Source organism: Dolichospermum sp. UHCC 0260 (assembly GCF_009711985.1).
Classification (GTDB): domain Bacteria; phylum Cyanobacteriota; class Cyanobacteriia; order Cyanobacteriales; family Nostocaceae; genus Dolichospermum; species Dolichospermum lemmermannii.
Genome location: NZ_VIKZ01000019.1, coordinates 36,818 through 80,424 on the forward strand (window position 1 = coordinate 36,818; position 43,607 = coordinate 80,424).

A 43,607-nucleotide genomic window follows, 5' to 3' on the forward strand; every position below is an offset into this window, starting at 1 on the left:
GTTGTTGGTTATTTTTACCAATTACCAATTACCAATTACCAATCACCAATCACCAATAACTAATTTTTGGCGTTAGCAGGAATATAACGATAAGGTAAAGAAACTGCTACAGGTTTAATTGTGGGTTGTTCTTGATGATCTCTGCTTGTATCAGGGATTTCGCTGCTACTAACAAAAGATTGGGCAGTGGCCAAACTCCGTTGGTAGTTGCATTCGTTGGTAATAATAGACCCAGCCATAATGAAGAAGTTGGCAGGAATTGCCCGACGGATATCTGCTGTAGTTAGTTGTCCTGATGTGCGGATGCTATAGTAGGAACGGCCAGCCATTTCGCGAATGTTTTGGGTATCGCGCCAGTCAGAACCATAACGGGGGTTAGCCAGGTTAAAGGGGCGTGAACCAAAACGACGACGTTGGTAGGGGACAACATCATCACCAAAGTTATCTAAATACTCGTCTGATTCTAATAAAGCATCTATAAAACCGTGTAAACCTTTGGTCGCAATGACAATTGACCAAGCGATTTCTTCGGCTTTGTTGTAAGCAGCCCGGCCTAAGAACCGTTTTAAGGTGATGTCAACTAAGCGATAGTTGGAGTTGGTATCTGCTACTTGGGTGCGGTAAACCTCTGATTTACCTAAACCCCGGATAAAATCACGCAGGGTAATTGCCCGATTTCGCAGTTGTGATTCTAAAGCGGTTTGCTTATAGCTGGCTAAAATCAGGTGTTCGCTGAAAATTTGGCGGTATGCAGCCCAGATGATGCTATCAATATCTTGATCTGAGGTAGCCCGATCTAAGCGATAAATAGTTGGGGTGTCTTCGTTGGGGACTTCATAACCTTCTACTCGCTGGTTTTGCGATTTGGGCGCGTATTCTAGTAGTGGTATTGACATCTTTACTTTTACCTTGTTATATGGTATATAAATCAGTTTACTGGCTACAGGCCAACTGAACGCGAGCGCGAACTGCTTTTTCAGGATCGTTAGTCAGCATTAATTGAAATTTAGCAAGAATAGGCGATTGGACTAGAGCTACTTTTGCTAAAGCTTGTAATCCAACAATAGCAGCATAACGAATTGACCAGTCTGTATCTTCACAGATAAAGAGAAGTGTCTCTAGGGCGCGGTTGATGGCTATTTGACTGGCGGAAATGTCTAGCTTCTGCCAATGTAGATTTCCTAGTCCCTTAGCAGCGGCACGGCGAACACTGGGGGCAAAATCAGTGAGTGTTGTAGAGATGAGAATATCCAAAGCACGGGGATCTGCGATCGCTGCGAGAGTGCGAATCGAATAAGCCCGTGCGCCATAGTTATAATCATCAATTTGGTCTAGCAATTGTGGAACTGCTATTCCTCCCAACTGCGTCAATGCTGCTGCTGCCACTATGGCTGCTTCTGGATTGTTATAACCAAAGACAGCAATTAAGGTCGGAATTGCCGATGGATCTTTGGCTGCTGCCAGATTTTTAACTGCTGTCACCATCTGGGAAGGTGTGTCTGCTACGGTAATAGCCCGAATTAGTTCATCCATTTTTCCGTTGTCAGTGGTCAGTGGTCAGTGGTCAGTGGTCAGTGGTCAGTAGTTTTACAACTGACAATTAACAACTGACTACTGACTACAAGAGTGAATCCATGAGATTCATGACTCGGATAGCTTGTTCAGAAATACCAAAAGTATCAGACTGTTTTGGCAGTTGATACTCTAATAATCCTTTCAAAGCGATAAGTTTAAAGCTATTTTCCACTTGCGTTTGGGCGATCGCTTCTGCTGCGGCCAAATACCCAATTGCCCCCAAGTCCCCCAAAACAACGCGGCGCATTTTCAAATCACCTGTGGCCAAAGTTGTCACTAATAACTCACCATAAATAGAGTCTTGTGTCAGTTGGTACATGGCTCTGGCGGCGGAGCATTGCAATCGAGGAACTGAATGCTTGAGAAAAGGCTGAACAAGGGAAGTAGCCTCAGTTGCACCCATAGCTCCCAAGGCTTCTATTACTGCTGTATAGGGCTGGGTAAGGTGGGGAAAACCAGGTACTTGTACAGCAGCCTCAACTCCCCCATCTAGCAGTTTTATCAGGGCTGGTAATGCGGTTTTATCTCCAAGCATAGCTAAAGATTGGGCTGCTGCTTCGCGGACATAAAAATCAGCACATTCTAAACACCTAATCAAACCTGGTACGGCTTTTAAATTGCCTAATTTACCAAGCGCCCTGGCAGCATTACGCCGTAAGGGATAACCACCCAGTTCGGTTCTGTCAGATTCATCCTCTAGCGCAGCAATGAGCGCGTCTATGGCTTCTGGCTGACGAACTCGGAACTTACCCAACCACCAAGCAGCATAATAGCGGAGACTTAAATCTGATGATTGCAGGTTAGCAATAGCTATCTCTGGTGTCAGATTTGGTGCATTCTGGGCAGAATATTCTTCTCCACTGGTTTCTATCATTGCCAGGAAGTTATACTTATTCTGCTACTGTCAAAGCTTCAATTTTGACGATTCTGCCACCTAAACGGCTAATCCGCTGCATTTCTTCAGTCATGCGTCCGTAGGGTACGGTAATAAATACGCTACCACTGCGGCGAATGTCGAATTTATTTTTGTCGGTTTCTTGATTTTGCTTTAAGCCGACAACTTCGTAACGAAATACGCGGCTGGCAGATGAAGAAACACTACTAGCACCAAGTGTGGTTTGACCGAACATTACTTCTATATCTCCTATGATGAGTTTTGTCGGTGAATAGCACCGGATCTTACGTAGAAATTACGCTGACAATTTTGCCGCCAACTCTCTGAATTTGCTGCATTTTGTCTAGAAGGCGCTCGTAAGGGACAATAAATACTGTGCTGCTACGGCGCACACTGGGGTATCCAGGATTGCGAATGCCTGTAACTTCAACACGGTAAGTGCGATTCGATTGTCCTACGGCATTACCGAGATTTTGCTTAGGAGCGTTATCCGCAGATACACGGAAACCCCAATTATCGTTACTACCAGATGGGCCAACAACTGAGGAAGATTTATTACTAGCTAATTCCCGCGCTAAACGAGATTTAGAACCTTCTACTTGAGCAGTATCGCTGTTGGCATAACCACGATATAAACGGAACATCCGCGTAAAACCAGCGGCACTTTGTCCTGCTTGAAAATCAAAACCGCGATAGTAGGGAACAACACTTTCCCCAAAGCTGTTTTGATATTCTTGAGAATCAATGTAGGAGTCAATTTCCGCGTCGTAACCTTGGTTAATATATAAGTCTAAGTGATAAGTTACTTCGGACTCATTGTATGGTGCGCGACCCAACAAATGTTTATAGTTGAGTTCAATTAACCGAGTTTGGAAACTGTTGTAGAAGAATTTAGCTTTGTAGAGTTCTGATTTAGCCACGCTGCGAACAAACTCGCGCACGCTTAAATTCCCATCACGGAGAAGTGATTCTGCACCAATCAAACGATCTGATGCCAATATATAATCATTCCCTAAGACTTGCCGATAAACGGCACGAATTACCGCTTCGACTTCTTCGCGGCTGGGGTTAGGGCGCAGTTCAACTCTGCGTGCGTCACTAAAAGGCTCTGTTCCCAGTCTGGAAGCTGCTGTTGTAATTGCCATATTTTTCCCCTTTATTGTGCCGAATTTTGGCTGAATAAAGCTTGGTCAGTGGTCAGTTGTCAGTTGTCAGTTGACTCTTGCCTCTTAACCTATTTTATTTGTAGATAAAACTATGCCCGGAGCTAGATCCAATTGCTAGGTGAACCAGAATTATCATGTATGGTCTTAACGCCACCTAAGTCCCAATCGGAATACTTTCCAACTTACGCAGTGACTCCCCATGAATAACTGGCAAACCCCTTGAGGGGTAACTCCATCTAACAATTGTATCCCTCTCCGGGCATGACGCTATCTAGCTAAGAGCGTTGATTGCGTAGTCAATGTAGGTATTAGCTTCGTTAGCAGCTTGACCGCTCAAACCATGACTAGCTTTGATAGATTTCAAAGCTTCTACGTACCAGCTAGGAGATAAGTCGAAAGCTGCGTGCATTTCAGTCAAACCAGCAATCAAGAACTCATCCAAAGGACCTGTTCCACCAGCAACTAGGCTGTAGGTGATGATGCGGAGGTAGTGACCAACGTCACGAGCGCATTTAGCTTTACCACGGCTATCAGCTGCAAATTGATTGCCTGGTGTAGAGGTGGTGTAAGGGAATTTGCTGTATACAGCGCTGGTAGCGCCGTCAATTAATTTTTGAGCGTTAGCTGTCAAACCACGAGCAGCTTCCATGCTGGCAGCAGCACGAACTAGACGACCATTAACTGCTTGTAATTCGGTGTTGCTTAAAAAGCGTCCTTGGGTATCAGCAGATGCGATTGCTTCGGTAATTGGTGTTTTCATTGGTGAAAATCTCCTAGATAGTTTCTTGCTTGTTTTACTGGGAAAAGCTCAATTAAGATTCGAGCTAATTTGTAATGAATTGTTAGGCAACAGCAGCCGCAGCGCGGTCGAAGTAGCTTGCAACTTCAGAAACCAAAGAACTGCAATCACCTTTGGTGATACCGTTAGGATCGTTAACGATAGCGATCGCTGCTTCTTTCATTTTACCAACACCAACTGCTACGGAAGAACCAGGAGTACCCAAAGCTTGGTATGTTTCGCGCAAACCATTTAAGCAACGGTCATCAAGAACACTAGCATCACCAGCGATCGCTGCGTAGGTTACATAGCGTAAAATGATTTCCATGTCGCGGAGACAAGCAGCCATACGACGGTTGGTGTAAGCGTTTCCACCAGGAGCGATCAAGTTGGGTTGTTCTTCAAACAAAGAACGAGCCGCGTTGGTAACGATAGCGGAAGCGTTGCTGGTAATGCGGTTAACAACATCTAAACGCTTGCTGCCGGAAGCTACAACTGCGGTTAAAGCATCTAGTTGTTCGGTGCTGAGGAATTCGCCTCTAGCGTCAGCTTGGGAAACAACTTTGGAAAATACATCTAATGTCATGGACTCTAATCTCCTAAATTACTTAGTTGAGAGATGTCTAAATTAAAACTAATTCGGATTTGTTCGCAACGGAGTCAAATCAAAGCGTCTCTCATTTTGTCTTCTCATCTACCAGTTTACAGTTTAAAAACCAGAAATTATGAGAGTCAAGGGGAATTTTTTGAGAAACCGGCAAACTTGATGAATTGCCTGCTTTTTTCAACTTTCTCCTGTTGTTTAACCCCTACAGTTTATGTTTATACAATGCCATAGAGCCATTATTTGTTACAAATTATGAATAAATAAGATCGTCGCCTACAAACTAGCTCAAATCCTTTATACACAAGGATTACAACTGATAAAAAGTCAATATTTTTGTTACACAACTTTACATTTTTTGACAACAATCGCAATATTCAGCAGTTAAAGATTGTTTTAATTTTCCAGAAACTCACTATCATAAATGGATTACAGCAGTTTTTTGTTGTATAAGTTTTAGCTAAGTTTTGTTAAGAATTGTTAAATTTACATTTCTAAATATTTGGAAAACCTGCTACTTTTTCCCCCCAGGGGGGATATAAATATTAAAAAAGCTATATTCACAAATTGAGAATAAATGGCTATTTTTGCAGAAATTCTTAATAAAGACCACTACGACGGCGTAACACTTCCAGTAAAGTTGCAAAGCTGCGGGGAAGGGGTGCTGTCACTTCCACCAAATTTCCAGAAGCGGGATGTTGTAGCTGGAGTTTCCAAGCGTGTAATGCTTGTCCTGGCAAATTTACGCCGAGGGAATGACCAGAACTATAAATGGGGTCGCCAACGAGAGGATGACCCATTTTGGCACTGTGGACGCGAATTTGATGGGTCCGGCCTGTTTCTAGTTGAAAGTGAATTAATGTGTAATTTCCAAAGCGTTCTTTTACTCGCCAATGGGTGATAGCATTACGTCCACCATCTTCTATAGAAACGATGGCCATTCTTTTGCGGTCCTGGGGATTGCGACCAATGGGTAAGTCTATACTTCCGGTTTCTGTTTTGGGGACACCGTAAATTAAACCTAAATATTCTCTTCTGGCGGTTTTTGCTTGTAGTTGTGCTTGTAGATGTTGATAAGCCAGGTCTGTTTTAGCGATCGCAATCGCTCCCGTTGTATCCTTGTCCAAACGATGGACAATTCCCGGACGCTGAATGCCACCAATTCCCGGTAAATTGGGACAGTGTGCCAAGATAGCATTAACTAAAGTTCCGTCAGGATGGCCTGGTGCGGGGTGGACAACCAAACCGGCGGGTTTATTGATAATAATTAACTCGTCGTCTTCATAGAGGATGTCTAGGGGAATATTCTCGGCGATTATTGCTAAAGGTTGAACGGTGGGAATTTCGAGGGTAATGAGATCGCCTGTTTTCAGGTTAATCTTCTTAGATGTGCAGATGAGATTATTAATTTGGACATGACCCTGTTCTATTAACTGCTGGATGCGAGAACGGGATAAATCTGATAACTCTTGGGATAGGTAACGATCTAGGCGATCGCTATTTTCGGTAACTTGGATATTATTAATTGCAGACACGATTAGGTATTGGGTGATTTAAGAAACATTGAGCTTAAAAATTAGAGGTGTTCGGGTCAAACCTCTAGACTTCATTTTTTCATATTATGTTTAACATACTTTTTTATTTCTCTAAAAAATCTATAGTAACCTAAAAGTAAGAATTCAAGAATTAGAATTTAAAACCTTTGTAAAATCCAGTAATTAAATGATCATGAGAGAAAATTTTAATGATCAATCTCAGAGTATGAATACAATTCCGATTAGTAGATATAGATTTTTCCAAAAGCTACAACCAATTACTTTATTAAAGAAGATTACTAATAATTCTTTTACTGGTTGTTTACAAGTCTTTAGCGAGTCGGGTGCTTGGTCAATATATATGGATCAGGGTAAGTTGATTTACGCTGGTTACTCCGAAGAAATGTTTGAACCTCTTTACCGAAATTTACAGCAATTAAGTCAGCAAATTTCTACTCTTCCTATGGGTATCAACGAACAGGTACGGATGATTTTTGAAAAAGATATTGAGAATCAATCAATCCCCAATCCGGATTATTTAGCAATTTGTTGGTTAGTTGATCAAAAATATATTAGTCACGTCCAGGCTGCTTTGCTGATTGAACAATTGGCGCTGGAGGTTTTACAATCATTACTGAATTTAGAATATGGCAGTTATGAATTTGTTCTTCATACTTTTTTAGATAATCTCCCTAAATTTTGTCATTTGAATTTAAGAACTTTAGTGGAACAATCTCAATCAGGGGTTAAGGTTAATGTTCAGAAAAATTTGAATTTTGAAAATCATTATCAGTCAAATTCACATAGCAAAAATCAGGAGCAATTACCCAAAAATAATTCTGAGCAAGTTGATTCTGAACCACATATAAATCAGCCGATTAACCCTCAAGTTACTGCTAGAAAGAAATACAGTATTTTGGGTGTGGACGATGATTATAGCATATTAAATGCTGTGGAAAATTTTTTAGATGAGCAAATATTTTCTGTGCTGAAATTCATGGATTCTTCCCAAGCTTTAATGGAAATTCTGCGAGCGCAGCCAGATATAATTTTACTAAGTGTAGAAATGCCTAATTTAAATGGCTATGAAATCTGTTCTTTATTACGGAAGCACACGCATTATAAAAATACTCCTGTGATTTTGATGACTGAAAGAATGGGATTAAGAGATAAAGCCAAAGCTAAGTTTGTGAAAGCTAATGGTTATTTAGAAAAGCCTTTTTCCCAAGGAGATTTACTGAAAATAATTTTTCAACATATTGTGTGAAAATTCAGTATTCAGGTTAATAAACCCTGACAGGATGACAATACCTATCAATAAAAGGTTATCAAATTTAGCTGCGTAACAGCTTACAATCGGGAAATATTGAGGATTACATTTATCCAGTGTAATCTTCATCTATCACTAAGTGACTGACTAAAGTAAAAAACCACATCTTCAAGGAACTAATATGGGGTGGTTCATAAAATATGTTATTACAATAGTATTACTCTGATAAAGAAGCTATTAACTTATGTACACCTTAAAAATTCGTAGAGTTGGAAATTCCTTGGGCTTAACATTACCTAAAGAAGCCCTGGAAAAACTTAAAGTTCAAGAAGGAGACAGCGTATTTGTCACTGAAACCCCAGCAGGTGTTATGATAACTTCTTGTAATCCTGATTTTGAAAAAGCAATGGAAGCCTACAAAAAAGTCAGCACAAAATACAGAAATGCACTTCATGAGTTAGGGAAATGAATGGAATTTTCTGGTTAGATGAAATAATTGTTACAGCTATACATGAAGACCAATTAATACAGCATGGTGGTCTTGCAGGTGTGCGAGATAACAGTTTGTTTGTAGCTAGTTTAGATAGACCAAAGAATTTACTTGCTTATGGTGAACCTACACCCAGTATATTTGATTTAGCAGCGGCTTATGGTTATGGATTTGCTAAAAATCATGCTTTTATAGACGGTAATAAACGGGTAGCTTTCGTAGTAATGGCTATCTTTCTGGAATTAAATGGATATTCGTTGGATGTTCCAGAACCGGAAGTTGTTTTAATAATGGAACGACTAGCAAACGGCCAAGAAAGTCAAGAAACCATATCAGAATGGCTTCAAGAAAATTCTATTCAATATTAAAGGGTATTCGTAGTTTACCAGACTATTACTTCCAAATTTCCGGGGGGTAAATTCACGGATTCGGTAATCAGCAAGTTACCAGATTGATCAATTTTTCCTTTGAGTTTGTATGCTTGCATGATGTTTTTCATAAGACTCTGTTTTTATATTATCTCCCGTTGAGCAAAATTCAATCTCTAAATTTGGGTTTAAATTATGATAACTACACTCATTGAACGAGAAGCAGAACCAATTTTAATTAGCGACTTAACCTGGAGAGAATTTAAAGCTGTTGAACAGCTAATTGAGCGCCCAGGGTTAAGGTTATCCTTTTTAGATGGAGTTTTAGAGATTCGGAAAATGCCAGGGAAAAAACACGAAACTATCAAAGAACGTATTGGGGCTTTACTAGAAATTTATTTAGAGTTTTTGGAATTAGATTTTACTCCTACTGGTTCTGTCACACTAGAAAATGAATTTGAAAAGGTTAAAAAAGAAGGTGATAAATCTTATGAATTGGGAGCAAATAGAAAACGCCCTGATTTAGTGATTGAGGTGGTTGTTAGTAGTGGAGGAATTAATAAACTGGAAGCATATAAACGGTTACAAATTCCTGAAGTCTGGTTTTGGATGAATGATGAATTATTGTTTTATAGTTTAGGAAATGAGGGGTATGAAGCTGTTAGTAAATCGCAACTTTTACCGAGTTTAGATGTAGATTTATTGATGGGTTGTATTAATATAGAAAATCATGCTCAAGCGCTGCGGCAATTTAGAGCAGGGATAAAAGTTACAGGATAAAAATAACAGAATCTTTAGGGAATAGCGATGAAAGCAGCAGCACATAATTTAGGTCATACTGTTGATGAACATACAAAGACTTATCAAAGATGATTTGGGATGGAAAATAGGAAAAAAGCCTTTGGTGAGGTAATTAGTCAAAAGTCGTTAATTGAGTTGCAGAAGAATGAAATATTGGTGTTAAGGATGGAGAATGAAAGGTTGAAGTTGGAGGTGGAAAAGTTTAAATTTTTGGAGAATGTCTAACAATCCAATAGTGCTTGAGCCTGATCACATCTTGTACCTGCTCTAGCAGTTTTTTAGGACGTTGTTCCATAGGACATTATGCAGAGAAATTCTGTATAATACCAAGGGATATACGGAAAAATTCTATATAATCTCATTACACGGATTTAACCAAATTACCAATAACGAATAATACGGGTTGATAATGGCAAGAAAAGTACAGCACTCTTTGTTGAAAAAAGCAAAACAAAACAAAAATGACGAGTTTTATACACAGCTTTCAGATATAGAAAATGAGTTAAAACATTATAAAAGTCATTTTAAAAATAAAGTAGTTTTTTGTAATTGCGATGATGCTCGGATTAGCAATTTTTTTAATTACTTCGCATCAAATTTCGCAGAATTGGGTATTAAAAAATTAATAACAGCTTGTTATAGAAAACAAGAAAGGGATTTGTTTAATACCGAAGAAGTTGAAAATGGTTTTTTCTTTGAATATACAGGTGTAGAGGGAGAAAGAATTAAACCAAGTTCAACTGACATCGTTCATTTTAAAGGTGATGGCGATTTTCGTAGTGCTGAAAGTATCGAACTATTAAAGCAATCCGATATTGTTGTTACTAATCCTCCATTTTCATTATTTAGGGAGTATGTGGCTCAATTAATTAAATACGATAAAAAATTCTTAATAATTGGCAATATTAATGCTATCACCTATAAAGAAATATTTAAGTTAATTAAGGAAAACAAGGCGTGGTTAGGAATAAACCTTGGTAGAGGTATTTCAGGTTTTATTGTCCCCGAACACTATGAACTCTATGGCACAGAGACTAGGATTGATAGCTCTGGAAATAGAATAGTTTCTCCAAACAATTGTCTATGGTTAACTAATTTAGACACTTTTAAACGACACGAAGGTATTACTCTCACAAAGAGATATTTTGGAAACGAAATTGAATATCCCCATTATGACAACTATGATGGTATTAATGTGAATAAAACACAAGACATACCATTAGACTACAAAGGATTTATGGGTGTACCTATAACATTTCTACATAAATTCAATCCCGATCAGTTTGAAATAATTAAATTTAGAAAAGGGAATGATGAAAAAGATTTGTCAATAAATGGAAAATGTCCATATTTTAGGATTCTAATCAAGAATAAACGAATATTGACTGAATTATCTAACAATAGAGGAATACCACAAGTGCGATAGCGAAGCGCTGCTGCAAGCAGTGCGATCGCTGATCTTGTAGGTTGGGTTGAGGAACGAAACCCAACATTGATATAATAATATTAGTCGGTTTTAGTGTTGGCGATGCCCTTGGCAACCACTTTGTGGTATCGCTTATTTTCAAGTTAGGATGAAATAAGCGAGAGAGATTTTGTTGTCATGAATAAGAGGACTCAACTGCTCGAAGTAATTGCAGCTTTACCAGAGGAATTAGTTGACCAAGCATTGAATTACGTGCAAATGTTGCAACATCCAATTCAGATTACACCTGGAGTTTGTGGGGGACAAGCGCGAATTAGAAATACACGAATTCCCCTATGGACTTTGGTAGCATATCGTCAACAAGGTGCGCCGGATGAAGAATTATTGGCAAATTATCCTGGATTGACTGCGGAAGATTTAAGTGCAGCTTGGCATTACTACGAACAAAATCCCGAACAAATCGATCAAGAAATTGCCCAAGATGATTTAGTTTAATGGCATTACAATTTTACTCCAACGAAAATTTTCCGATCACAATGGTAAACTTACTCAGATCGGAGGGACACGATGTATTAACTTCCTACGAAGCAGGTCAAGCAAATCAAGGGATTCCTGACGATGTTGTTTTGCAGTATGCCACAGCGACAGGTCGCATTTTGATTACGGAAAATCGCCAAGATTTTATCGATCTACATCGCACTGCACCAAATCATGCTGGCATGATTATTTTTAAACACGATCGTGATTATACTGGGAAAGTCAAGGCGATAATTGATTTTTTGGATGAGGATAGTCGCACCTTAGAGAATCGTTTGTTGCGGGTTATGAAGCAAAATATAAAAGCAGTCGGACAGATTTTTTTCGTACAAGAGTATGGTAGAAATGGTGAAGATTAAAATTAAAATGTTGGGTTGCGCGATCGCTTAACCCAACCTACGATTTTTGACTAATTGAAGTTCCAAATAAAACCTGAGTGCGATCGCTGATCTTGTAGGTTGGGTTGAGGAACGAAACCCAACATTAACGATATAATATCTAAAAAAGAACTGAAAACTATAAATTAACTGAAAGGGCGATAACATCTTACACCGGCTCTAATAACTTTTTGGGGCGTTGCTCCATATCGTTGGTGTTTTTTCAATATCCGTTCGCGCCCCTGATGGCGAAGCTGTTATGCTGAACCTACCTGAGTTCGACGTAAGAGAATAACTTACAAGTGTTGACTGGAAAGAGTTTCAGGATTAAATAAATTTTTAGCGGTTGTCAATAATTTTCGGTTGTTGACAATTGATTGGGAATAAATAATATAAATTGTAAATTTTTCTTAAAAACCATTAAATAACATTATTAATCATTCTCAAGATTGCACCAAAGATTTAAGAATAAAGTAGTTGTTTGAGCAAGGAAAATGGACAATGGAATTAGAACAATTATTTTGTGCAATAGATGATTTCTGTTGGGATTTTGAAGCAAAATTGAACTCAGAACTAATTTCGAGCCAGTCACAAAAAAGAAAAAGAAAAAGTCGCTTATGTTTAAGTGAAGTCATGACTATTATTGTTCATTTTCACCAATCAAGTTATCGTAATTTTCAGGACTATTATCAAAAAAGCATTTTAACAAACTACCACAGATATTTTCCATCTTTAGTGAGTTATAATCGCTTTGTTGAATTAATGCCTGATGCTTTACTGCCTTTAATTTGTTATCTTAATAGTCGAAAAGGTCAATGTAGTGGCATCTCTTTTATTGACAGCATGGGTATATTTGTCATAATAAAAGAGCAAAAAGAAATAAAGTTTTCCGTGGCTTATCGGGCTGGGGCAAGAGTTCTGTGGATTGGTACTTTGGATTTAAACTTCATTTAATTATTAATGAACAAGGCGAATTATTAGCTTTTCAAGTTACTCCCGGAAATGTTGATGACCGGAAACCAGTTCCTACTTTGGCACAAAATTTATGGGGAAGACTTTTTGGAGATAAAGGATATATTTCTAAAAATTTATATCGAACTCAGGTGGTTTAGTAAAAACATTTGTTGCTAAACTATAATCAGGGAAACACCAAAATCAAATTATGAACTTAAATACAATTCAACAAGATATTGCATCTCTTCCTCCCGATGCACAACAAATCATAGTCGAACTCGTAAAAGTCCTGAAAAAACGCTATCTTCTGAATCAACAAGAATCTTCAGAAAATTCCTTGCCAGACTGGTCAGACTTTATCGGTTGCATAGAAGCTGAAACAGACCTCTCACAAAACTATAAAAACTACTTAGATCGTGAAATTAATCAAAAATATGATCATAGTTGATACAGGCTTTTGGTTAGCTCTTGCTAATAAAAAAGATGCAGTTCATATATCCGCCAAAAAACGATTTCAAGATTTAGCTAATCAGAAATTTATTACAACCTGGTGTGTCGTCACAGAAACGTGCTATCTATTACAAAAAAGAGTAGGAATAGATGCTCCAAAAATCTTTATTAATAAAATTTCCACAGGAAAGCTACAAATATTTGATCTCAAACAACATCATTGCCAGCGTATTGAAGAACTAATGGAAAAATATAAAGATTTACCGATGGATTTAGCCGATGCCTCTCTCGTTATTCTGGCAGAAGAATTAGGTCATGGACAAATTTTATCAGTTGATTATCGAGACTTTAACACCTATCGCTGGAAAAATACAGAACCCTTTGATAACCTATTTCATGAGTTTTTATGACTTAGTACCTACATCTCGAACATGAAGCGATCGCTAATCCTGTAGGCTGCATTAATAAAATGTAATAAACCTTTTTAAAATGAAAACAGACAGCATATTTTACCGATTGTTTCAAGAAATACCCAGCATATTTTTTGAACTTATTGGTAACTCTCCCCAACTAGCAGAACTTTATCAATTTTCATCAGTTGAAGTCAAACAAACAGCCTTGAGAATAGATGGAGTTTTCTTACCTAACCAAAATACAGATAACCCCATCTACTTTTTAGAAGTACAATTTCAACTAGATACGGATCTCTACCATAGACTTTTTAGCGAAATCTTTCTTTACATCCGCCAAAACAAACCCAAAAATAACTGGAATGCTGTAGTTATCTATCCAACGCGCAGCATAGATACACAAGATATTCAGCATTATCAGGAATTTTTTACGAGTCAACGAGTTAGAGTTATTTATCTCGATGAATTAGCAGAAACAACATCTTTACCCATTGGTATTGCTACAATAAAACTAATCATCGCTAACCCAGATAATTCCATTACCCAAGCTAGAGAATTAATCACCAGAACTAAACAAGAAATAGATTCTCAATTTCAACAGCAACAAGTATTACAAATCATCGAGACAATTTTAATTTACAAGTTTCCAAGAATGAATAGGGAGGAAATAGAAGCCATGTTTGGATTAAGTGAGTTAAAACAAACCCGATTTTATCAAGAAGCAAAAGAAGAGGGAATAGAAGAAGGTGAACACAAAGCCAAGTTAGACGCAGTTCCTGGTTTGATAGCATTGGGTTTAACTAGAGAACAAATCGCACAGGTTTTAAATTTAAGTTTGGCAGAAATTAGCGAGATTATTCAACAACAGAATATCAACACAAAGGACAAATAAAAAGGATTTAATCAGTGTAACCCTAACCAAACTTTTCCTGTACAGAATCAGATAATATACCGTGCATTTTAACGACTGCACCAATTACAGCTATTGCCGGTGCAAGAAATCCCTTTGCTTCCACTTGTTCTACAATTGTCCCCAATTCACCAATTAATTCTTCCTGTTCTGGCCGAGTTCCCCAGCGAATTAAAGCAATAGGTGTATCTAAACTCAATCCAGCTAGAGTAAACTGTTCAATAATGTAGGGTAAATTGTGAATACCCATATAAATTACGATAGTTTCCGAACCGTGCGCTATGGCTTGCCAATTTACCTGGGGTTTATACTTACCGGCGGATTCATGTCCAGTTACAAAAGTAACAGAAGAACTATAAAGACGATGGGTTAAAGGAATACCAGCATAGGCCGCTGCGGCGATTCCTGATGTAATCCCTGGCACAACTTCCACGGAAATCCCGGCGGCTACTAATTCCGCCATTTCTTCCCCACCACGACCGAAGATAAAAGGATCACCACCTTTAAGCCGAACAACTATGGCATTATTCTCCGCTTTCTCAATCAGTAATTGGGTGGTGACTTCCTGTAACAGTGAATGTCTACCCATGCGTTTACCCGCATTGATTTTTTCTGCTTCAGGATTGATCATTTCCAGCACTTCTGGACTCACCAAAGCATCATAAATAACCACATCTGCACAGGCTAATAAACCCTTTCCTTTGAGAGTCATGAGTCCAGGATCTCCAGGTCCAGCACCAACTAAATAAACTTTACCCAAAAACTTTGTCCTCTTCTTTGATGAAATTCTCGATTAAATTCGCAAATTCTCGACTTGTTCCTAATGGTTGTGCGAGTTGAAAACTGACTGATGGAAATTGTAATTTTAGCGTTTCTACTGCCAGAGCGATCGCATCAGTTATCCCACCTGTAAATAAAAAATAGGGGAAAATCGCAATTCGTCCATAACCAGCGGCTATCAATTCCTGTACTCTGACTTCTAAACTGGGAGGGACGGACCAATAAGCTGTAACTGCGTCCACAGTAGCTGCTATATTTTCCACAGGGGCATGAGAACCAGCCCGTCGGCTACCATGAGCCAAAATAATAGATACATCTGCTTTAATCGTAGTCATCATCCCCGCAAAAAACTTTTCTAAACCAGGATAACTACCAATATAAGGACGCAATTCTATTGTCATTCCTTCAGTTATGGCCTGTTCTGCAAGGGCGATTTCTGCGGGAATATCAGTCATAACATGAAATCCCGGTAACAAAAATAGGGGGATAATTTGCACCCTTTGACAACCAAAAGCCTGAACACGATGAGCAAAATCTTGAATTTGCAGGTGTAAAGGTTGGATATTAGCCTCTAGAGTAGCAACACCTACGAAATTTTCACCTTGGGGTAATATCTCACTTAACATTCCCGCTAATTGCTGCATAGCAATATCTGGACGAGGATCACGACTCCCATGAGACACTAAAAGATAAGCTGTAATTTTATTAATTTGCATATTTGGGGACTGGGGACTGGGGGACTGAGAAACACAGGAGAAAGATGCTAATTTATTTTTCTTCAGCATTGTAAGTATAAAATTGATTCAATGCTCCCACTGTTTCAAATTTGTATCCTGGTATCCAAGAATCAAGTTTGATTTCCGTGCGGTAAATACTAAAGATTATATAGTCTTGTCGGTTAGTTGTGGTGGTAATCAGTTCTTTGATGTGTGGTGTGGCGGATTGAAGCAATTCTTGACAATTAACTTTGATTAATTTTTCCAAGAAACTTGGTGTTTTGTGACAGACATCAGCTTCTAAATATGTTGTCAGCTTTTGAACGGCATATTGTTCATATTCACCCTGATTGGGGTTAGTTTTCGCCATAATTGCTCCCAGGACGGTAACGCTCGCTGCTCCTACACATATAAGAATAGTCAAAGGTTTCATATTCTAGCCTGAACTGGTATATTTATTAGTCTTTTAAACACTACCAAGAAAATTATCTAATTTCTGCTAAAAAAAGCTTGATTATTTTCTGGAGGTAATGCTATACTCACAGAGTGAATGGCGAGCGTAGCCAAGTGGTTAAGGCAGTGGTTTGTGGTACCACCATTCGTGGGTTCGATCCCCATCGTTCGCCCTATTAAATTATGACTCTTTGACACTCCCCGGTCTAAAGACACGGGGATTCTTTGTTCAAGGACATGACTTGCTCATCCAGGATTTCTCCAGCACGAGTAGAGGTCTTATCTCCCAAAGCGTTGCTCATGTCTAGCATGAAAGTTCCGGTATGCCCTACCGTACTCAATCCTCGACTCAGGATATTTCTAGCTGCATTTTCATCTCTATCCATTACACAACCGCATTTACAAATATGCGTTCTGGTGGATAAAGATTTTTTGATAACTTCACCACACCTAGAGCATTCTTGGCTTGTGTATTGCGGATTAACCGCTACTGTGACTCTCTTAAATACTTTTCCAAAATATTCAAGCCAGACACGAAACTGATACCAAGATGCGTCGTTAATAGACTTGGCTAGACAATGATTTTTCACCATATTTTTAATTCTCAAATCTTCATAGGCTATCAAGTCGTTAGACTGAACTACGCACCGTGCTAATTTAATAGCATGGTCTTTACGTTTCCTACTTATTTTGAGGTGGCGTTTACTTAAAATCTGTCTAGCCTTGCCTCTATTTTTTGAACCTTTGACTTTCCTAGAAACACGACGTTGTGAACGTTTAAGAACCTTTTCTCCCTCACGAAGAAATTTAGGGTTCTCAATCATTTCACCATTGGAATCTGTGTAGTATTCTTTTAAGCCTACATCCAATCCAATCGTACTTCCTGATGGAGTTATATCTTCTTGGCGATTAACGTCAATACAAAACTGACAATAATAACCATCAGCCCGTTTGACTAATCTGACTCGTTTGATTTGATTTATTTGATAAAAATGCAAATCACGAGTCCCTTTTATTTTTAATCTACCAATACCTTTTTTATCGGTAAATGTGATAGATTTACGATCTTCTGAAAGTTTCCATCCTGATGTTTTGTATTCAATAGAACGGCAATCTTTTTGAAATTGAGGATATCCTTTTAAACCAGGAATATTCTTCTTGGAATTATCATAAAACCGAGAGATAGAAGACCATGCTCGTTCAGCACTGGCTTGTCTAGCCATTGAGTTAAGTTCATTAGCGAATGGAAAATTAGCTGCTAAAACAGCACAATATTTCTGCAAGTCGTTTTTGCCCGTGTCTTTTATGTCCATCCATAGCCGAATACAGCTATTGCGAACGAATTGAGCGGTACGAATTGCATCATCTATTGCGCTGAATTGAACTGATTTTCCGTAAGTCTTGAACTCAAAAACTAGCATCGTTTTCACCTCCAGTCTTATACTACATTTTGTGCAGTAAGATAGTCAAGATGATTAATGGTGAAATATTGAAGGCGGTTAAAACCGTGGTCAGTGAGCTTGTCGAACTGCCCGTGCCGTTTTTCATCCCCTGTCTAAAGCACGAAAGACGGAACTTCGTTCCTGTTTCTCAGGGGCTTTCAAACTTTCCAATCTATCCTGTAAGTTGAGAGTTGTTGTAAAGTATAAAAACACGAATTAGACCTTTTGTAGAATTCGGGAAAAGGAGAGTATTTTCCTGTCAACTTTTCCGATTCTTGCAATAAGTCCAATAGCGATAATTCTCAAAAATCCTGCTAAAGTCACAAGTGAAGTTGGCAAATTTATATCTATGAATAACAATGATTTAGCTTTTACCCCAGCTTTAGAGTTAGCGCAATTAATCCGTCTGCGGGAAGTGTCACCTCTAGAGTTGGTGGAAGTATATTTAGAAAGAATCGAACGCTTAAATCCCCAACTGGGAAGTTATTTTACAGTCACGGCAGATTTAGCCATTGCTGATGCTAAAAACAAAACAGAATTACTGACAACGACTTCAGAATTACCGCCATTTTTTGGTGTACCAATTTCCATTAAAGACTTAAGTGCGGTTGCGGGTGTTACTTGTACTTACGGAAATTCGGCACTGTTAAATAATATTGCTAATCATGATGATGGTGTAGTTACCAGAATTAAACAAGCTGGTTTTATTATTCTTGGTAAAACCGCAACTTCGGAATTAGGTTCTTATCCTTACAGTGAACCTGCGGGATTTCCCCCAGCGAGAAACCCTTGGAATTTAGAATATACTCCTGGTGGTTCTAGTGGTGGTGCAGCATCATCAGTAGCAGCGGGATTAAGTGCAATTGCCCAAGGTTCAGATGGTGGTGGTTCAGTGCGTGGTCCGGCGGCTTGCTGTGGTGTTGTTGGCATCAAACCAGCCAGAGGCAGAGTCTCTAAAGCCCCTGTAGGCGATCGCTTGGGGGGCATTGCGGTGGATGGTCCCCTTGCCCGCACAGTGGCTGATGCAGCGGCTATGTTAGATGTGATCTCTGGCTATGTCACAGGTGATCCTTATTGGCTACCAAATCCGCAACCATCATTTCTCTCTGCAACTCAAGTCAAATTAGATAGTCTGAAAATTGCCTTTAGTACCAGTATTCTGCCCTTTGGAGAAGCTGACGCTAACTGTAAACAAGGAGTATTAAAAACCGTCGGGTTATTAGCACAATTTGGACATCAAGTTGAGGAAAAATACCCAGATTTTAGTAGTTTAATCGAACCATTTATAGTAGTTTGGCAAGCTGGAATAGCAGCAGCAGGAATTCCTTCGCCAGCCTTACAGCCTTTAAACCAATGGTTATTAGCAAAAAATGGTTCTGTAGCTGAATATCTGCAAGCACTTTCCCAAATGCAAATTGTCTCCCGGCAAATTATCGCATTTTTTGATACTGTAGATGTATTGGTATTACCAGTTTATCTCCATTCTCCCATTCGCGTCGGTGAATGGGCAGATTTGAGTGCGGAAGAAACATTTGCCAAAATTGCCCATTGGGTCGCGCCTTGTCCTGTTGCAAATGCTACCGGATTACCTGCGATCGCCCTTCCTGTCGGTTTCGATAGTCATGGTTTACCCCTAAGTGTACAGTTAATTGGTAAACCTGCGGCTGAGTCTACCTTAATTAGTTTAGCAGCGCAATTAGAAGCCGCTAACCCTTGGATTCAACATCGTCCAGCACTTTAAGTCAAAATCAGGATTTACAAAATGTCAGAATCAGGATTTACAGGATTTAGAGATTTACAGGATTGTTATTCTTGAAATAATCTGAAAAACAGAAAGTTTGCAAATATCTGCATATTGAATCCTGTTAATCCTTCAATCCTGAGCATCCTGATTCAGACAGAGAAATAATCTGAAAAACAGAAAGTTTGCAAATATCTGCATACTAAATCCTATTAATCAATTAATCTTAATAATCCTGATTCGGACTATAAATTCCAATTAATTAGCCAGTTTTTCCTGTTCACGGGCATCTACTACTAAAACTAAACAAAGTGCGGCAACTGCTTTTTCCCATTCTTGACGCACTTTCACATCTTCCACACCATCAAATAAACCCACCAACCGAGGAACGGCTTGTTCTAAAGCTGCGTGGGGTACGGGACGATGTAATTCAACTAAGTGATTGATACTTTCTTGATTATTGAGAAAACCAACCACCCATTTTGTTGTATGATCTGGACTGTCGGGAACACGCTCAACTCCTAACTCGTTTTTTAGCCAATCATAAAAAAGTGGTAAATGTTCAGCTAATACCGCACCGGCTGTAGGTAAGGTTTTTTTGAGTAAGCTAATATCTAAACTGTCTAATTCTTGTTTCAGAGCCGGTGAATTTAGTACCTCATTTAACGGTGTGGAAAGTATTGCTGTTATTTCCGATTCGGAAAAATCTAAATTTTGGGTGAAAGTTGAAATTAGAGATTCCATTTTCTACACTCCAGAGATTATTCCATTGGCTGTACAATGATTATAGCAATGCAATAATATAACTTGTTACAGGGTAATGACTTATCTATTTCTTTTATACTGGAGTATCCACCAAAATTAATCAAAAAATCAGATTTTCTTTTCGATTTATTATTTGATATTTGTTTACAAAAATTAACTAACTGACAATTGATTTTGCATCACAAACAATACATACCCCGCCATATTTTTTCAGAATTGGTCTAATGGCTTCAGCTATTTGATGTTCTTGTTCTTCATTGCAAATGGTCATATTTCTCAGCTTATTTATGTTGATAATGATAGGAACCGGTGCTTTTTTAGGAACATCATCTGCCACAACTTGCACCTTTTATATTGGGTCAAATTTAGCTATAGCATTGATAGCCCTTTGTAGGCTTGGGGAAGATAACTTAGCCACTTCCATTTGCCAATAGTTATTAACAAAGTAAATTAACTGTCCATTATAGTCTCTACCTACCTTTGCCGTGCTGTTGGACTGTGGAACTATAGCTTCATGCAATTCACGTTTTTTAGATTTTCTGGCAATATTAATCAATGTTTGTTTTGGATCACTAATTTCGTCTACATTTTGAGGAATCAATGTTTGTGAAACTACCAAGAATTTGGCAAAGCTTTCTCTATCAGCTAAAAGCCATGCTTCTATTTCCCTAACAGCAATACGAAACAATAGATTAGGATGTTTTGGATATGGTAGCCATTCTTGAATTAGTTCCTGCGGACACTCTGCTCTGTCAAGGTCTGTTAAAACTATATAAGGCGTTCCTTTGGCAGCATTATTAAATCCTTTTATATTCTTTTTAAGATAGCCGAAACCATGTTTAGAATAACAATTACCCACTCTATAAGGGCGGTTTGATTGGTGTAAAATTACTCGCAATACAGCTTCACTCAGTGGGTCTTCAACAGCTAAATTAATAGAGATCAAGTCCACTATAAATGAATCTCCAATTGATTAATTTCAGATGGTTTAGTTAATGGCAATACGGCTTCAGCTATGCTTAAACCTCCTTCTAAAAGATCACGGACATTATCAATTAATGATGCAGTCGTAATTTTAGTTCCTTCTGGACTTGGTGTTAAAAGGAGGATTTCTTCACCTCCAATTCCTTCGTCTTCCAGTAAATCTGCACTATGTGTAGTAAGTATTATTTGTCTTTTTTTCTGACGCTGTATTCGATACATTAAAGAAGGTAATTTTTTAACTATAGCTGCATTTAAAGATAACTCTGGTTCTTCAAGAAGTAGTAGTGAATCACTTTCTAGTAATGACCATAACAAGCCGATTAGACGTAATGTTCCATCTGAAAATTGATCTTCCCTTTGTTTACCAGCTTGAGGTCGCCAATGCTCATATACTGCTTCTAAATGAGGAACACCCATTTCATCTTTTATATCAGTAAGCTGTTTCAATTGGGGAACAGCAGAACGCAAAGCATTTTCAATTTTTGTTAGTCGAGATTTGCGAGTTTTTTCAGGAGTTTTTGTAATGCGTTCTAGAAAACTTCTGCCAAAAGGATCTTCTGAAATTACCGGTCCAGAAAATGCCTCTGGATAACGGAGTAACTGTGGTACAAGATGTAGATATAGAACTGATTCAAAAAACTTAGCAATGTCTCTGAATTCAGCATTAGCATTAATTTGCTCTAAATGTGTTTGTGTTTTTCTGAGCTTATCTTCTTCGTCTTTATGATTTGGTCTATCAAGGATCTGATTATTTTCTTTCCATACTCGTTCATAGGATAAAATAGGTGGATTAGAACCTCCCTTTTGTTGCCTAATACCGATAGCATACTTCCATTTAGGAGGGTGATTATAGGATTCGGAAATATGAATCTCTATCTCAATATCTGAATATCTTCTTGCTAATAAACAACGAATTTTTGGTACTCCTCCACGATCTTTTACCGCTTTTTGTAATCCACCTCCAGGCTTGACAATATCACGCAGAAAGCGAAATACATCAAGAAAATTAGATTTGCCGCAAGCGTTAGGACCGACTACAAAAACTCTGTCACCTAATCCAACATCTACTGACAGAAAATTACGCCAATTCTTGAGAATGATATGAGAAATAAACATTAGGAATAAAGAGAAGATTGTAACAGACCAGTTAAAAATAGTAAATTGACTATTTCTTCATCTTATTATAGCTATTTTCCTGGTATAAGCCCTAAATAGATGTTAAGAAGTGATTGATGATTACCAATCACCTCTTTTGCAATTCCCCCAAATTACGCTTTCTTTAACCAGCTAAACATAGCGCGTAAATCCTTACCAACAGCCTCAATAGGATGTTCAGCTTCTTGACGACGCATAGCAGTAAAACCAGGTTTACCAGCTTGGTTTTCTAAGACGAATTCCCGCGCAAATTGTCCAGATTGAATTTCGCTGAGAATCTTCTTCATTTCCGCTTTAGTTTGGGCGGTGACAACGCGAGGACCGCGAGTATAATCACCATATTCGGCAGTATTAGAAATACTATCACGCATTGTCGCTAAACCACCTTCTACCACCAAATCCACAATTAATTTGACTTCGTGCAGACATTCAAAATAAGCGAGTTCTGGTTGATAACCTGCTTCTACTAAAGTTTCAAAACCGGCTTTGATTAAAGCACTCAAACCACCACACAATACTGCTTGTTCCCCAAACAAATCGGTTTCGGTTTCTTCCCGGAAAGTGGTTTCCAAAATACCGGCGCGTGTACCACCAACACCTTTAGCATAAGCCATAGCGCGATCGCGGGCATGACCAGTGGCATCTTGATACACTGCAAATAACGCAGGTACACCTTGTCCTTGTTCATAAGTACGACGCACTAAATGTCCAGGGCCTTTAGGTGCAACCATGACGACATCAACATCAGCAGGAGGTACAACCTGTGCAAAATGGATATTAAAACCATGTGCAAAAGCTAAAACGTTTCCAGCTTCTAAATTGGGTTCAATTTCGTTTTTGTAAATTGTTTTTTGGACTTCATCAGGTAATAAAATCATGATGAAATCAGCAGCTTTGGCCGCATCAGCAACATTTTTTACAGTCAAGCCAGCAGCTTCGGCCTTAGCTGTGGACTTACTGCCGGGATATAATCCCACAATGACATTAACACCGCTATCTTTAAGATTCAGCGCGTGAGCATGACCTTGAGAACCATAACCAATAATAGCAACGGTTTTACCTTTTAAAAGGTCTAAATTAGCATCTTCATCATAATACATACGCGCCATAGAAGCATCTCCTGTTTATAAAGGCTGTCATGAAATTGGCAGACTTACGATTGTATCGCAAATTGGGGAACAGGGAATAGGGAACAGGGAACAGGGAATAAAAATTACAATTACCCAACTTCCTCCTTCCTCCTTCCTCCTTCCTCCTTCCTCCTTCCTCCTTCCTTCTTCCTTCTTCCTCCTGACTCCTGACTCCTGACTCCTGACTCCTGACTCCTGACTCCTGACTCCTTTCAATCCCCTACTTTTATTTTTTTTTCAGAAGTTCAAGATAAACAGAAATAATTGTGATAATTTTGATACAAATTTGTTAAGAATAGTTACAGCCCTGTAATGGAAGGAAATATTTTTTATGGTTGATCTAGCTGACAAGAAACCGGTTCATCAAGTTGTGATTATTGGTGGTGGCTTTGGTGGATTGTATGCCGCTAAGTCTATGGCTAAAGCCAATGTGCAAATCACGCTGATTGATAAACGCAATTTTCACCTCTTTCAACCACTGCTGTACCAAGTTGCTACAGGTTCTTTGTCCCCAGCGGATATTTCCTCTCCCTTGCGTTCTGTTCTCAGCAAGAGCAAAAATACAAAGGTGCTGTTGGGTGAAGTGAATGATATTGACACTAGCGCCCAAAATGTGATGGTAGGCGCGGAATCTGTCCCCTACGATACTTTAATTGTGGCTACAGGGGCGAAGCATTCCTATTTTGGGAAGGATAACTGGGAAGAGTTTGCACCGGGTTTAAAGACTGTAGAAGATGCCATTGAGATGCGTCGGCGGATATTTTCAGCATTTGAAGCGGCTGAAAGCGAAAGTGATCCGGTAAAACGCCAAGCCTTGTTAACTTTTGTAATTGTTGGTGGTGGTCCAACTGGGGTAGAATTAGCGGGAGCGATCGCTGAATTGGCAACTAAAACCCTGACAGAAGATTTCCGCAACATTGACACCGCAGAAACCAGAGTTTTATTGTTAGAAGGTTTAGATCGGATTCTCCCACCTTTTGCACCGGAATTATCCCACACAGCAGAAGTATCATTAAAAGCTTTAGGTGTGGATGTGCAAACCAAAACCTTAGTTACACATATTGAAAATGATATTGTGACGATTAAGCAAGGTGATGATGTTAAAGAAATTGCAGCAAAAACCGTGTTGTGGGCTGCGGGTGTGAAAGCCTCACCAATGGGGAAAGTTTTGACAGAGAAGACGGGAGTTGAGAGCGATCGCGCTGGTCGTGTTATGGTTGAACCAGACCTAAGTATTAAAGGATTTCCCAACATCTTTGTAGTTGGTGACTTAGCAAATTTTGCCCATCAAAATGATAAACCTTTACCGGGAGTTGCACCAGTCGCCATGCAGGAAGGCGAATATGTGGCTAAACTCATTCAAAAACGGTTGAAAGGTGAAACATTACGTCCATTCAAATATGTGGATAGAGGTAGTTTAGCAATGATTGGGCAACACGCCGCAGTTGTTGATTTAGGATTTATCAAACTCAGAGGTTTCTTTGCGTGGTTTGTTTGGTTATTTATTCATATCTACTTCCTCATTGAATTTGATAATAAATTAGTTGTGATGATTCAATGGTTGTGGAGTTATTTTACCCGCAATCGTGGCGCGAGATTAATTACAGGTAAGGAAACTATTGCCCCTGTACCAACGCCAGTCATCCCAAAAAAACCGTTAAATGTGTAGTTCCTCCCTCGTTCCCAGTCTCTGACTGGGAATGCCCTCTAGAGGCTCTGCCTCCCATATTCCCTCATTATTATTAAAAAACTGCCTCTCATATTAAAATAAAATCACCACATCTACCAAATTAAATGAAACAATGGGACGCAGCCGCTATCATGTATTAGGAACTCAACCGCATTTCCTCACCTGCACATTAGTAAATTGGATGCCATTATTTGGCAATATTGAACTTGTCCAAATTATCATAGATTCCCTCAACTTTCTCCAACGTCAGCAGCGTTTGACATTATATGGTTATGTCATTATGGAAAATCATCTTCATCTCATCGCTGCGGCTGCAAACTTATCTAAAGAAATAGGGAATTTTAAATCATTTACGGCTCGTTCCATTATTGATTTACTCCAGAAAAATAATGCTGAATATATACTTAATCAATTAGAATTTCATAAATTAAAACACAAGATCAAACAAGATTATCAACTGTGGCAAGAAGGTTTTCATCCCCAAGCAATTGCTAATGAAGAAATGTTTATCCAAAAATTAGAATATATTCATAATAATCCGGTGCGACGTGGGTATGTTGATGATCCGGCTCATTGGCGTTATTCTAGTTACCGGAATTATATGGAATTGCCGAGTTTATTAGAGGTGGAATTGATTGATTTGTGAGATATTGAGGCAGAGCCTCTTGATAGCATTCCTAGTCAGAGACTAGGAACGAGGAAGAATAAATTTTAATTTTTCTGCGGTTATTTAAGGTTATTTTAACAATAAAATTTTTTCTTGTTCTAGTGTATTTGCTTTTTGGTGTACTAAAATGTCTGTATCTTGCATTGCTTACTTAATAAAGCCATTTTACACAGGGAGTAAAAATTGTATTATGTTCACAGATGATGAAAACGATTGTATTAAAAATTGGGCGATCGCTGTAACTATATTTTTGTTTTCGATAGCTGTTGCTGTTACAATTTATTTTATCTCAATGATTTTAACTACTGACAGAACAGAATTATTGAAAAACAAATATGAATATATTGTTGAAAGTCTTAAAGTATTAGGTTTATTCATTAGTGGAGGGGCAGTAATTGTTAATGTTTACTTTGCAGATAGACGTGCAGAGGCTATGGAAGAGACTGCAAAGGCTACAAATAGAAATGTAGACGCGGCAAATAAAAATGCAGAGGCTGCAAATAAAAATGCAGAGGCTGCAAATAAAAATGCAGAGACTGCAAATCAAAAACAAATTACAGAAAGATTTTCTAAGGCTATTGAACAGCTTGGGAGTGATAAACCGGAAGTTATATTAGGTGGAATTTATACTTTAGAACGAATTGCGAGAGATTCTGAACCAGACCAATGGACAATTATAGAAGTTCTGACAGCTTTTGTCCGTCAGAATGCACCTATTATAAAAGAAAATGAGTCACAATCTCCAGAAGATCAAGAAAAATTACTAAAACTTAGAATTTCTATTCGAGCGTGTTTAACTGTGATTGCAGAACGTAAACACCCAGATTTAGAAAATAAACGTCTTGATTTAACTAAAGTTAATATTAGTGGATTCAATCTCGTAGGATTCAAACTCAAAGGATTCAACTTCGCAGGAGCAAACCTCACAGAAGCCTACCTCTTCCGAGCCGTCCTCACAGGAGCCGTCCTCACAAGAGCCGTCCTCACAAGAGCCGTCCTCTACGGAGCCGACCTCACAAGAGCCGACCTCATAGGAGCCAACCTCACAGGAGCCAACCTCGAAGGAGCCTACCGCTTTGAACCGGACTTGATAACAAAAGTTTTGCTCACAGAAGCCGACCTCGAAGGAGCCATACTCAAAGGAGCTATAATGCCAGATGGGTCAATTCATGATTAGGAAGATTTGATTCTTGTAAATTTTCAATAAACAAGACTTTCTCACCCACAAAACCGAATATTCAAAACAGTCGCTACCATTTTCTAAACCGAATCATATTACTACATAATAGAAATAGAAATTCTATCTTTAGGATTGTTAAGAATGTATCAAACAGATCCGCCACTTTCCCCTAAAGAAACATTACCGACAATGTATGATCTTCCTAGCGAAGACCCGGAGGAACCTGGTTTGCCAGATCAATTTCATTTATTCCAACCACAATTATTAGCAGAAACATTCCGTCCACCTGACTATCCTAGGGACCAAATATTTACAGGAAGTGATCTGAATCTTTACTATGATTTGCGTCATCCTTCATGGTATAAACGTCCAGATTGGTTTGCAGTGTTAGGTGTTCCCTCTCTTTATGAGAAAAGAGATTTACGGTTAAGTTATGTAGTTTGGCAAGAAGCAGTTAATCCTTATATTGTTGTTGAATTACTCTCACCAGGAACAGAAAAAGAAGACTTAGGGACAATATTAAGAGATGTCGAAAAACCTCCTGGTAAATGGGAAGTTTACGAACAAATTTTAAGAGTACCCTATTACGCCATCTTTGATCGTTATAAATCTGAATTTAGAATGTTTCAGTTAACTGGCGCTCGTTATGCTGAAGTAGAATTATCAGATTTTCGGTTTTGGATTCCCGAAATAGAATTAGGTTTAGGAGTGTGGCAAGGAAGTTATAAAACCGTCGAAATGCCTTGGTTACGTTGGTATGACAAAGACGGTAATTGGATATTAACCAGCACAGAGGAGGAAAGAAAAAAAGCTGAACAAGAAAAACAAAAAGCTGAACAAGAAAGACAAAAGTTAGAACAAGAAAGGCAAAAAACCGAAAGATTAATTGCCCAACTTCGTGCGCTTGGTGTTGAACCAGATTTAGAATAAATACAATCTCTCGTTCCCAGTCTCCGACTGGGAATGCCATATAGAGGCTCTGCCTCAAAGCAGTTAATTATTTTGATTTTGCTTAGATAAATCCGTCGGTGGTCTATCATTACTCCAAGCCCACCAGACATAACCGCAATGACAATGGTAAAATTCTTGCCACTTCCGACGACGTTCTGGGGTACTGACAGGAGACCTTCTATTTAACCACACATTAACGGCTTCTCGACTACCAGCATGGCATTTGGGACAATGGAATTGATAGGCGTGTACGGCTTGATTAGTCCATTCTGGCGGATTGGGATCAAAAGCGTCCATATAAATATAAACTGGAATAGAGTGTAATCTTAGTAGTCATTAGACCTCTCCGAAAATGAATGTAGAGACGTTCTATAGAACGTCTCTACAAGGGTTTCAAACCACGCACATTTAATTACCGGAGATGTCTATTGAATATACATAATTATGACTAACAATGGATATTATGGAACCAAATATTGAAATTCGTCGGTTGTTGGATGTCATGCCCGCTTCTGGGCGAATGATGACTAAAATCGTCAGTAAACCAGAACAAAAACAGGTAATAGATGCGGCTTTTCCCCTGCCATTGAGTCAAGCAAGACCAATATATATTAATTTCGACTTATGGAGACGGTTGACAAAACCCCAACGAGATTTACTCCTATTACAGAAGGTAAGCTGGTTAATAGGGGTGAAATGGTTACAACCTAATATTTATCAAGGTGTGGTGTTAGCAGGGCTTGTAGGCGGAATACTGGAGGCAGTCCAGGGGGATGTGGTAGGTGTGGTAATAGCCGGGGGATTAAGTGCTGTAGCGGCTATCCGGATTTGGCGCACCAATAAATCCCAGGAGTCAGAATTAACTGCTGATACAGTCGCTATTAGAATCGCCCAAAGACGAGGTTATTCAGAAACTGAAGCCGCCCAACATTTGTTAACAGCTATTGAAGCAGTAGGAACAATAGAAGGGCGTTCTGGTTTAAATTTTAGTGAATTAATTCGTTGTCAAAACTTGAAAGTAATTGCTGGTTTATCACAAGTTGGTATTCCTAAAAATTATCAATAGATTTACAGCGAAGTGATTAAGATTTACGTAGGGGTTTAGCATTGCTTAATGGTGTCAACTTAACGTAAAACCCATAACCCGACTAGGAATGAATTCCCAGTCTCATAGCAGAAGTCATCTGAAGATGACTAAAAGAACTAGAAAGTTTTTGAACTTGTTTAGTTTACTTTAGTAAACTTTAGCTATTAGCCCTGATAGCGTAGCGTGGCGTAAGCCATAATTCATTTCAGGGTGGGTCTGTCTGCCAAACAAATAAGGCATCTGTAGCTTAAGTTGACACCAATGAGCATTGCTAAACCCTTACCATAAACCAGCAATTTGGCATCAGAAATACTTTAGTGTTTAACTGCTGCTAACCAAATCTGTAAATCATTTAAACTGGTAAAATCTAACAATGCCTCACTCAAATTTTCCATGACAGGTAAAGGTAAAGCCGAAATAGAACCGCGTATCTCTGCCGATAATTCCCCAAACCGTTTTGTTAATAGTCGAATAACTAGATTTAAAGTAGCTTGTTCTATTCCTTCTTGTTTTATTTCTCTGTAAGCGCGACTTCTTTCTAGTGAAATTCCTAGCATGACTTCAACCTCCCTTAAAGTAAGTTTTTCAAATTTGTACATCATTTCCTAGTCTATCCATGTACAAAATTATCTGCGTTTATCTGCGTCCATCATCTTCTATCTGCGGTTAATTCTTTATTACTGTACATACTAAACATACATTTTTCCGAGTTATGAATTATAAAATATCACGAATGGAAACGATTCAATTGCCAATTATTCCGGTGGTGGGAGAATTAATAAAAAACTCTCCAGGAACAATTTCTCTAGGACAAGGTGTGGTTCACTATCAACCACCAGATACAGCAATGGAATTATTACCAAAGTTCCTTGCTGAACCTAAAAATCATCTTTATCAAGCTGTTGTCGGGATTCCTGAATTATTAACAGCTTTAACGGCAAAGTTATCAATATTTAATGATATTGATATCAATGAAGAAAATGCTATTGTGGTGACAGCAGGTAGCAATATGGGGTTTATAAATGCTATTTTAGCAATTACTTCTCCTGGTGATGAAATTATTTTAAATACTCCCTACTATTTTAATCATGAAATGGCGATTAAAATGGCAGGTTGTCATCCGGTATTAGTGGCGACAGATGCAAATTATCAATTAATTCCTGAAGCCATAGCCGCTGCAATTACAGATAAAACCCGTGCAGTAGTGACGATTTCTCCAAATAATCCGACGGGTGTTATTTATTCAGAAACAGCATTAAAACAAGTTAATGAAATTTGTCGAGAAAGGGGAATTTATCATATTAGTGATGAAGCTTATGAATATTTTACTTATGATCATGTAAAACATATTTCTCCGGGGGCATTTACGGGCAGTAATCAATATACAATTTCTCTTTTTAGTTTGTCGAAAGCTTATGGTTTTGCTAGTTGGCGAATTGGTTATATGGTAATTCCTCAACATTTATTAATTGCTGTGAAAAAAGTTCAAGATACTATTTTAATTTGTCCACCTGTGGTTTCTCAATATGCAGCTTTGGGGGCTTTACAAGCAAAAGATGATTATTTAAAAGATCATATTGGGACAATTGCTAAAGTTCGAGAAATAGTAATTAACGCATTGCAATCTCTGGAAAATTTATGTACAATTACACCCGCTAATGGTGCATTTTACTTTTTTATAAAAGTGCATACAAAAATGAATGATTTGGAATTAGTGAAAAAACTGATTCAAGAATATAAAATAGCGGTAATTCCGGGAACAACCTTTGGGATGGAAGATGGCTGTTATTTGCGGGTTGCTTATGGTGCGTTACAAGCAGATACAGCTAAAGCAGGTATAGAAAGATTAGTCAAAGGTTTGCAAACTATCGTATTATAATCGCATAACAAAAATTAACACTTGTATTTCTCCATGAGTCAAATAGTTTGGATAGCAAGACACGCTAACCGCCTTGATTTCGTATATCCCGATTGGTTTCTGACCGCCGAAAGACGGTATGATCCACCTTTGTCCGATGATGGTATGATTCAGGCGCAGCAGTTAGCAAAACGACTCAAAGGGGAAAGAATCACCCATATTTTTGCTTCTCCATTTTTGCGAACTATCCAAACGGCAAATGCGATCGCTGAAGTTTTGGATTTACAGATTAAACTAGAAATAGGTTTGAGTGAATGGCTTAATCCCGCATGGATGACTGAAGAACCCGAAAAACTCTCAACTTCAGCTTTAGTCAAATTATTTCCCAGAATTGATACTAGCTACACATCACGTATAGCCGCAAAATACCCCGAAACTCATGAAAAAGTGCGGGAACGTTCGGCGCAAACTGCCAGATGTCTGTCTACTGAATTCTTCCCCCATGATATCCTATTGGTGGCACATGGCGCGTCTGTCTTGGGTGCAGCAATGGGATTTGTGGGTGACATAGCCAAAAATGAAGTCAAAGCTTCTCTATGTTCTTTGGTAAAAGTTGTCCGTCAAGATTCAGAATGGTTGCTAGAACTAAAGGGAGATACATCCCATTTGACAAAAATTGAAGAATTGGTGCGATTTGTGTAAATATTTAATGGGGATTTTCTCTAAATCGCCACTGACGCTATAGCAGGAGTCACCGAGTCACCGAGTCAGGAGTTAAGAGACTTTTAACTTATGGCTTTTACTGTAGATTCTGTATCTCATTCAAGTGCATATCGCTACAACTGGGCAAAAGTAACTTACTAACTGATAAATTTTATGACATTGCTACTGGCCGGAGACATAGGCGGAACAAAAACTATTTTGCGTTTGGTGGAACTTTCGGAAACACTAGAGTTAAAAACTCTGTATGAGGAAAGTTTCCGCAGTGGAGATTTTCCTGATTTAGTTCCTATAGTGCAAAAGTTTTTGAGTACAGCTAATTCTAGCACACCAGAAAAGGCTTGTTTTGCGATCGCCGGACCAGTAGTGGAAAACACCGCTAAGTTGACCAATTTAGCCTGGTTTCTCGATACAAATCGGTTAACTCAAGAATTGGGTATTTTGTCAATTTCCCTAATTAATGACTTTGCGGCTGTTGGTTATGGCATTTTTGGGTTAACAAAACAGGATTTACTAACTTTACAAGTTGGTAAATATCAACCAGCAGCACCAATGGCTGTAATCGGTGCAGGAACTGGATTAGGCCAGGGATTTTTGATTAAACAGGATCATCAATATCAAGTCTTTCCTTCCGAGGGTGGACACGCAGATTTTGCCCCCCGGAATGAGTTAGAATTTCAACTGTTGAAATATCTGGTAGATAAACATAATATTCAACGAGTTTCTGTAGAAAGAGTGGTTTCCGGGTTAGGAATTACCTCCATTTACCAATTTTTACGAGATAGGAAAATAGCCACCGAATCACCAGAAATTGCCCAAGCAGTCAGAACTTGGGAACAAGAAGCCGGAAAAGCCGAAAAAACCATTGATCCTGGGGCATTTATTGGGAGTGCGGCGCTGGAAAAAAGCGATCGACTTTCCGAACAAACCATGCAATTATTTGTAGAAGCCTACGGTGCCGAAGCCGGCAATCTAGCCCTCAAACTCCTCCCCTATGGCGGATTATACATTGCTGGTGGTATCGCTCCCAAAATCCTCCCTTTAATGCAAAATGGTAGTTTCCTCACGAATTTTACCCAAAAAGGGAGAATGGGTTCTTTACTGGAAGAAATACCCGTGCATATAATTCTTAATCAACAGGTTGGATTAATTGGTGCAGCTTTGTCTGCCTCTAGGTTATAAATAGCAAGAACAGTGAAATATTCAGGAGTACCAAAAGATGATAATCACTGAAGTGTCAACGCAATTACTAACTAACACTTGGATAACAGCAACTTGGGATGAATATATTCAAGTTACTGAAAATTATGCCCATCAAAAAGCCAAAGGCTATTATCACAATGGAAAAATGAGGATAGAAATGCCACCAATTGGAAATGATCATGCCAGCGACCATAGTATTATTATTTTTGCTGTTAATCTATTTGCGACTATGAAGGGAATTAAGTTTAATAGCAAAGATAATTGTACATACAGAAAAATAGGATTTCAAGAAGTCCAACCAGATGTTTCTTATTACATTGCTGAAAAAGCAAATGCTATTCCCTATGGAACTTCCATTGTTAATTTAGATATTTATCCCATACCAGATTTAGTAATTGAAGTTGCGAGTAGTTCCCTAGCTGATGATCAAGGGGAAAAACGCCTAATGTATGAAGATTTAGGTGTAGCCGAATATTGGGTACTCGATGTGCAGAATGTCCAGGTTATCCCTTTTATGATTGAAAATGGTGGCAGTAAAAGAATTGGTGAATCTCAAGTATTACCAGGGTTACAAATTTCTCTACTAAATGAAGCATTAAGAAAAACTCGACAAATGGATCATAGTCAAGTTTGTGCTTGGTTGTTAAGCCAATTTCAGCACATCTAGGTAAAAACTATAGGTAGGGTGGGCAATGTTTACCATACACTACTGAGAATTTTTCAAAGATAATGTATAATTCCTAGATATTTTATGTTTGAATAGAGAATAAATATTTTTTTTAATTATGGCAGGACATAGTAAATGGGCAAATATTAAACGTCAGAAAGCCGTAGTAGATGCCAGAAGGGGAAGTATATTTACCCAACTATCACGGGCAATAATTGTTGCGGCAAGAAACGGTATACCAGATCCAGCAGGTAATTTTCAACTCCGCACAGCCATTGATAAAGCCAAAGCTGCGGGCATTCCTAATGATAATATTGATAGGGCAGTAGCTAAAGGTGCAGGTACTTTCAGTGATAACAACATCCTCGAAGAAATTCGCTATGAAGGTTATGGTCCAGGGGGTGTTGCGATTTTAATTGAAGCCCTCACAGATAACCGGAATCGGACTGCGGCGGATTTGCGCGTCTCTTTTAGTAAAAATGGCGGAAACTTGGGAGAAACAGGTTGTGTAAGTTGGATGTTTTCCCAAAAAGGAGTTTGTGTAGTTGAGGGTGTAATTGATGAAGAACAGCTTTTAGAAGCTTCCTTAGAAGGAAATGCCCAGTCTTATGAAATCATTGCCGAGGAAACAGTTGAGGTATTTACAGCCATAGGGAATTTAGAGAAACTCAGTCAAACATTACAAACAAAAGGTTTTAAAGTCACAGATATAGAATTACGTTGGCTTCCTGGTAATCAGGTAGAAGTTACAGATGTAGATCAGGCTAAATCTCTTCTTAAATTAATTGATACACTAGAAGGATTAGATGATGTTCAAAATGTGACAGCTAATTTTGACATGGCTGATGGTTTAATGGAATTAATGATGAATTAGGGCTAAACCATTAAATTTCTTGACACTCTCCGGTCTAAAGACGCGGAGATTCTATAGAGAGTTTCAGTCTATATCCCTCAGTTATCCCAGTTTCAGGCAGGGTTCCTTAAATATTTGGGTTCTTGCCCTGATTTCGTTTGCCCTGGCGGGCGAAATCATATCTGACAAGCGTAACTTTCCGAGAGTCCCTCGGTAGCTTTTTATGTCTTTAGTGACAATTTAATTCTATCACGAATATGGATGAAAATTTGAAATTATTTCAAATTTTCAAATTAACGTCAATGCAGGATAAAGGAAAGCCTCTAGCCTTCATCCCTTGTCTAAAGCCCAAATGTGGCTGACTCAGGAAGCCACATTTTCAAGGGTTTTCGGCGTTCTTCCTTATAAAAAAGGCTTGGCGATTTACCAAGCCCATATATACCAAGTGTTTACCATAGTTGGTTAATTTACCGGAATTAATACTGAAAATCATCTATCTATGGTATGTGTATCAATTAAAAAATCAAGCACTTTTTACGTTCTCCGTCGTTCTTTCTTCTGACCGAAAAGACGGGATACAAGACCAATATATAATTAATTTAAGTAAGTAGACGAAAATAAATCAAAGTAGATTAAGTAATGTAAAAAATCTGGAGATGATTTCGTAGTAAGGGCTTCAGCCCTCAAATGAGGAATAAATTCCTCACTACAAACTTTGAATTATTCAAGCCGTTCTACTTACAGTCCAATTATAGCATTAACGATGAAAGCCAGATATCAATTCCGTTTCTACCCGACAGACCAACAGCAAAAGCTTTTAGCTCAATTGTTTGGTTGTGTTCGCGTGGTTTGGAATGATGCACTGGCTATTTGCAAACAAGTAGAAAAATTACCAAGTAGAATTCAAGGATTTATATTTTTTCCAAATCCCAATACCAAACAGAAGAGTGCTACCTACAATAGGCAGGGCATCTGTTTCCCACGGGACAGCGACAGGGGGACGATCAACAAATACGCTAAGTACAGGCGGTCCATCGCTATTACTGGAAGTCGCTGCTCGAAAACCAAAGATATCATTAATATTGACATTGACAGAAACGGGTGAAGTACTGAAGTCTCCATCTTTGATAGCCAATGGTGTATAATTTCCATTCAGAAGATACCCTGCTGAGTCAAATCCAGGAGTGTCCAAGGTAGAATAGCCCCAGTTAAAGCTAATGTTACCCGCTCTGGCTGAATTAATGGAAATCGTCCAATCTGTAGTACCTGGTAAGTTGCTTCCGTTATTACCCCCAGTAAGAATAATTGTACCCGATGAGACATCAGTATCCACTGATCCGTCAGCCTCAGTGTTGGTCAACGTCCAGTTATTCGGTGCAAAAGCTCCTGTCAAGTTAATAGCTGTTGCTTGACTAGGAAACATGGACATAATCCCCAGAGACGCAGAAGTGGCTAGACCCAGGGTAAGAATCGGACGATAGTTGGCGAAGTCGATTTTATTGTGCATATTCATTACAAAAAGAGTTTAAGAGTCTTCATTTACGATGAGTTTAGATAAAATAGCTCTGAGATGCCAAAGACCCAGAGGGTAAGGTTCCAACTATTCCTGTTACTTCAATGAAAAGATCGTTCCCTGAGTTATAGTCAGGACTGCTATCGTTGACAGCAAGATAGGTTCGTCTTGTTGAGGGAGTTGCCCCAAAGCTAAAGAACACTGCCTGATTAACGGCTAATGCCTGCGCTCCAACAAGCGTTGGATCGGCATCAGCATAGGCAGCAATAACAGCAGCCGTTAAATTGAGGGCGGAGATATTGCCCGCGTTGAAGGTGGCGGTGGGAACATTCGCTAAGTCTATGCGATCGCCTTCACTGGGATTAAAACTGCGAATGCGATCTGGATTAGCAAACAGTGAGTCGGTGAAGTTGTTGTAGACAAAAACATCCTTGCCCGAACCACCAGTCAGGACATCCTTGCCCGGACCACCGTTAAGGGTGTCATCGCCCGCACCACCATTTAGGCTATCGTCGCCGCCTTCCCCATTGATAATGTCATTGCCATCACCGCCTGTAAAAACATCATTACTACTAGTACCTGCGAATGTGGGAACTAGAGTTAAATCATCATTCAAGATGTTGATAGTGCTTTGACTGGTGGCGAGAATTGCTCCGTAAGGATTAGTCAAGTTGACCAAGAAACTTTCATCAGATTCTATATTTGTATCACCCAAAATGGGGATATCTACAGTCAGAGCAGTGGTACCTGGAAGAAAAGTTAATGTGCCACTGGTCGCAGTATAATCTGAACCCGCAATTGCTTTGTTCAGACCAGTACCATCCTGGGTGGCATAATCTACGGTCACAGTCCTTTTACTGGAAGTAGATAATTTCACAAATAAGCGTACGCTTGAGCTATCTTTATCTCCCTCTGCTATAGAAGAACTACTGATACTGAACTTCGGCGAGAATAGGTTAGCCGCATTGTTCAGAAATGTTATATCTTTGGTTAGGGCAAAGTCTAAGGCCGCAGCATATAAGGCGGCATCCGGTAAACCCAGTTTGATACCAGCATCTATAGCATCTTGTACATCTTTTGCATCTAAGTCGCTTAGTGTAATTTTAGGAGGAGTTCCCTGGAAGGGTGAAGGCGTTGTAAACAGAGATTCACTCTCAGGAACTCGCCAGCTTTCAGCCCATACTCCATGTATTTGTTCCCAAGTTGGATTGGAGCTTAATAGAGTCCCACTACGCAGAGTAAATTCATTGGAAATGATACCATCTGCATTCCCCAAAAACCCTTGAAGCAAGCCAGCTCGGCCATTAGAGGGAAGTACATTAATATCAACATAGCTTTCATTGTCCGAGGCAATTAGTTGGTCATCATCACCAGTAGAGAGAATCCCATCTTGCCCAGCATAAATAAGAGTGTAACTATTGCCTTGACGGGATATTTTTGAGTTGCCAATGGTTAGGCTTTCACCGCTTGTTAATGTGACTTGATTTCCGTCTATTTTGAGTTTCTTGCCATCATCAAGAAATTTATCGAATAGCACTCTGTGACCGTCAACCGTGGTGGCAAAGGCGGTGTTTACAGAAACATTAGAGTTATATATCCAAGGGTTTTGGCGTGTTTGAATTTGCCAATCATCAACAGTAGATTTGACGAGGATAAAGTCTCCAAATGATTGCTGGTCGTACCACAATCCATCAAAAGTTCGTAAGTGTACATCACCCCATCCTCCCCCACTAATTTTCTTAATTTCAATAATCTTATCAAAAAATAAATTTCCTTGATCAGTGGTTCTGACTCGAATGCTAAAGTCAAAGCCTTGTGCAGTATCCAAGGGGATATTGGTTTTGAGTTGATTCCCTACAATTGTAAATAGGCTGTTACTGGTGTTGCCCAGTCCATTGACTAAGCTGTAAGTGAAGGTGTTTCCAGTATCGGGGTCTGTACTGCTAAAGGTTCCTAATATTGTTCCAATTGGGAGGTTTCCAGAAGCTGGTTTTTTGGTAAGCAAAATATCTGTAGGTGTTCGGTTTCCTACAATTGTGACGACTGCTTGGTCATCTTCATTGGGATTATTGTTACCAGGCGTTGAATTTGGGTCAGGTTCATTGGCTGCCGTTAGTTCTGTTTTATTAACAATCACACCACCTTGATTAACTTTGGCAACTAATTTCAGAGTGCGGGAGAGGTTATTTTTCATGTTACCCACATCCCACACACCTGTTTTATAGTCATAGGTTCCTTGTTCAGGAGTAGCGGAGATGAAACTTAAGCCGTTGGGTAAGAGGTCAGTTACTTGGATACCACTGGCAATGTTTGGTCCTTTGTTGGTAAGGGTGAGAGTAAAAGTAACTTGACTGCCCGTATTTGGATTGAGGTTATCCACCGTTTGCATTAAAGTCAAGTCAGCAGGACTGGGTGCTGTTGAACTAACGGTCTTTCGGCTAACGATTAAGTTATCGAGTGGATTAGAATCTGTCTCATTGCTAGTTACCTTTGTTGTACCAATAAGATTTCCAGCTACAAATGAAGCAAGACTAAGATTAACAGTTTTACTTTCGCCAGGATTGACTGTTCCCAAGTTACCAGTGACAATGCTACCAGAAACGCGAAGGGGAACTGTGGTATTTGTTGAAATGTAGTTTACATCTGATGGTAAATTGTCCGTGAGGACTACTCCTGTAGCAGCAATAGAACCATTGTTGGTAATGATTAGGTTGTAACTATAGGGAGCTTTTAAGCCAACAGCACCAGAAGCATCTATTCGAGTAATTGTGAGATCAGGGAGTGCAGGGGCTATGACTTCGGTCGATACACTAGAAACATTTTGAGTTATATCGGGATCTAATGTTTGACTTAAAACAACTGCATCAGAGGTTATAGTTCCTGTTATCAATGCGGAGGTAGTAATATTAATCGTAATAGTCTCACTATTACCAGCAGCTAGATCACCAAGGTCAAAAGTGAGGACATTATCCGTCTGTTCAGAAGGTGTCAGACTGGCAGAGGTAAAAGTAACCTCCTCTGGCAGTGTTTCCACCAGAGTTACTCCCTTAGAAGCTACCAAGCCATTATTGGTTACTTTGATGGTGTAGGTTAGGGTTTCTCCTAAACCGACTGAGGTAGCACTAGCTGTTTGGGTGACTGATAAATCTGCTTCTTCTGCTAGTTTTAATTTGATTTGCCCTTTGGCATAACTGAAAACAGGAGAATGTGTTTCATCTACAATCTTGGCGTAGATAAAGTAATCTTCTTGAGGCACATTTTCAGTATTCCAGATAAAACTTCCCTGTCCATCAGTCTCAGCTAGTCCATCAGCGATGAGTACACCATCTAAACCTTGATCGTCCGTATCATAAAACAAACTAATCTGTGCTTGTGAGTCTGCATCAAAGGCATTCCATTCAATTGCTACCTCCTTACCACTAATATTTGTATCTGGAGCAGTAATCTGAATGCTAGGAGTTGTTGAGTTACCAGAAATAAAGATATCAGATGCACTCAAGTTTGGTGCGCCAGCTAATGTTGCAATTAGTTGTTGGGGACTATCACCAGTGCCATCTGGATCGAAGAATAAATTACCTGTAGCAGGATCGTAGATAAATCGATCATCGCCATCAGCAGCCGTTGTGCCTAAAACAAACTGAGATTGTTGTAGAAAAGCATCAGGAGTAAGTCCGCCTCCAAAACCTTTAGCAGAAATAACGATCTGATCAATTCCGCCATTCTCAAAGTCAGTAATTGTATCTACTTCGTCTCTTGGACTGTTGAATACAAAGTTATCGTTACCAGTTCCCCCAGTCAGGGTATCATTACCAGAACCACCTTGGAGGATATCATTGCCATCTCGTGCATCTAGGGTATCATTACCATCTAATCCATCAAGGATGTCATTGCCAGAACCGCCACTGAGATTATCATTGCTAATAGCCCCGAAAACAAATTGATCGCCAACTGCACCATCCAATTGACCTGTAGCCTGCCATATATCATCTGTCCATTGAGTAGTAGATTTCCATGTTTCATCACTCCATTGAGTGGTAGCCTGCCAAACGTCCAGTGTCCATTGAGTGGTAGCCTGCCAAGCAGCATCACTCCAATGAGTAGTCGCTTGCCAAGCTTCGGGAGACCAATGAGATATAGCTCCCAAGGACTACTAATTTGGGTAGCTTGGACTTGTGGAACTGCCTCTACTGTAAGCGAATTAGAAGCAAATGGTAGAAGGTTTCCTATCCAATGGGTTGTGGCATCCCAAGCACTGGCTGTCCAGTGGGTTGTTGCATTCCACTGATCACTTGTCCAATTAGCCGTAGCATTCCAAGCGTCACTTCCCCAATGTATTGTGGCATTCCACTGATCGCTGCCCCAATTCTTTGTGGCGTTCCAGGCAGTAGCCGTCCATTTATTAATGCCATCCCATTGATCAATGCCCCAATCTATTGTGGCATTCCAAGCATCTTTGCCAAAATTTATTGTGGCATTCCACGTAGTAGATGTCCAATCACTAATACCACTCCAAGCATCTTCACCCCACTGGGCGACAGCATTCCAAGCATCTTCTCCCCATTGTTTAGCTGCATTAAAAGCTGCTTTAACCGCTTCTGTTGCATATACTGTAGTGAAGTCATTAGCATTAATAGCAGTATTAAATGGAACCCCTATAATTATTGATCTAGAGAGTTCAGCGGTTGCTCTATTCTTTAAAGCTTGAGCTAAAGCAGGACCCAAGTATGGAATTTTAGATACGACTAGAAGAAAGATAAAATAATCTGGATCAGGTAAATATGTAAACAAAGGACTATTTAGACTATTAACCGAATCATTAAGTGGCGGTGGCAATGATGGTTTGTCATCACCTGTTCGATAAGTTCTGCCAATAATGACAGGGTGAGTATGGGGACCGACGACAGGAATTTGGTTGAAAGTCGAGAAGGTTTCATTTGATAACTTATATTGCCCAGCAATATAACGAAACCCCGCCATACTTACGACATCTGTTGACGTTATATAGTGGGTAACTTTGTCTGCCCCTTTAAAATTATTAGCTTCTGTTACAGCAATTCCTGGTGAATTAAAAGTAACAATATCTCCTAACGATCCTTGAGCAGAATAGTCAGATGCTATCCATTGAGTCAAAGCTCCACCTAAACTATGACCTGTGATATCTGGTTTGAAAGAGATATTTGTATCATTAGGTTTGCTAACATCCGTAAGCCATCCATTAATGTTAATGTCTGAATTTTGAGAAGCTTGAAATTGGTTAAATCCTACACCATAAGGTTGAGTATCAGCAATTGCATCTAGTTTACTAGCTGTACCTCGAACTGCAAGAACTGGGGGTTTTCCTTTGTCATAAATAGTACCAGTGGCAAAAGTCCATGATGCTTTCTGAGTTTGCAGCTCATCGATCTGCTTATCAATCTGTTTTTTTGCCTCTATGTAAGCGTGAGAACTTTGATCAGCGCCGAAGTCTTTTGCCAGTTCTGTTAGAAGACGATTTTTTTCAGCATCACCGTCCTTGGAAATTTCTGCATTAGTCGGATCAGAAATTAGCACAAAAAACTTTTCATCTGAAGTCAAGCCAACAGCCTGAAAATCTGTAGAACCATCATTAAATACTTTATTAACTCGATAGCCTAAATCTCCATAAGGAGAAATTAGAATATTTCCGTTTTCATCGGTGAGTTTTTCATCGATATCCTGTCCTTCTTTGCCTGTCCAATCCCTGTAAGCAGTATCTCTGGCAAAAATCTCAAAATTCTTATCATTAGCATAATTGACAGGCTCATCACCTGAAACAGTGATCTCAATATCCTTAGTCGTTTCACCTGGAGCAAAAGTTACAGTCCCCTTTACAGGTTGGTAGTCTATCCCGTCTTTCCCTGCTTTTTTTCCATCAACATCAACAGCCGTGCCAATCAGTGTCATATATTGAACTGTCGTTGCAACATTACTCGCTTTTGAAAGAGTTACGGTAAATTTAATCGTTGCTGTTTTACTACTCCCTCCCTCAACAGCAACATAGGCATCTTTGATATTGACCTCATTGTTTATTGTTTCAACACTATAGTTCCAAGCTGTTCCTTCATCATTAGTTGCTAAGATTACTTGCAATTCATCAGAATTGCCTTTGGGAATTTGCACTGTTCCAGTTTTACCACCCGATACATATCCTGTATTAAGGATATCTTTCCCTTCATAACGCAGGATAAGATTGTCTGGAATCGTGTACATTTGATAGGAATACTGGACTATACGGCCACTCTTTGAATCTAGCTTAAGGGTTTTCTGACTTCCCTCAAATCCACCACTAACCCAACCAGTCGATGCTTGCTCAATCTGAATAAGTTGACCATCTATAACAACAGTTGCTACGTCGTTCTTTCCTCTTAAATATTGTAGTTTTTCATCATTTAAAATTTGCCCTCGCACTAAATCAGAAAAAATTTCTCCTTCATCACCAGGCGCATCCGCCACGTTAATTCTAGAATCTACCCAGTGACCAATTTCTTCCAATAAAACCTGAGCGATTATCTCTGGATGTGACTGATTTTTGCTGATAAACTCTTGGGCAAGATAAATACGATTAGTATCTCTTGAAAAAGCTCCCAAAGCTCCATTAATTTCTTGAGATGAACGAATTTCAATTTGAGGCAAACTCGCAAAATCGCCTTTTGCCCAAGCAGTAGAAAGACCAAGCGCAGAATTACGTATAAAATTGTCTCCAAAAGCCATCTGCATCTTGGAGAGGAAATCGGGTTCAGTCGCAAAGTGTCTCAGATATTGCCTTACTTGTAAAAACGCATTTTCAAACACATTTAAAGAATCTTGTGAGGACAAGAATAAAAAATTATCACTCGAAACGTTATAGGCAAATCCAGTCAACTTATCTATCGTAAGGACTAGAGAATTATTTTTAGTCATAGAAAAATTATTGGGAATCTATGGAAATTCACTACTAATGAGAAAGCTTTGGTTAAAATTACTGTTGTCTAAAAAAATACGGAATATAAAAATTATTATTAACATAAATCGCACAAGTGTTGAATCCTGCAATAAAACTTTACAATCTTTGCATTTTACCCAGGTAAAATCCCCGAAACGAAAACGCCGCAAAAAATATAAATAAAGCTTGCACTGAGCCAAGCCGAAGTGTCGGGATAGGGCATTGCCACGACTCTAAACGGGCGCAGAGACAGAGTAAGACTAGCAACGGTTAGCGTCAGTCGGTGAAGCGTCAAAAATCACCGCACCTTTAGGTCAGTGAGTATGTCAATCCTATTCCTGCCGCAATACCTCAATAAAAAAAGGTTTAGCTTCATACTAAACCCTCATAAAAAGCAGTTATTCGACACACCAGGAGTAATATAAATCTACTTTTATAGCAACTGCATCTTCCTATGGAGTGTATTTATTTGTCTACGGTTATGATATAGCAGCTATCAGCGGTCAGCAATTAGTGGTAAAAAGATTATTTTCAGCAGTTTTACCACTGGATAGTGAAAAAAATAC

The 43,607-nt window shown here is 39.1% G+C and carries 45 protein-coding genes, 1 tRNA gene and 3 pseudogenes; 26 read left to right on the plus strand and 23 right to left on the minus strand.

Annotated elements, in window-relative coordinates; translation table 11 throughout:
- Window positions 1-59 precede the first annotated feature (59 nt).
- From FJR08_RS09615 to FJR08_RS09650, 8 genes are all read right to left on the minus strand, one after another.
- Window positions 60-896, minus strand: a complete 837-nt coding sequence (locus FJR08_RS09615; RefSeq protein ID WP_015079021.1) for a phycobilisome rod-core linker polypeptide — start codon at window positions 894-896, stop codon at window positions 60-62.
- A gap of 37 nt (window positions 897-933) precedes the next feature.
- Window positions 934-1,533: a HEAT repeat domain-containing protein gene (locus FJR08_RS09620; protein WP_015079020.1), complete on the minus strand. Its 600-nt coding sequence runs from the start codon at window positions 1,531-1,533 to the stop codon at window positions 934-936.
- An 85-nt stretch (window positions 1,534-1,618) separates the two neighbouring features.
- Window positions 1,619-2,449, minus strand: coding sequence for a HEAT repeat domain-containing protein (locus FJR08_RS09625; protein WP_168633012.1), 831 nt, complete (start codon window positions 2,447-2,449; stop codon window positions 1,619-1,621).
- A gap of 16 nt (window positions 2,450-2,465) precedes the next feature.
- The gene (locus FJR08_RS09630; RefSeq protein WP_015079018.1) at window positions 2,466-2,705 is read right to left on the minus strand and encodes a phycobilisome linker polypeptide; all 240 of its coding nucleotides are present in this window, start codon (window positions 2,703-2,705) and stop codon (window positions 2,466-2,468) included.
- 49 nt (window positions 2,706-2,754) lie between these two features.
- Complete coding sequence (locus FJR08_RS09635) at window positions 2,755-3,615, minus strand: phycobilisome linker polypeptide (protein ID WP_015079017.1); 861 nt, start codon at window positions 3,613-3,615, stop codon at window positions 2,755-2,757.
- 292 nt (window positions 3,616-3,907) lie between these two features.
- The gene (cpcA, locus tag FJR08_RS09640; RefSeq protein WP_015079016.1) at window positions 3,908-4,396 is read right to left on the minus strand and encodes a phycocyanin subunit alpha; all 489 of its coding nucleotides are present in this window, start codon (window positions 4,394-4,396) and stop codon (window positions 3,908-3,910) included.
- 82 nt (window positions 4,397-4,478) lie between these two features.
- Window positions 4,479-5,000, minus strand: coding sequence for a phycocyanin subunit beta (locus FJR08_RS09645; protein ID WP_015079015.1), 522 nt, complete (start codon window positions 4,998-5,000; stop codon window positions 4,479-4,481).
- Window positions 5,001-5,617: 617 nt separating this feature from the next.
- On the minus strand, window positions 5,618-6,553 hold the full coding sequence (locus FJR08_RS09650) for an RluA family pseudouridine synthase (RefSeq protein WP_168633013.1): 936 nt from the start codon (window positions 6,551-6,553) through the stop codon (window positions 5,618-5,620).
- A 226-nt stretch (window positions 6,554-6,779) separates the two neighbouring features.
- Between FJR08_RS09650 and FJR08_RS09655 the strand changes: the two genes are divergently transcribed.
- From FJR08_RS09655 to FJR08_RS09715, 13 genes and pseudogenes are all read left to right on the plus strand, one after another.
- Complete coding sequence (locus FJR08_RS09655) at window positions 6,780-7,820, plus strand: response regulator (RefSeq protein ID WP_168633043.1); 1,041 nt, start codon at window positions 6,780-6,782, stop codon at window positions 7,818-7,820.
- 247 nt (window positions 7,821-8,067) lie between these two features.
- Window positions 8,068-8,292, plus strand: coding sequence for an AbrB/MazE/SpoVT family DNA-binding domain-containing protein (locus FJR08_RS09660; protein ID WP_015079012.1), 225 nt, complete (start codon window positions 8,068-8,070; stop codon window positions 8,290-8,292).
- A complete protein-coding gene (locus FJR08_RS09665) occupies window positions 8,289-8,681 on the plus strand; it encodes a type II toxin-antitoxin system death-on-curing family toxin (RefSeq protein WP_168633014.1) in 393 nt (130 codons plus the stop codon). Before FJR08_RS09660 ends, FJR08_RS09665 begins: the two co-directional genes overlap by 4 nt.
- 195 nt (window positions 8,682-8,876) lie before the next feature.
- A complete protein-coding gene (locus tag FJR08_RS09670) occupies window positions 8,877-9,461 on the plus strand; it encodes a Uma2 family endonuclease (RefSeq protein WP_168633015.1) in 585 nt (194 codons plus the stop codon).
- An 18-nt stretch (window positions 9,462-9,479) separates the two neighbouring features.
- Window positions 9,480-9,707 (plus strand): annotated as a pseudogene (locus FJR08_RS23585) (site-specific integrase); the annotation flags it as partial.
- A 184-nt stretch (window positions 9,708-9,891) separates the two neighbouring features.
- Window positions 9,892-10,908, plus strand: coding sequence for an adenine-specific methyltransferase EcoRI family protein (locus FJR08_RS09680; protein ID WP_015079008.1), 1,017 nt, complete (start codon window positions 9,892-9,894; stop codon window positions 10,906-10,908).
- A 177-nt stretch (window positions 10,909-11,085) separates the two neighbouring features.
- The gene (locus FJR08_RS09685; protein ID WP_168633016.1) at window positions 11,086-11,403 is read left to right on the plus strand and encodes a DUF433 domain-containing protein; all 318 of its coding nucleotides are present in this window, start codon (window positions 11,086-11,088) and stop codon (window positions 11,401-11,403) included.
- The gene (locus FJR08_RS09690; RefSeq protein WP_168633017.1) at window positions 11,403-11,804 is read left to right on the plus strand and encodes a DUF5615 family PIN-like protein; all 402 of its coding nucleotides are present in this window, start codon (window positions 11,403-11,405) and stop codon (window positions 11,802-11,804) included. Before FJR08_RS09685 ends, FJR08_RS09690 begins: the two co-directional genes overlap by 1 nt.
- Window positions 11,805-12,323: 519 nt before the next feature.
- Entirely contained in the window at window positions 12,324-12,776 is a 453-nt protein-coding gene (locus FJR08_RS09695) for a hypothetical protein (RefSeq protein WP_168633018.1), read from the plus strand.
- Window positions 12,674-12,934 (plus strand): transposase, encoded by a 261-nt coding sequence (locus FJR08_RS09700; RefSeq protein ID WP_168633044.1) that lies wholly within the window; start codon window positions 12,674-12,676, stop codon window positions 12,932-12,934. Before FJR08_RS09695 ends, FJR08_RS09700 begins: the two co-directional genes overlap by 103 nt.
- 50 nt (window positions 12,935-12,984) lie before the next feature.
- The gene (locus FJR08_RS09705; protein WP_168633019.1) at window positions 12,985-13,224 is read left to right on the plus strand and encodes a hypothetical protein; all 240 of its coding nucleotides are present in this window, start codon (window positions 12,985-12,987) and stop codon (window positions 13,222-13,224) included.
- Window positions 13,211-13,636, plus strand: coding sequence for a type II toxin-antitoxin system VapC family toxin (locus tag FJR08_RS09710; RefSeq protein ID WP_168633020.1), 426 nt, complete (start codon window positions 13,211-13,213; stop codon window positions 13,634-13,636). The genes FJR08_RS09705 and FJR08_RS09710 overlap by 14 nt, the downstream gene beginning before the upstream one ends.
- 79 nt (window positions 13,637-13,715) lie before the next feature.
- Window positions 13,716-14,528 (plus strand): Rpn family recombination-promoting nuclease/putative transposase, encoded by an 813-nt coding sequence (locus FJR08_RS09715; RefSeq protein WP_168633021.1) that lies wholly within the window; start codon window positions 13,716-13,718, stop codon window positions 14,526-14,528.
- A gap of 22 nt (window positions 14,529-14,550) precedes the next feature.
- On the opposite strand, the gene cobA is transcribed toward FJR08_RS09715, so the two are convergent.
- From cobA to FJR08_RS09730, 3 genes are read right to left on the minus strand one after another with little or no spacing between them, the layout of a single operon-like run.
- Entirely contained in the window at window positions 14,551-15,306 is a 756-nt protein-coding gene (gene cobA, locus FJR08_RS09720; protein ID WP_015079002.1) for a uroporphyrinogen-III C-methyltransferase, read from the minus strand.
- Window positions 15,299-16,111, minus strand: a complete 813-nt coding sequence (locus FJR08_RS09725; RefSeq protein ID WP_254435726.1) for a sirohydrochlorin chelatase — start codon at window positions 16,109-16,111, stop codon at window positions 15,299-15,301. Before FJR08_RS09725 ends, cobA begins: the two co-directional genes overlap by 8 nt.
- Window positions 16,095-16,475 (minus strand): DUF4359 domain-containing protein, encoded by a 381-nt coding sequence (locus FJR08_RS09730; protein WP_015079000.1) that lies wholly within the window; start codon window positions 16,473-16,475, stop codon window positions 16,095-16,097. The genes FJR08_RS09725 and FJR08_RS09730 overlap by 17 nt, the downstream gene beginning before the upstream one ends.
- Before the next feature lie 120 nt (window positions 16,476-16,595).
- Here FJR08_RS09730 and FJR08_RS09735 point away from each other — a divergent pair.
- Window positions 16,596-16,668 (plus strand) — tRNA-His (locus FJR08_RS09735).
- Window positions 16,669-16,701: 33 nt separating this feature from the next.
- On the opposite strand, the gene FJR08_RS09740 is transcribed toward FJR08_RS09735, so the two are convergent.
- Window positions 16,702-17,916, minus strand: a complete 1,215-nt coding sequence (locus FJR08_RS09740; RefSeq protein WP_168633022.1) for an RNA-guided endonuclease TnpB family protein — start codon at window positions 17,914-17,916, stop codon at window positions 16,702-16,704.
- A gap of 370 nt (window positions 17,917-18,286) precedes the next feature.
- On the opposite strand from FJR08_RS09740, the gene FJR08_RS09745 reads away from it, so the two are divergent.
- Entirely contained in the window at window positions 18,287-19,678 is a 1,392-nt protein-coding gene (locus FJR08_RS09745; protein ID WP_168633023.1) for an amidase, read from the plus strand.
- A 258-nt stretch (window positions 19,679-19,936) separates the two neighbouring features.
- Here FJR08_RS09745 and FJR08_RS09750 read toward each other — a convergent pair whose 3' ends face one another.
- From FJR08_RS09750 to FJR08_RS23195, 6 genes are all read right to left on the minus strand, one after another.
- Window positions 19,937-20,422: a hypothetical protein gene (locus tag FJR08_RS09750; RefSeq protein ID WP_015078998.1), complete on the minus strand. Its 486-nt coding sequence runs from the start codon at window positions 20,420-20,422 to the stop codon at window positions 19,937-19,939.
- Between the two features lie 178 nt (window positions 20,423-20,600).
- Window positions 20,601-20,780, minus strand: coding sequence for a hypothetical protein (locus FJR08_RS09755; RefSeq protein ID WP_168633024.1), 180 nt, complete (start codon window positions 20,778-20,780; stop codon window positions 20,601-20,603).
- A 12-nt stretch (window positions 20,781-20,792) separates the two neighbouring features.
- The gene (locus tag FJR08_RS09760) at window positions 20,793-21,395 is read right to left on the minus strand and encodes a DUF4276 family protein (protein ID WP_168633025.1); all 603 of its coding nucleotides are present in this window, start codon (window positions 21,393-21,395) and stop codon (window positions 20,793-20,795) included.
- The gene (locus tag FJR08_RS09765; RefSeq protein WP_168633026.1) at window positions 21,395-22,543 is read right to left on the minus strand and encodes an AAA family ATPase; all 1,149 of its coding nucleotides are present in this window, start codon (window positions 22,541-22,543) and stop codon (window positions 21,395-21,397) included. The genes FJR08_RS09760 and FJR08_RS09765 overlap by 1 nt, the downstream gene beginning before the upstream one ends.
- Before the next feature lie 152 nt (window positions 22,544-22,695).
- On the minus strand, window positions 22,696-23,691 hold the full coding sequence (gene ilvC, locus FJR08_RS09770; protein ID WP_015078997.1) for a ketol-acid reductoisomerase: 996 nt from the start codon (window positions 23,689-23,691) through the stop codon (window positions 22,696-22,698).
- A 27-nt stretch (window positions 23,692-23,718) separates the two neighbouring features.
- Window positions 23,719-23,928 (minus strand): hypothetical protein, encoded by a 210-nt coding sequence (locus FJR08_RS23195; protein ID WP_217357500.1) that lies wholly within the window; start codon window positions 23,926-23,928, stop codon window positions 23,719-23,721.
- 115 nt (window positions 23,929-24,043) lie between these two features.
- On the opposite strand from FJR08_RS23195, the gene FJR08_RS09775 reads away from it, so the two are divergent.
- The 4 genes from FJR08_RS09775 (at window position 24,044) to FJR08_RS09790 (ending at window position 28,179) form a co-directional block, all read left to right on the plus strand.
- Entirely contained in the window at window positions 24,044-25,381 is a 1,338-nt protein-coding gene (locus tag FJR08_RS09775) for an NAD(P)/FAD-dependent oxidoreductase (protein ID WP_168633027.1), read from the plus strand.
- A 133-nt stretch (window positions 25,382-25,514) separates the two neighbouring features.
- Window positions 25,515-26,048 (plus strand): transposase, encoded by a 534-nt coding sequence (locus tag FJR08_RS09780; protein ID WP_015078995.1) that lies wholly within the window; start codon window positions 25,515-25,517, stop codon window positions 26,046-26,048.
- A gap of 211 nt (window positions 26,049-26,259) precedes the next feature.
- On the plus strand, window positions 26,260-27,246 hold the full coding sequence (locus tag FJR08_RS09785; RefSeq protein ID WP_168633028.1) for a pentapeptide repeat-containing protein: 987 nt from the start codon (window positions 26,260-26,262) through the stop codon (window positions 27,244-27,246).
- A 144-nt stretch (window positions 27,247-27,390) separates the two neighbouring features.
- The gene (locus FJR08_RS09790; protein WP_168633029.1) at window positions 27,391-28,179 is read left to right on the plus strand and encodes a Uma2 family endonuclease; all 789 of its coding nucleotides are present in this window, start codon (window positions 27,391-27,393) and stop codon (window positions 28,177-28,179) included.
- Between the two features lie 63 nt (window positions 28,180-28,242).
- Here FJR08_RS09790 and FJR08_RS09795 read toward each other — a convergent pair whose 3' ends face one another.
- Window positions 28,243-28,497, minus strand: a complete 255-nt coding sequence (locus FJR08_RS09795; protein ID WP_168633030.1) for a hypothetical protein — start codon at window positions 28,495-28,497, stop codon at window positions 28,243-28,245.
- Window positions 28,498-28,663: 166 nt separating this feature from the next.
- Between FJR08_RS09795 and FJR08_RS09800 the strand changes: the two genes are divergently transcribed.
- A complete protein-coding gene (locus FJR08_RS09800; protein ID WP_168633031.1) occupies window positions 28,664-29,266 on the plus strand; it encodes a DUF3318 domain-containing protein in 603 nt (200 codons plus the stop codon).
- Window positions 29,267-29,601: 335 nt separating this feature from the next.
- On the opposite strand, the pseudogene FJR08_RS09805 reads toward FJR08_RS09800, so the two are convergent.
- Window positions 29,602-29,889, minus strand: a pseudogene (locus tag FJR08_RS09805) (DUF4351 domain-containing protein); the annotation flags it as partial.
- A 110-nt stretch (window positions 29,890-29,999) separates the two neighbouring features.
- On the opposite strand from FJR08_RS09805, the gene FJR08_RS09810 reads away from it, so the two are divergent.
- The 6 genes and pseudogenes from FJR08_RS09810 to FJR08_RS23995 all read left to right on the plus strand — a co-directional run.
- Window positions 30,000-31,166 (plus strand): pyridoxal phosphate-dependent aminotransferase, encoded by a 1,167-nt coding sequence (locus FJR08_RS09810; protein ID WP_168633033.1) that lies wholly within the window; start codon window positions 30,000-30,002, stop codon window positions 31,164-31,166.
- Window positions 31,167-31,199: 33 nt separating this feature from the next.
- Complete coding sequence (locus tag FJR08_RS09815) at window positions 31,200-31,847, plus strand: histidine phosphatase family protein (RefSeq protein ID WP_015078989.1); 648 nt, start codon at window positions 31,200-31,202, stop codon at window positions 31,845-31,847.
- A 174-nt stretch (window positions 31,848-32,021) separates the two neighbouring features.
- Window positions 32,022-33,047 carry a glucokinase gene (locus FJR08_RS09820; RefSeq protein ID WP_015078988.1) on the plus strand — a complete coding sequence of 342 codons (1,026 nt, stop codon included), beginning with the start codon at window positions 32,022-32,024 and terminating at the stop codon, window positions 33,045-33,047.
- A gap of 37 nt (window positions 33,048-33,084) precedes the next feature.
- The gene (locus tag FJR08_RS09825) at window positions 33,085-33,735 is read left to right on the plus strand and encodes a Uma2 family endonuclease (protein ID WP_168633034.1); all 651 of its coding nucleotides are present in this window, start codon (window positions 33,085-33,087) and stop codon (window positions 33,733-33,735) included.
- Window positions 33,736-33,853: 118 nt separating this feature from the next.
- Window positions 33,854-34,609, plus strand: coding sequence for a YebC/PmpR family DNA-binding transcriptional regulator (locus FJR08_RS09830; protein WP_168633035.1), 756 nt, complete (start codon window positions 33,854-33,856; stop codon window positions 34,607-34,609).
- Between the two features lie 742 nt (window positions 34,610-35,351).
- Window positions 35,352-35,456, plus strand: a pseudogene (locus FJR08_RS23995) (helix-turn-helix domain-containing protein); the annotation flags it as partial.
- 21 nt (window positions 35,457-35,477) lie between these two features.
- On the opposite strand, the gene FJR08_RS09840 reads toward FJR08_RS23995, so the two are convergent.
- From FJR08_RS09840 to FJR08_RS24240, 3 genes are read right to left on the minus strand one after another with little or no spacing between them, the layout of a single operon-like run.
- Window positions 35,478-36,095, minus strand: coding sequence for a PEP-CTERM sorting domain-containing protein (locus tag FJR08_RS09840; RefSeq protein WP_174783048.1), 618 nt, complete (start codon window positions 36,093-36,095; stop codon window positions 35,478-35,480).
- 43 nt (window positions 36,096-36,138) lie between these two features.
- Window positions 36,139-40,062, minus strand: coding sequence for a bluetail domain-containing putative surface protein (locus FJR08_RS23600; RefSeq protein WP_371415551.1), 3,924 nt, complete (start codon window positions 40,060-40,062; stop codon window positions 36,139-36,141).
- A complete protein-coding gene (locus FJR08_RS24240; RefSeq protein ID WP_168633036.1) occupies window positions 39,969-43,019 on the minus strand; it encodes a Calx-beta domain-containing protein in 3,051 nt (1,016 codons plus the stop codon). Before FJR08_RS24240 ends, FJR08_RS23600 begins: the two co-directional genes overlap by 94 nt.
- Window positions 43,020-43,607 lie beyond the last annotated feature (588 nt).

What these genes read in the sequence shown, in the direction of transcription:
- FJR08_RS09615 (WP_015079021.1), bottom strand. Translation starts at nt 896, where the DNA reads ATGTCAATACCACTACTAGAATACGCGCCCAAATCGCAAAACCAGCGA.
- FJR08_RS09620 (WP_015079020.1), bottom strand. Translation starts at nt 1,533, where the DNA reads ATGGATGAACTAATTCGGGCTATTACCGTAGCAGACACACCTTCCCAG.
- FJR08_RS09625 (WP_168633012.1), bottom strand. Translation starts at nt 2,449, where the DNA reads ATGATAGAAACCAGTGGAGAAGAATATTCTGCCCAGAATGCACCAAAT.
- FJR08_RS09630 (WP_015079018.1), bottom strand. Translation starts at nt 2,705, where the DNA reads ATGTTCGGTCAAACCACACTTGGTGCTAGTAGTGTTTCTTCATCTGCC.
- FJR08_RS09635 (WP_015079017.1), bottom strand. Translation starts at nt 3,615, where the DNA reads ATGGCAATTACAACAGCAGCTTCCAGACTGGGAACAGAGCCTTTTAGT.
- cpcA (WP_015079016.1), bottom strand. Translation starts at nt 4,396, where the DNA reads ATGAAAACACCAATTACCGAAGCAATCGCATCTGCTGATACCCAAGGA.
- FJR08_RS09645 (WP_015079015.1), bottom strand. Translation starts at nt 5,000, where the DNA reads ATGACATTAGATGTATTTTCCAAAGTTGTTTCCCAAGCTGACGCTAGA.
- FJR08_RS09655 (WP_168633043.1), top strand. Translation starts at nt 6,780, where the DNA reads ATGAATACAATTCCGATTAGTAGATATAGATTTTTCCAAAAGCTACAA.
- FJR08_RS09660 (WP_015079012.1), top strand. Translation starts at nt 8,068, where the DNA reads ATGTACACCTTAAAAATTCGTAGAGTTGGAAATTCCTTGGGCTTAACA.
- FJR08_RS09665 (WP_168633014.1), top strand. Translation starts at nt 8,289, where the DNA reads ATGAATGGAATTTTCTGGTTAGATGAAATAATTGTTACAGCTATACAT.
- FJR08_RS09670 (WP_168633015.1), top strand. Translation starts at nt 8,877, where the DNA reads ATGATAACTACACTCATTGAACGAGAAGCAGAACCAATTTTAATTAGC.
- FJR08_RS09680 (WP_015079008.1), top strand. Translation starts at nt 9,892, where the DNA reads ATGGCAAGAAAAGTACAGCACTCTTTGTTGAAAAAAGCAAAACAAAAC.
- FJR08_RS09685 (WP_168633016.1), top strand. Translation starts at nt 11,086, where the DNA reads ATGAATAAGAGGACTCAACTGCTCGAAGTAATTGCAGCTTTACCAGAG.
- FJR08_RS09690 (WP_168633017.1), top strand. Translation starts at nt 11,403, where the DNA reads ATGGCATTACAATTTTACTCCAACGAAAATTTTCCGATCACAATGGTA.
- FJR08_RS09695 (WP_168633018.1), top strand. Translation starts at nt 12,324, where the DNA reads ATGGAATTAGAACAATTATTTTGTGCAATAGATGATTTCTGTTGGGAT.
- FJR08_RS09705 (WP_168633019.1), top strand. Translation starts at nt 12,985, where the DNA reads ATGAACTTAAATACAATTCAACAAGATATTGCATCTCTTCCTCCCGAT.
- FJR08_RS09710 (WP_168633020.1), top strand. Translation starts at nt 13,211, where the DNA reads ATGATCATAGTTGATACAGGCTTTTGGTTAGCTCTTGCTAATAAAAAA.
- FJR08_RS09715 (WP_168633021.1), top strand. Translation starts at nt 13,716, where the DNA reads ATGAAAACAGACAGCATATTTTACCGATTGTTTCAAGAAATACCCAGC.
- FJR08_RS09725 (WP_254435726.1), bottom strand. Translation starts at nt 16,111, where the DNA reads ATGCTGAAGAAAAATAAATTAGCATCTTTCTCCTGTGTTTCTCAGTCC.
- FJR08_RS09730 (WP_015079000.1), bottom strand. Translation starts at nt 16,475, where the DNA reads ATGAAACCTTTGACTATTCTTATATGTGTAGGAGCAGCGAGCGTTACC.
- FJR08_RS09740 (WP_168633022.1), bottom strand. Translation starts at nt 17,916, where the DNA reads ATGCTAGTTTTTGAGTTCAAGACTTACGGAAAATCAGTTCAATTCAGC.
- FJR08_RS09745 (WP_168633023.1), top strand. Translation starts at nt 18,287, where the DNA reads ATGAATAACAATGATTTAGCTTTTACCCCAGCTTTAGAGTTAGCGCAA.
- FJR08_RS09750 (WP_015078998.1), bottom strand. Translation starts at nt 20,422, where the DNA reads ATGGAATCTCTAATTTCAACTTTCACCCAAAATTTAGATTTTTCCGAA.
- FJR08_RS09765 (WP_168633026.1), bottom strand. Translation starts at nt 22,543, where the DNA reads ATGTTTATTTCTCATATCATTCTCAAGAATTGGCGTAATTTTCTGTCA.
- ilvC (WP_015078997.1), bottom strand. Translation starts at nt 23,691, where the DNA reads ATGGCGCGTATGTATTATGATGAAGATGCTAATTTAGACCTTTTAAAA.
- FJR08_RS09775 (WP_168633027.1), top strand. Translation starts at nt 24,044, where the DNA reads ATGGTTGATCTAGCTGACAAGAAACCGGTTCATCAAGTTGTGATTATT.
- FJR08_RS09780 (WP_015078995.1), top strand. Translation starts at nt 25,515, where the DNA reads ATGGGACGCAGCCGCTATCATGTATTAGGAACTCAACCGCATTTCCTC.
- FJR08_RS09785 (WP_168633028.1), top strand. Translation starts at nt 26,260, where the DNA reads ATGTTCACAGATGATGAAAACGATTGTATTAAAAATTGGGCGATCGCT.
- FJR08_RS09790 (WP_168633029.1), top strand. Translation starts at nt 27,391, where the DNA reads ATGTATCAAACAGATCCGCCACTTTCCCCTAAAGAAACATTACCGACA.
- FJR08_RS09795 (WP_168633030.1), bottom strand. Translation starts at nt 28,497, where the DNA reads ATGGACGCTTTTGATCCCAATCCGCCAGAATGGACTAATCAAGCCGTA.
- FJR08_RS09800 (WP_168633031.1), top strand. Translation starts at nt 28,664, where the DNA reads ATGGAACCAAATATTGAAATTCGTCGGTTGTTGGATGTCATGCCCGCT.
- FJR08_RS09810 (WP_168633033.1), top strand. Translation starts at nt 30,000, where the DNA reads ATGAATTATAAAATATCACGAATGGAAACGATTCAATTGCCAATTATT.
- FJR08_RS09815 (WP_015078989.1), top strand. Translation starts at nt 31,200, where the DNA reads ATGAGTCAAATAGTTTGGATAGCAAGACACGCTAACCGCCTTGATTTC.
- FJR08_RS09820 (WP_015078988.1), top strand. Translation starts at nt 32,022, where the DNA reads ATGACATTGCTACTGGCCGGAGACATAGGCGGAACAAAAACTATTTTG.
- FJR08_RS09825 (WP_168633034.1), top strand. Translation starts at nt 33,085, where the DNA reads ATGATAATCACTGAAGTGTCAACGCAATTACTAACTAACACTTGGATA.
- FJR08_RS09830 (WP_168633035.1), top strand. Translation starts at nt 33,854, where the DNA reads ATGGCAGGACATAGTAAATGGGCAAATATTAAACGTCAGAAAGCCGTA.
- FJR08_RS09840 (WP_174783048.1), bottom strand. Translation starts at nt 36,095, where the DNA reads ATGCACAATAAAATCGACTTCGCCAACTATCGTCCGATTCTTACCCTG.
- FJR08_RS24240 (WP_168633036.1), bottom strand. Translation starts at nt 43,019, where the DNA reads ATGACTAAAAATAATTCTCTAGTCCTTACGATAGATAAGTTGACTGGA.